Genomic DNA, 56938 nt, shown 5'->3' on the forward strand with positions numbered 1-56938 from the left:
CGTTGGCTCACCAACCAGCGATCCAATCGCATGGGAAGCGGCTTCGGGTAGGTGAGCGTCACCAACTCCCCCTCGCCTTCCCCGAACGTGTGCGTAAACACTTCCTCTGGCAGGGGAGGTCGTCCTTGGCCTTGTTCCGACGACGTCAACGGTTGAGAAGCTCCGGCAATTCCAAGGCGATGTTGCCCAAAGCGGATTTACGAAAATCATCCAAAAGCCGCTGCGCCATGCGAGCAGTGTCGTTTGAGGTGTGTCGCGCCGCAGCAGCCTCTAGCCAATAGAGGGGATCAAGGGTCTGACCGGCCACGGGAATGCCATACCGCGTTCCCAACACACTGAGCACCACCCCAGACGCCTTACGTTCCGACGAATCAATCAACAGCTGCAAAAAGGCCTGAGCCACCAACTCGCCGTTGTAAGCCGCCTGGCCAATGTCATCACAGAGTGCAAGGTGCAACGCAGCCTGTTGATCATCCAAGCGGGGTGGAAGAACACCTGGAGCATCGAGCAGATCCAAGTCTTGGCCAAGCCGCACCCAACGCAGGGTGCGAGTGACTCCCGCCCGCCGGGCACTGGCCACCACCTTTTTTTTGACCAATCGATTGATCAAGGCCGATTTACCAACGTTGGGAAAACCGAGGGTGAGGGCTCGCACGGCTCGCGGGCGCATCCCACGATTTCGTCGGCGCTCATTCAGTTGATCCCCAGCCCGGATCGCTGCCTGCTGCACTTGCTTCACCCCAGTCCCGGCTTTGGCATCACACCAAACCGTTCGCTGGCCTTTGGCCTTAAACCACTGCTCCCAAGCCGCCCATGCCTCCTTGGTGACCATGTCGCGTCGGTTGATCACCAACAAATGCTGCTTCCCTTTCAACCAACGGTTCAGATGGGGGTGCCCTGTGGCCAAAGGAATGCGGGCGTCACGCACCTCAATCACCAGATCAACCTTTTCGAGGTTGCGTTTGAGCTGCTGCTCCGCCTTGGCGATGTGGCCTGGGTACCACTGAATCGGAGGTGCACTCACGGCATCACCCGGACGGCGGTGCACCCACGGTCGCTGTCGAAGTTCACGCCGCGAATGCTCATCGGGATCAGCCTCCCATTCAACGCGTCCACCAGTTCGAGGGACACTCCTGAATCCCTGCGATTGGCTTGAATGGGCGCCAACACCAAGGATTGATCAGCGATTTGATTCGGCTAAAGGCCCATATTCCTCAAGAAACGAGCTAACGCAAACAGCGTTGACCACAGCTCGATCTGGGCCTATGTCTCGTCTTAAGGCGTTCACAACGCGAAACACAGGTTAATCTCTCGTCGATTTCTTACCGCACGAGACAACCCTATGGCGAAGCGTTCCCTGGCCAGCCTCAATGCCGGCGACCTGAGCGGCAAACGCGTCCTCGTGCGGGTTGACTTCAACGTTCCCCTTAACGATGCCGGTGCCATCACCGATGACACCCGCATTCGCGCAGCGCTGCCCACCATCAACGATCTCGTTGGCAAGGGCGCCAAAGTTGTTCTCGCCGCTCACTTTGGCCGACCCAAAGGTCAAGTGAACGAGGCGATGCGCCTTACACCGGTGGCCGCACGCCTGAGCGAGTTGCTCGGCAAAACCGTCACCAAAACCGACAGCTGCATTGGCCCCGACGCCGAAGCCAAGGTGGGAGCCATGGCCAACGGCGACGTGGTGCTGCTGGAAAACGTTCGCTTCGTCGCTGAAGAAGAGAAAAACGATTCAGGCTTCGCCGAGAAGCTGGCTGCCCTAGCAGACGTATACGTGAACGACGCCTTCGGCGCCGCCCACCGTGCCCATGCCTCCACCGAGGGCGTCACCAAATTCCTGAAGCCAAGCGTGGCCGGCTTCCTGATGGAGAAGGAGCTTCAGTACCTACAGGGTGCCGTGGACGAACCCAAGCGTCCCCTCGCCGCCATCGTTGGTGGTTCGAAGGTGAGCTCGAAAATCGGTGTTCTGGAAGCCCTGATCGATAAGTGCGACAAGGTGCTGATCGGCGGCGGCATGATCTTCACCTTCTACAAAGCCCGTGGACTTGCAGTTGGCAAGAGCTTGGTGGAAGAGGACAAGCTGGAACTGGCCAAGGAGCTGGAAGCCAAGGCAAAAGCCAAGGGCGTGGAACTGTTGCTACCCACCGACGTGGTGCTGGCCGACAACTTCGCCCCTGATGCCAACAGCCAAATCGCCGACGTGACGGCGATCCCCGACGGCTGGATGGGACTGGACATCGGCCCCGATGCCATCAAGGTGTTCCAAGCCGCCCTGGCTGATTGCAAAACAGTGATCTGGAACGGCCCCATGGGCGTGTTCGAATTCGACAAATTTGCTGCCGGCACCAACGCCATCGCCACAACGTTGGCTGAAATCGGAGGCAAAGGTTGCTGCACGATCATCGGTGGTGGTGACTCCGTCGCCGCTGTTGAGAAAGCTGGCCTCGCCGAGAAGATGTCGCACATCTCCACCGGTGGTGGCGCCAGCCTGGAACTCCTGGAAGGCAAAGTGCTGCCTGGCGTTGCAGCCCTAGACAACGCCTAAGCAATCACCAACAAACGACGAGGCCAGAAATGGCTTTGAGATTGGCCCCCGAATGGGGGCTTTTTTGTGTGTTGTCTACGAATGCGAAGCGCGCCTCTTAACGAATCGGCAATCCAGCCTGCTCACGCACCTGATTCATGTAGGCGTGATGCTCTTTCCGAAGAGCCCGACGCGCTGTTTTGCGTTGCTTATGGCAAGTTTTTAAGTCGTCTTTCGACTGCGCCGCATCGACGCAAGCCATCGTGCGATCCATCGCACTCCGACGTTTGCCGTAGCTGGTCTTCGCCCAGGATTTATGGCCCTGAATCAACGCTTGCTTCTGCTCAGGCGTGATCGGAGCACGCTTGGCTTTTGCCAAGACGCTCTCGCCAAGAACAGGAACAGCAAGCAAACCCAACAGCAGCAGGCCACTGCCGTAACGACGGATGGAAGACTTCATGCCGAAACAATCCAACTGAAAGCACTTTGACGCGTCAACCCGCGAAACTCTGACGACAACACCCACCAACCATGACCAGATGTGACCTGAGGGTGGGGGTGATCGGCCTCGGCGCCCTGGGCCTTCCCATGGCCGCCAACCTCAAGCGTGCTGACGTCCCCCTCCGCGTTCACACCCGAAGCCGCAGCGCCGAGCGCGATCCAAGCCTGCAAGGGAGCATCGCCTGCGCCACGCCCGCCGAGGTCGCCCAAGGCGTTGACGTTTTGCTGGTTTGCGTCAGCGACAACGCAGCCGTGGAGGCCGTGCTGTTCGGGGCAAATGGCGCCAGTGATCACCTGGCAGCCGGCAGCATCGTGGTGGATTGCTCCACTATTGCGCCGGCCACAGCGATCGCATCTGCCCAGCGGCTCGCCCACCAAGGCATTGATTACGTGGATGCCCCCGTCACCGGCGGAACCGAAGGGGCCAAAGCAGGCTCCTTAACGGTGCTGGTGGGGGGCGAGCCGGCGGCATTGGAGCGTGCACGCCCCGTGCTCGAGATCATCGGCAGCAGCATCCATCACTTTGGGCCGGTGGGCCGTGGTCAGCAGGTGAAGGCGGTGAACCAGGTGCTGGTGGCCGGCAGCTATGCCGCCGTCGCGGAAGCCATGGCCCTCGGTCAACGGCTGGACCTCCCGATGGAGGCAGTGGTGAATGCCTTACAAGGTGGCGCCGCTGGGTCATGGGCCCTCAGCCATCGCGCCCATTCGATGCTGATGGCCGAGTACCCCCTGGGTTTTCGAATGTCGTTGCATCACAAAGATCTGGGCATTGCTCTGGATGCCGCAGGTGACGTGAACCTGGACCTCCCAGTGACGCAACTCGTGGCCAACCTGGAAAACAACCTGATGGAGCGGGGGCATGGCGACGAGGACGTGTCGGCCCTGCATCGCCATTTTGATGCGATATCGTGACGATTAAGTTTTTATTCAGTGACGATTTCGTGCTAAATCTGGGCTTGATCGTTGAAATTAGACACGATCTGCACCCGCTTAGTCGCCGTCACAACGCCGTCGGGATGCACCAGCATCAACGCCCAGGTTTGTGATCCAGGCCGCTGGGGCGCCTGGACGCTTTTGAACAAACCTCCACCGCCCAAAGGCGCCAACTGCAAGTTGGGTCGCGAAAGCGTGGCCAGTTGTTGATCGGTTAGCTCAATCACCCCCCCCGCCAACATCGCCTGCCCCAAAGGCTCCTCGACAATCAAATCGATGTCGTAACGGCTGCCGGTGAGCACCACATCGGGGATGCCCATGGTGACCTGCAATGGTCGTTTTCCACTGCGCAACAACGACTCCTGCGAGATCACATCCTGAGCGACAAGGCGTCCTGCCTCGGTGCGAATCGCCAGACGTTCCTCAGATTGGAGCTGGTAGCTGACCCCCTGCGCGGTCGTGGCGCCATTCACCGTCACCAAGAATGTCGAACGGCCATCCACCAGGGGGGGCGCCGGCCGGACAGACCAGGCCAAACCAGGGAAATCGTTGCGGAACGCCTTGTAACGACTGGCAAGCGTCGGCAACAACTCGGGGGCCACCACGGCGCCAAGATCCTGTTCCGATCCTTTGTTCAACGCAGTTTGCAAACGCTGCGCGAAGGATCCAGATGCTTGAGGCTCAGTGGCTGCCCGCCCAGGGGCTTGAATCGGCAGCACCCCGACGCACAATGCCGTAACAAGGGCCATTCGCCAAAAACGATGCACAGGCCTGTCGCGGGAATCGATCTAAGTTAGGACCGGAGAACGGGGACGTCCGCCGCCATGACTCGGCTACTGATCGCAGCCAGCGGAACGGGCGGCCACTTGTTTCCAGCACTGGCGGTGGCAGACGCCCTCGACGGACACTGCCAGGTGAGCTGGTTGGGCGTGCCTGATCGCCTCGAAACCGAATTGGTGCCCGCTCGGTTCAAGCTGATCACCGTGAACGCTGGAGGCCTGCAGGGCCGTGGCATCACCAAACTGGTGCAGCTGATTCGGCTGCTGGCGGCCAGCATCACCGTGCGGCGCCTGATCCGAACCCATCAAATCGACGCTGTGTTCACCACAGGTGGCTACATCGCAGCTCCGGCGATTCTTGGGGCGCGCTGGTGCGGCGTGCCTGCCGTGTTGCATGAATCGAATGCAATCCCCGGCCGGGTGACGCGCCTGTTGGGGCGTTTCTGCTCCGCCGTTGCCGTTGGCTTGCCAGTAGCTGCTGGACGAATTCCGGGCTGCCGCCCCGTGCTCACCGGCACCCCGGTGCGTTCAGGCTTTCTCAACGCGCAGCCCCTGCCGGACTGGGTGCCCTCCGGAGCTGGGCCGTTGCTCGTCGTGATGGGCGGTAGCCAGGGCGCGATCGGGCTCAATCGGATGGTGCGGGCCGTACTTCCCGAGCTGTTGGAGCAAGGCTGTCGGGTGGTGCATCTCACGGGGAGCAACGATCCCGACGTGGGTGAACTCCAGCACCCCCGGCTGGTGGAATGTCGCTTCAGCGACGACATCCCCGGCTTGCTGCAACATGCCGACCTGGCGATTAGCCGAGCCGGTGCCGGCAGCCTCAGCGAACTGGCGGTGTGCGGCACGCCCAGCATCCTGGTGCCCTTCCCCCAAGCAGCCGATCAACACCAAGACGCCAATGCCGCCTGCGCCGCCGAGCTGGGTGGTGCCGTGATCGTGCACCAACATCCTCCAGGCCACCCCGCCCTCGGCAACAGCATCAAACGGCTACTCGGAGCACGACTGGGGGATACAGATTCCCGACCTGAACTGCTCGAACAAATGCGCGCCGGGATGGATGAGCTAGCCCAACGGGATGCCGATGCACAACTGGCCCGATTGCTCGCCGACTTGGTGCGCTGAGCTCACACCAACGGGGCGCGATCGAGCTCCTGCTTGAGCGCACGAATGATGCGGCGATTGTTGCGCCGGCTCTGCAAGCCAATCCGCAACCAACACTCACCAAGGCCCTCAAACGAGCGGCAATCCCGCAACAAAATTCGATGGCGCTGCTCAACCGCTTCCCGCAGAGGCACCAACGACTGATCCGCCTGGATTAAGAGAAAGTTCGCCGCCGACGGCATCGGCGTGATGCCCGGCAACTGGGCCAATTTCCGCTGCATCCAAGCGCCCTCCTTGGCGACCCAGCTTTGAGCACGGCGGCACCAGCGTTGATATTTCGCCGGCGACGCCAACAACTGTTCGGCCACGGCCGTAGCAATGCCATTCACGGGCCAAGGGTCTCGCCACTGGGCCCAGCGTTGGAGGCGTTCAGGCTGCGCCACGGCATAGCCAAGCCGCAAGCCAGCGATGCCATAGAGCTTGGTAAGGCTGCGGATCACCACCAGGTTGGGGTGCTCGGAAACCAAGGGGATCAAGGATTGCTGCTCGCCATCCGGCACCAACGACAAAAACGCCTCGTCGCAGATCACCAAGCGATATCGCTGAAGCAGAGGCTTTAACGAAGCACGGCTCCACAACTGGCCAGTGGGGTTGTGGGGGTTGCAAATCCACAGGACATCAGCCTCCGGGAGCGAGGGAAACGGCTGCGGAAAAGCGGCATCCCATTCCAAGCCCAACGAGTGCTGGTTCAAGCCCCCTTGCCAACAAGCCAAGGCACGGGAATAGTCGGCAAAGCCAGGAGCTGGCAGCGAGCTGATTCCGAAAGCTGCCGCATCTCGCGCAACCCAAGTGAACAGCTCTGCAGCGCCATTGCCTGGAAGCACAGCACTTGCTTCAAGACCGTGGATCCTGGCAATCAGACCCACCAATTGATGGTGCTGACGATCGGGATAGTCGCGCAGACCACGAGTTAGTTCTCGAGCAGAAAAGCGAGGTGTCCAAGGCACCAAGGAGGCGCTGGCGTCCAACACCTGAGCCGAAGGAACCCCAAGCCTCAAGGCAGCTGATTGAATCTCACCGCCATGGGCAAAACGCATGCCAAACCAGGCTTGTACTGCAAGTTTGACGCGGGGGCCCCCTGACCGATACAGCCGCTATCCCTGAGCGAAGGCGTTCGACAGCACAAGCAACCGTGGCTACAACGGTTCATCGCAGGGAATGAAACGCGACTATGCCGTTGCACTTCAGGCTGGGGCTCGTTGTAGCGCTGTTCTGTACCGGAACCATTAGCGCGGCGGCACCGAAGGGAGATGACGCTCTTATGCAGCTACTTCAAACACGAAGTTGCCCAGAGTGCCAATTAGCAGATGTCGATCTCGTTCATGCACAACTACATGATGCCGATCTAGCAGGGGCCAAGCTGCAACAGCATCCCATCGCGACAACACCCTTCAGGCCAAGATCCTGAAGCGACTTGCCACACTTGCTCGGACGGCCAAGCGATCCAAAGGTCGCGATCCGATGCCAACACGACCACCGTCTGGGCAGACCACAAGCGGCGCACTTGGCTCTGCAAGGCCTGGAGTTGAGGGATCTCAGCCAGGGACGGCAGAGGCACCATGCATTCGCCACTCCATCAAAAGTATCGGTTATCGGTGCAACCGTCCTGGAACAGCACAGGCGTCAGGGTTGCCAAGGCAGTCCGGAACCCACGGCCTCGCCAATGGAGCGCAGACCATGCCGATCCATCTGCCCTTCCAAGCCCTCCAGAATTCGAGGCACCAAATCTGGACCCTGAAAAATCCAACCGGTGTAGAGCTGCACCAGCGAGGCACCGGCCACGATGCGCTCCCAAGCCGTCTCAGGGGAATCGATCCCACCCACTCCCACCAGCGGAAGGGCGGGCCCAGCCCCTGCCCGAAGGCGGCGAATCACCTCAAGCGCGCGTCCGCGCAAGGGCGCACCACTCAATCCCCCCGCTTCCTCCGCCAAGGTGCGGCCGGTTTGCGCCAAACGTCGTTGGGCCAATCCGAGCCGATCGAGGCTGGTATTCACTGCGATCACTCCGGCCAAACCTTCCTGATAGGCAAGACGCGCAATCGAATCGATGGCCTCATCATCGAGATCTGGAGCAATCTTCACCAGCAAGGGCGGGCAGGCCGCCAACCGACGGAGCCGCTCCACCAAGCGCCGCAACTGGACTGAATCCTGTAAGTCGCGCAGTCCTGGCGTGTTGGGGGAGCTCACGTTGATCACGGCGTAATCCGCCATGGGAGCCAAGTGCTCCAGGGATGCGGCGTAATCATCGGGCGCCTGCTCGAGGGATGTGACCTTCGATTTGCCCACATTGATTCCCAAGACTGCCGGGCGTTGACCCGGCGGCTCCAACCGCTGACGGTCGAGGGTTTTCAACAACTCCTGTGCACCATCGTTGTTGAATCCCATGCGATTCAATGCCGCCTGCTCCTCTGCAAGGCGGAACAAACGTGGTTTGGGATTCCCCGGCTGACCATGCCAAGTGACGGTGCCAACCTCCGCAAAGCCAAAACCAAAGCGATCCCAAATCCCTGCAGCGACACCGTTTTTGTCGAATCCAGCCGCCAAACCAACGGGATTCGGAAAACGACAACCAAACAACACCTGTTCCAAGCGCAGGTCGCGACGCTGTAGATCTGCCGCCACACCATCGAGAACGGATGACACCCCAGGCCAACGGCGGCGCAGGCTTGCCTGACCAAGGGCCGTCAACGCCACTTGCGAGAGCTGCTCCGCATCGAGGCCTTCATCGCGAGCGAGGAGGGGACCCAGCCAACGTTGATAAAAAGCACCGCTGCCAAGCGGACCAACCGAAGAAGACGGTGACATCCGGAGTCTCACGACTCCCCTGATCCTCCCTCGCGACGCTGCAGGCGCCAGCGACCGGTGTCCTCCGGACTGACCAACCAATCACGCCAAATCCAAGGGCCATCCTTGGCTTCCAACTGCTTCATGGGTTGCTCCACCAACTGCGCCAGCTCAATCACCGTCAGGGCAAATGCCCCCTCCGCCAGCCGGTCTGCGAGCTCCAGCCGTGTCAGCAGCTGCTGGAGCGGCGCCGGTGCCAGATCGCTGTTAGGAGGCGCCGGAGCAAGCGAAGTCTTCACACCAACGGCTAAATCGGGAGCTGCACCCTGGGAAAACGCCACAGCAATACGGTCGACACGCTCATTGTCTGGATCGCCGCTATGGCCCTTCACATGGGTGAGCGGAACGTCGTCGAGACGAGCCTCATCCAAAGACTTCCACAAATCCTGATTCAGCACAGGCTTACCCGCAGCCGTTCGCCAGCCTTTGCGTTTCCACCCCTTCATCCAAGATCCCAACCCATCGATGAGGTATTTGCTGTCGGTCCTCAGGGTGAGATCGGGATGCCGTGGCAAATCTTTTAAACGCTCCAACAATGCCAAAGCCGCCTGGAGCTCCATCCGATTGTTGGTGGTGGCAGGGTCATAGCCACCCAACTCTTCAACGCTGCCATCCTCAAACCGCAGCAATGCGCCCCATCCGCCGGGACCCGGATTGCCACGGCAGGCACCATCCGTCGCGGCAGCCACAACACGACCCCGTCCATCAGCCATTGGTCCCCCCTCGCAAAATTCGGTAGAACACGGGTTCTCACGCAGCCGTGTATGAGGCGAACCTACCCCCGAGCCGCAGGCATGGCTGCCACTGGTGTTGCTGCGACTGGTGTTCTGGCCCTGCTGTTGCCCAATACGCTCGCTGCCCGGGGAATCTTTGAGAGCAGGCCCCTCCCGCAAGACCGTTTTGCCGTGCTGGCGCAGCCCGTCGGTCAAACCGGCTGGAAACTACTGGTGCTCGAACAAATCAAGCGCAAACCCCTGTGCTGGAGGCCACGCGCTGATGGCCTCGTCGAGCCCTCGCTGAATAGCTTTAATTTCGCAGGGATTTGCAGTCGCTATCTCGATAGCAATGGCTATTCCCTCCGCAGCAGCGGCTCAGACCTTGGAAGGCGGTTCCGGTTGCGCTTAATGCAAAGCGGATCAACCCTGCAATTACAAGCATTCAATCCAGATCAAACAGCACCGATCGTGGTTGGGAGTGCACCCGTCCCAAGCCGACAGCGAAATGGCTTTGTTCGGCTAGAGCTGAATAACGACTGGCAGCTCGAACGACGCGTCTACCAAGGACGAACCCTGAGCCATCTTTATTTCTCGAATCCAGATCCGATTCAACTGTTGATGGCGCGAGCCATCCGCCAGGCCAGGGGCTCGAGCATGGCCAAGCTTGGTCCGTCGCGGGCCCCAAGCATGCCGCCACCAATCCCACCAACCCCGACAACATCACGCGGCAGCTCCTTGGCATCGCGGCTTAGCAGCGTCCAACGGGTCGCGAGCGCAGGCCCGATCCCGCTACAAGTGATCCCGTACAGCAGCCCTCGCCAAACACTGGCACAGTGACAGTTTTCAGAGAGGCCAGCGAGATAACCAATCACATTTGAGGACTTTTAGGTTTCTAGGGTGTGAGGAGTGCAAAACACCTCTTCAGGGTCGAAACAAGGACAGACTCCTGAACGTGTTCCACAAAAAACCCTGCCTTCGGCGGGGTTTTTTTATTGCCGAGCCCAATACACAACAAAAAAGCGACCCCCCGAGGAGAGTCGCTTTTGTTGAAAAAAATGAGATGCGGATCGGCGAAAAGCCGATCCCACAGGATCACTTGATTGTGACCTTGCCACCCACTTCTTCGATGGCCTTCTTGAGGGCTTCGGCATCGTCCTTGGACGCACCTTCTTTGACCAGCTTTGGAGCGGCCTCGACCAGAGCCTTGGCATCGCCCAAGCCCAAACCGGTCGCTTCGCGAACGGCCTTGAGAACTTTGATCTTGGCGGAAGCTTCGAAGCTTTCCAAGATCACATCGAACTCGGTCTTTTCTTCAGCAGCCTCACCGCCACCAGCAGCGCCAGGGGCAGCCATCACGACGCCAGCTGATGCGGCGGCGGAGACACCAAAAGCCTCTTCGATCTGCTTAACAAGCTCGGAAGCTTCAAGCAGAGAAAGGGATTTCAGCGATTCGAGGATTTCGTCGGTTTTTGCAGACATGGTTGAAAATCAGCAACAGATCAGGAAATAGACGTGGTGGTAGAGCGAACTCAGCTGTCGCCGCCTTCGGCGTGCTGCTTGAGTGCCCTGGCCATACCGGTGGGAACCTCGTTGATGCCAACGGCGACCTTGGTGGCCACAGCGTTGATTGCACCAGCGATCTGAGCCATGAGTTCTTCCCTGGAAGGAAGATCAGCGATGGCCTTGATCTCGTCTTGAGAAAGAAGCTTGCCTTCGAAAAGAGCGCCCTTGGTCTCAGACTTTTTGAATTCGTTCTGGAAAGACCGAACGGCCTTTACACCAGCACCAACATCGCCTTTTACAAGAACGAAAGCGTTGGTACCCGTCAGAAGCGAATCGAGGTTGGCCCAGGAGCTGTCACCATCAATGGCACGGCGCATCAAGGTGTTTTTAGTCACCTTGCAGACGCTGTTGGTGACCCGGAGACGATCCCGCAGGTCAGACATTTCCTTGATGGACAGGCCCTTGAAATCAAGGACCAATGCCAGCTCGGTCTCGGCGAGGAGCCCTTTGAGCTCTCCGACGATCTGTTGCTTGTTCTCCAGAGTGCGGCCCATGATGATTGGATCGGATTGAAGGAACAAGCAGGACATGCGGCCGATCGAGTCTCAAAAATGAGACGAGGCCGCGTTCCAATCCAATCTCACGGGGGAGAAAAAATGTTGCGCGTTTGCCTCGGCGGGAATTAACTGGTCGAAAGACGATTGAACGTCCGTCGATCAAACCTGCTGTCTCTGGCCGGGCACATGCCCGAATTGGCTTTCGCCAATGGCTAAATATAGATCAAGGGGCGTTAGCCCTCTTGACCAATCTCCTGAAGGGCCGAGAAATCAACCTCGACGGAGGGGCCCATTGTGGATGTCACGTACAAGCTTTTCCAATAACGCCCCTTCGCGCCACTGGGTTTGTTGCGATCGATCGTTTCTTGCAGCGTCTTGAGGTTCTCGAGCAGGGCATCCGCGGTGAAGCTGGCCTTACCAAAACGAACGTGGACGATGCCGGTGCGATCGGCTCGGAACTCGAGCTTGCCCGCCTTGAAGTCTTTAATCGCAGCCGCGAGATCGGTGGTCACCGTTCCAGCTTTTGGGTTCGGCATCAGACCACGCGGACCCAGCACACGGCCGAGTTTGGCCACCTTGGGCATCATGTCTGGAGTGGCAATCAGGAGGTCGAAATTCATTTCTCCCTTGCTGATCGCTTCCACTAGATCTTCATCGCCAGCGAGTTCGGCGCCAGCGGCTTTAGCGGCAGCCACCTTTTCACCACTGGTGACGACAGCGATGCGAACGGTCTGACCCGTGCCGTTGGGCAGGGCAACCGTGGTGCGCAATTGCTGGTCGGTGTATTTGGGATCGATGCCAAGCCGCACGTGGGCTTCCATCGTTTCGTCAAATTTGGCGTTGGCGTTGTCTTTTACGAGAGCAATCGCCTCGAGGGGCCCGTAGGTACGATCCTCGATCTTGCTGGCCAAGCCAGCCAAGCGCTTTGAAAGTTTGGGCATATCAGAGTTGGGGTACAGACGACATCAGTGATGTCTCCCCCGGTAATGAGGTTGAGAGTGAAACGTTGAGCGTGAACGATGCGATCAATCGCTGACGGCAACGCCCATGTTGCGGGCAGTGCCTTCGATGATCCGCATGGCGGAATCAACGCTGGAGCAATTGAGATCGGGGAGCTTGGTCTTTGCGATCTCCTCGAGCTGAGCGCGGCTGATAGAGCCGACACTGCCCTTTGCAGAATCGCCTGATCCTTTCTCGATACCGGCAGCTTTCGTGATCAACACGGAAGCTGGAGGGGTCTTCGTAATGAAGGTGAAACTACGGTCCTCAAAGACCGAAATCTCAACCGGAATCACGAGTCCGGCTTTGTCCTGCGTCCGAGCGTTGTACTCCTTGCAGAACATCATGATGTTCACGCCGTGCTGACCGAGGGCAGGGCCCACGGGCGGCGCCGGGTTGGCTTTACCGGCCTGAAGGGCCAGCTTGATTACAGCTACGACTTTCTTGGCCATCGTCTGGAGGGTTTGGACAACTACGGATCACCAGGCCCGTGGGCCGGATGCGGCGGGATGGAAAACCACCCCAAAGGCCGCCCTCCGCAGGGAGACGGCCGCCAGCATGTCAGTTCTGCTTGCTGATCTGTGAAAACTCCAGTTCAACTGGCGTTTCCCGTCCAAAAATGGACAGCAATGCCTTGAGCTTGTTGCGCTCGCCTGACACCTCAATCACTTCCCCTTGGAAGTCTTTGAACGGACCAGCGGTAACAAGGATCTGATCGCCTTCGGCCAAGTCGACCTTGACGACGGTTTTCTTCTCGGCAGCGCGCTTAAAGATGCGATCCACCTCTGAACGGCTAAGCGGGCGAGGTTTGATGTGGCCCCGGGCTTTTCCGGTTGCGCGTCGATCCTCAGCACCAACGAAATTAATCACGTTGGGCGTGCTGCGCACCGCCATCATCGTGTCTTCATCCAGCACCATCCGGACGAGCACATAGCCGGGAAACACCTTCTCCTCAGTGGACTGACGGCTGCCGTCCTTTTTCAGCTTGATCGCCGGCGTTTGAGGAATCTCGATCTCAAGAATGCGATTGCTCACCCCAAGGGTGACCGCCCGTTGTTCAAGGGTGGCTTTCACTTTTTTCTCACAACTCGAGGCCACCTGAACCGCATACCACCGAGCAATAGCGGTATTCGCGACAGGCTCCATCGCAAGCGTTCCGTCTTCCCCATCATTCGGGGCCGGCAGATCGATCACCTCAAGGGCGTCCGGTGTGGTCAAGTCGTCGGGCACGGCGAAAGAGAGAAGCGAGTCAGCGGAACACCTGAGATGAAGCCCAACCAAAGAAGCGACTCACGGCAGCGATGGTGGCTGCCGACAGGCTGACCATCAAGATCACAGCGATGGATTCGCTGAAAAGCTGTTGTCGGCTGGGCCAAACCACCAATTTCAACTCTTGAACCGTATCCGCTAAAAAGCCACCCGGTCGGGTGGACTCAGCAGAAGGCTCAGGGGCGTTGGTAGTGGTGTCCTCTTGGGTTGGGCTGGTCACTGGGGGGTGGGACCGGAAGTTGACAACGGTGCCGGAAAGCACTTCGCCAAAGATCCACACTAACTGATGCCCCCTAGTCCATTTGTGGCTCAAACCGCAAGGGCTCTCCATCGGCGCCACCAACAGCGACGCACACACCCGTTGCTCCTGCAAAGCGTTCTTCGAGAAGCTGAGTTGCCAATGGATTCTCCACCTGGCGCCGCAAGACCCGCCGCAGGGGCCTTGCCCCATATTCGGGTTCATAACCCTGGCGCGCCAAGGAATCAGCGACGCCATCCTCGACCGCTAACGACAAGCCCTGTTCCGCGAGCAGGCTCGTCAACTCCTGGAGCTGCAACGTCACGATCTTCACGAGATCAGACACCTGCAGCGGACGGAATCGAATCACCTCATCAATGCGATTCAAAAACTCCGGTCGGAAATGGCTAGCCAAGGCTTCATCCACCTTGCGTTGGAGCGCGGAATCATCGGCTTCCTGTTGTCGGGCATGGTCCAGGATTGCTGGGCTGGCCAGGTTGCTCGTCATCACCACAACCGTGTGCCGGAAGTCGACGGTTCGACCCTGGGAATCCGTGAGGCGGCCATCGTCGAGAACCTGCAACAACAGATTGAACACATCGGGATGGGCTTTCTCCACCTCATCGAGAAGGAGCACGGCATAGGGACGCCGCCGCACCGCCTCGGTGAGCTGACCCCCCTCCTCGTAACCGACGTAACCCGGTGGCGCGCCGATTAATCGCGCCACGGCATTGCGCTCCATGAATTCACTCATATCGAGGCGCACCAACGCCTCTTCTTCATCAAACAAGGATGCCGCCAAGGCCTTGGCTAACTCCGTTTTTCCCACTCCGGTCGGGCCAAGGAACAAGAACGAACCCACCGGGCGTCGCGAATCCTTCATTCCTGCACGGGCGCGGCGGATCGCAGCTGCCACCGCCGTGACCGCCTCCGCCTGACCAATCACCCGTTCACCGAGGTGAGCTTCCAAGGCCAAAAGCTTGCGCCGCTCTCCGGCGAGCAGCCGCTGCACAGGAATGCCTGTCCATCGCGCTACGAGATCGGCGATATCTCCGGCCTCCACCTGTTCCCTCAATAACGCGGTGCCGGCGGCCTGCGCCTCAGCCTGACAAGCCTCAAGCTCCTCTCGGCGTTGCTGCAGCGTGTGCAATTGGTCGTACTGCAAGCGCGCTGCTTCTTCCAGATCACCGTCGCGCTCCGCCTCAGCGATGGCATGGCGAAGCTCTTCGTCCTGACGCAACAACTGGCCGAGTTCATCCAATTGATTCCGCTCCTCTTGCCAACGACGACGCAAGTCGTCGAGGCGGGCCGCACCATCGAGACGGTTGCGTTGCAACTGAATTCGCTCAGCCTCTGGGGCCTGTTCTGCCGCCAGCACCGCCAATTCAACCCGGCGAAGATCGGCTTCTGCCTCCTCCACCACTTGTGGCTTGGAAGTGACTTCCATCTTGAGTTGGGCAGCCGCTTCATCGATCAAATCAATGGCCTTATCGGGCAAACAGCGATCACTGATGTATCGATCCGCCAGTCGGTTCGCCGCTTGCAGCGCCTCATCCGTGATCGACACGCCGTGATGCAGCTCATAACGCTCTTTCAAGCCACGCAGAATCTCCAAGCTCAGGGGCAAATCCGGCTCTCGAATCAGCACCTGCTGAAAACGACGATTCAGGGCTGGGTCTTTCTCCACGGTGCGGCGGTAATCCTCGGGCGTCGTGGCACCGATGCAACGGAGATCACCCCTGGCGAGGGCAGGCTTCAGCAAGCTGCCGGCATCGGTGCTGCTGCGCTCACTCCCCACCACCGTGTGCAATTCGTCGACAAACAACACCACCCCCGAATCAGGGCGACTCACCTCCTCCAGAACCGAGCGAAGCCGTTCCTCGAATTGACCCCGAAATTTGGCGCCGGCAATTAGGGCTCCGAGGTCGAGGGATATCAATCGCATCCCCTGGAGCGATTCCGGCACTTCACCAGACACAATCCGCTGCGCCAACAATTCGGCGACGGCCGTCTTTCCCACTCCGGGTGCCCCAATCAGCACCGGATTGTTTTTGCTGCGACGCGATAAGACCTTGATCAAGTTGCGGATCTCACTGTCTCGGCCGATCACCGGATCCAGCCGACCGGCCTCCGCCTCCGCCGTGAGATCACGCCCGAAGGATTGAAGGGCGCTAGGCGGCGCCTCGTGCTCCTCCATCTCCAAGCGCTGAGATTCCGCAGACGGCAACGCTGGTTCCATTGGAGCCACGTCAGCCCCATTTCTCCGAGAAGACTGGGGCGGATTCAAAGGTTGTGGCTGTTCGCGAGAGGCCTGTGGATCACGAGCCGGCTGGGATGGACGTGGCAGCCGAGACGACTGGGGGGTCGGCCGAGCCGGGGAAGGCGAAGGCTGGGATGACGAAGGCTGGAATGGCTGAGCCGCGACAGACGGACCTTGCAACAGCTCCTCCAACCGGTCGGCGGATAAGCCCAACCCTGCAAATAACTCAGCACCGAGGCGTGGATCAGCCCCAATGGCCATGAGCAGCTGTGGAACATCGATCCGTTCCACTCCCCAGCGTCGACGCACCGCATCCGCCGACTCCAGCAACTGCTCCAAGTCTTCGCCGATGAACAGATCCGTCCCTCGCCCGGAAGGCTGATCGGCCAGCACATCCTCCAAGCGGTCCAGCAACTCATCCACCACCAGGGGCAAGCCTTCCACCCAAGTGCGACCAACTGGATCCGTGAACAGCACCTGAATCAGATGCTCCACATCGAGTTGTTCATGCCGCCAACGGCCGGCAACATCTTGAGCACTCAGGAGGAGATCCCAGGCGGCGTCACTGAAACGGTCGGGATCGTGGGTGAGGCTGCCGTTGAAGGAGGGGGAACCAGTCATCCAGGGTTAAACAGCTGCTTTGGAGGAGAGCTCGATCAACTCCACTTTGTAACCGTCGGGATCTTCGACAAACGCAATCACCGTGGTTCCGTGCTTCATCGGCCCTGGTTCACGCACCACACGACCCCCTTTTCCAGCAATGCCCGCACAGGTGGTTCGGATGTCGTCGACTCCAAGAGCGATGTGCCCATAAGCATCACCAAGGCTGTAAGCGTCGGCATCCCAGTTATGGGTGAGTTCCAACACCGTCTGCTCGGTTTCGGGGCCATACCCCACAAACGCCAAGGTGAACCTGCCGCTGGGATAGTCCTTGCGGCGCAACAGATTCATCCCCAAAACACCCGTATAGAACGCCAACGAACGCTCTAAATCAGTAACCCGGAGCATCGTGTGCAGCATCCGCATGGCGAAGAAACCGGTTGGGTGATCGTGCCCATATTCTGACCGCCGAGATTCACCCACGACAGGGCTGACAGGGGCGACCCATAGGATTCATGGGTTAACCACTTCGTCACAACGTGATCGATTCCCTCGACCTCGTCATCGACACCATCGTGGCCCGAGAGGTGCTCGATTCCCGAGGCAATCCAACCGTCGAGGCCGAAGTGCTGCTCGAAGGCGGAGCCATGGGACGCGCCATCGTGCCAAGCGGTGCCAGCACCGGGGCCCATGAAGCCCATGAACTTCGCGATGGCGGAAAGCGATATATGGGGAAAGGTGTCAGCCAGGCTGTCACCCACATTGAAGAACGCATCGCCCCAGCTCTCTGCGGCTTATCGGCACTCGATCAAGCAGCTGTCGATGCAGCAATGCTTGAGCTGGATGGCAGCGACAACAAGTCCAACCTCGGTGCCAACTCAATCCTGGCGGTGAGCATGGCCACGGCACGGGCCGCTGCCAATGGGCTGGGTTTGCCCCTTTACCGCTATTTGGGGGGGCCGCTAGCCAATCTCTTGCCGGTGCCATTGATGAATGTGATCAATGGCGGTGCCCATGCCGCGAACAGCCTGGATTTTCAAGAGTTCATGCTGGTTCCCCACGGCGCCCCAAGCTTCCGGGAAGCGCTGCGAATGGGCACCGAGGTATTCCACACCCTGAAAGACCTGCTGAATGCCAAGGGCATGAGCACCTCCGTTGGAGATGAAGGTGGTTTCGCCCCCAACCTCGGCAACGTGGAAGCCGGCGAAATCCTGGTGGAAGCAATTCAAAAAGCGGGCTACAAACCTGGGGAACAGATCTCCTTGGCACTCGACGTCGCCAGCACCGAATTCTTCGAGAACGGTCGCTATGCCTTCGACGGTGGCAGCTACACCAGTGCAGAAATGGTGGGGCAGCTCGAACAACTGGTGAATCAATTCCCGATCGTGTCGATCGAGGACGGCCTCGCCGAAGACGACTGGGAGGGCTGGAAACTGCTCACCGAACGCCTCGGCAGCAAGGTGCAACTCGTGGGTGACGACCTATTCGTCACCAACACCAAGCGACTTCAACAAGGAATCGACAACAACACTGCAAATTCGATCCTGATCAAGGTGAACCAGATCGGTTCCCTTACCGAAACCCTGCAGGCCATTGATCTGGCGGGTCGCTCTGGCTACACCAGCGTGATCAGCCACCGCAGTGGCGAAACCGAAGACACCACCATTGCTGATCTGTCGGTTGCCACACGGGCTGGGCAAATTAAAACAGGCTCGCTCAGCCGCAGCGAACGGGTTGCCAAGTACAACCAGCTCCTGCGGATCGAAGACGAACTCGGAAGTCAAGCGGTGTATGCGGGAGCCGTAGGCCAAGGCCCGCGCGGCAAAGCCTGATCAACCACCGATAAGCCTCAGCGGTTGGAGCCAGGCAACTGTTCCAATCGCTGGTCGCGCCGCATTCTCATCTGCATTCGAAACCAGCCCAACCCCACAGGAAGCGTTGCCGCAGCCGGCAAGATCGACCAAAGAGGACGAGAGCTGGCACCAACAATGGCCGTTGCCAGAGCCAAACAGCCCAAGAGAACGGCTTGGCCAATCGACTGTTGCGCAACGATCATGCGCCGGAACTGACGATCGGACTCACCGAGTCGGACCTGGAGTTGGAGATCGCCCTGTTCAAGACGCTCCAAGCTTTCGTCCAAGCGCCTTGGGATGCCAACAGCCTTACTGCTTAAGGCTCCAACCTGGCGCCCCAGCTCATTGAACAGATCATTCGTACCGGGTCCACTGGACGTCATCAGAGGAAGTAAGTAGGGCTTGGCAATCGAGACAAGGCTAAAAGCTGGATCGAGGCTTCGGCCAACGCCTTCAAAGGTGGAAAGCGCCCGCATCACGAAGATCAACTCAACTGGCAACCGAAAGGGCTGGCCATAAACAAGGTCGTAGAGGTCGCCCGACAGCTTGTCGATCACGTTGGAACTGAATGGAGGCGTCAAAGCGTCCTGCAGCATCACGCGCACCAACCGTCGAACAGGACCCACATCAATCTCAGTTCCGATCAATCCCGCTGCCTGCAATTCAGCCACCAAGGCAGCGGAATCCCTGGCTGCGGCAGCGCGCACCATCGATCCCAGTCGGCGACGTAATCCATCCGACAACACACCCATCATCCCGAAGTCGTAATAGATGAGTGCGCCGTCGCTGGCGACAGCAAGATTTCCAGGGTGGGGGTCGGCATGAAAAAAGCCAAACCGCACCAGCTGTTTGAGATAACTGGCTGCACCGATTTCGGCCACCTCCGAGGGATCAATGCCCGCCTCAACGATCGCCTCGCGGTCATTGATTTTGATCCCAGGCAAATAGTCCAAACAGAGCACCCGACGGGTGCTCAACTCCCAAATCACCCCTGGAATACGAATCTGGTCGTCGTCAAGAAACTGTTGACGAAACCGAGCCGCATATTGCGCTTCAACCCGGAAGTCGAGCTCACGCAACAACACACGCCGACACTCACGGGCCATGGCAGGCCAATCACGACCCCTTCCCCAACTGGGATGACGCTGCAACACCGCCGCCACCTGCTGCATCACGTCGAGGTCGAGGCGGAAGCGGCGATCCAGCCCTTGCCGTTGCACTTTGAGCACCACCTGCCGACCACTGCGCAAGCTCGCGCGATGCACTTGGGCAAGAGACGCTGCACCCAGAGGTTGTGGATCGAGATCAATCACCTCGGCGCAGCGCGGGCCGAGCTCCTCCTCCAACACCGTCTGAACGCGATCAAAACTGAAAGCCGGCACATTGTCTTGCAGGGACGCCAGCTCACTCACCCACCCGGCTGGAAGGATGTCGGGCCTGGAGGACAACAGCTGCCCCAGCTTGATAAACGCTGACCCCAATTCCAACAGCTGACGGGTCAGCCATTGAGCGCGTTGTTGCTGACGTTCAGCGCGGCGCTCCCGTGTGGCACCACCGCGGTAGGTCCAAGATTGGCCGTCCCACCACAGCAACACCAAAAGGGTGAGAACGGCACGCCAAATCACCAATGCACGGATGGCCCGCTGCAAACCAAACGCGATATTCAAACGACGCATCAAGAACGCGCCTCGATCCGCTGACTGAGGTCAGCAACGTTGGCGCGCAAACGATCAATCACCTGCTGTGGAGATTCAGTCGTCGGTCCCTGCATCGAATCAGCATCAGACGTAACAGGGGAGGCATCACCACGTTCTAAGCGCTCGGCTTCTTCGCGCACTTCTTCTTGGAATAGCTCCCATTCCTGGCGGAGCCGCTCGGGAGCGTCCTTCGCAAAAATCGCTAACTCAGCGGCCGTGTCGGCCAAACCATGGCCAACCCGAGCACCGATGCGATGAACTGCTGCTCGTATCAAGGCGTCCGGAGAGCCCATGAACCATTGGCGTATAGGGAAACTGTGGCAGATCTAAGGATCGACTGGCCGATCTAGGGCTGCGATGGAGGCATTAATGGCTGCAGTGGAAGCAACCGTTGGGCATCGTTCTCCGACACAAAAGCCGGAGGGAGGACCTCAGGGGGTGGGACCAGCAGAACAGATGCGGAGTCTGGCTCTAGGTCCAGGTCGGGAATTAATTCTGTCGACATCGCAGATGGCGCAACATCAATATCGGGGTCAGACCAGGCTGGTGCCGTCCAGGTCTTGTCTGCCGATGGAGGGAGCTGAAGCGCCAGGCTTGCCTCTGAAGCAGTGGCAACGGGCGGCGTGGTGGCCGCGTCTAGCTCCGGGGAGGCAAGCTTTCGGGCGGCTAAATCGACCTGCAAACTGGCGTCACCTTGGTGGATTGAACGCAGCGTCTGCAGGGAATCGCCTGGGAAGTAAGAGGGAGCAAAACGCTGTGTCTGGGCAGGCTTGATGTCGCTCTGCTGGCTCACCACACGATCGGTGATCCCAAACCCCATGGCGAAACAGCATCCGGCCACCAATGGACCAACCCAGAAACGTGGCCGTCCCACGACGGTCGATTCAACAGGCTGGGATTGATCCATCAAGAGAAATTTGATCAAGGATATTTTGCCAGAGATTTCAACGCCAAACCGCATTGAAACGCACAAAAAAATGACAAAGGACACACAGTCATCATCAAACAATCAAGAACTTCTTATTTGCAAAACAAATCTAAAAAACAAATTCAGATTGATTCAAAGTGGCCAATGCAAATGGTTGTCCTGGCCCCATAGGCATCATCTAAGTGGTGTAATCGGCATTAATGCGCACGTATCTCTGGGAATGAGTGACTGACTGGATTCTTACCAGTTAGGTTCACCGTAAACAATCTGTCAACACAGACCATATCCCAGTCGTGACGGTAGAGAGCGTCAACAAACTGCCAACAGATGCCTGAGACGAGCACTCAATCTCAGGTCCTGGATCGGGTCGATTTACAAGGCGGCAAACGAAACAACGCGAACGTGTTTCGCAACGGTCAACGGGGTGGTCGGTGGTCTCTCTACTTCTTCAACCCAGAGACGCAGAGCAGGCATCGGTTCGTTCTCAGACACCCCAACGGAGGATTCCCAGACCCAACACCAGCAGGGCTGGATGAGGCACTGGAACTGGCGCAAGAGCGATACATCGAACTCCGAACCAAGGCAGACAGAGGAGAAGCGGTCAACGTCCTGACCATTGGGGAGATGGTGAATCGGTTCCTAACGAAGGAGCAACGCCGAATCAGCAGCACACCTCACGAGGGGATCACCGATGGACGCTTTCGTCTGATCAGAAACCAGACCAGGCATTTCCTCGACTTCTGCTCTCGGAAGGGGGGATGTGGAGCAAGCAAGCAGGTCCACCTCTTCCGACGCACGTACCTGGACACCTATCAGCAGTGGAGACAAGACACCACAGACGCAGTGGACAAGGCAGGACGCGTGCTGCCACGTCCAACAACCCTGAATGGAAAGGTATCCAGAATCGTCGTACACCTGATCCAAAGAAAAACTTTAAAAAGGACTGCACCAACTAACCCGTCAAAGGTCTAGGCAGCGATCCTATAAATCCAGAGCACAACGCGTACCAAGTTTGTTGCAGCTCAATATTCAAGTATAGTTACTTTTAATGATCAGTCTTTAAATGAAAAGCCTCGCATTTGGACTCGCATCAGCATTGCTCTTAAGCGCAACCGCCTCTGCTCAAGAGCTGAAAACATATAATCCATATTTTGATCCATCTATTGTGGGCGCCACAGGCGTAGACACAGGTGTAGATTTAACCGAAGCGCTTAAGATTAATTACGCAAACTGTGTAATGAAACATATGTCAAGAAATATTGTTAATAACGGGGAAGGAGGGACATTTGTAGATTCGGATGCAGCATTGCTCAATTGCAATTGCATTGCAATTACAATTCAGAAGGGCGAATCGCAGGAACAATGCAACAACGCATATGCAAACCCTCAACGTATTACCAGACCTCAAGCATTTGACGCTGGATTAACAAAATACTGAACCAGGATCGCGTTAACTAGCTAAAAGACACAGCAAAGAAAATCACAACTAGAACTCTTTAGGTCTATGCAGAGCGTCCTTCCTGGTCCTTCTAGGGCAGTCTCAGAGCGTGAACACCTCTGAACTTGTTGCGCAATCAACCTTTCGAGAGCAACTAAGTTAGCTTTTCAAAATAAAGTCTGTGGTGCGCTAACAGCACTCCACTCACCTCTTTAGAACTCCCATAACAATGACTTGGGGATTACCACTACACTTATAAGAAGTAGAGCTGCTTTCAAGGCACTCATATACTTTCAGCTTGCCATTGTCTTCGCTATACTGCGTCAACCAGGTCAATGGAAAGTTAGAAGTTCGATCGGCTTTTACTTCATCCAGTCGCTGAGTAAATATAACACCACGAGCATTAACAGCTAATACCTGTCCATCAATAATGCAGTATCCATAAGCCCCGAAGCCTTCATACTCTTCATACTTTGGACTGACGTATTTGACATTGTCCGTAGTGCATTTCGAAGCCAATTCCAATTGCTGGCGCAGATCAGCTATCAAGGGAGCTTGAGGCAGTGCACCACTTAACGATTCAGAGATGCCGCCAGCAGGTGCAGGAAAAACACCGATCAACGAGAGGAGAGCAATACTCTGGTGCAACATAGTTTTTGGCAAGACCTCTTAGTCCGCAGAGAATGATTTAATCAACTTAACTTCCTCGACTAGGTGATTATGGCAGAGACCCAAAAACATACATAACACCTGGTCCAAATAAGCAACGCAAGACAACTTCTGATCAACTCGCTCCACAGATGTCAGCGAGTGAACCTAGTCAGAGGCAATCAAGTCCAAGAGACGACCATCAGCGTCCACGAGCCTGTGTCGGACTCCCTGGACATACGTTGGGAGGTAAACGTAAACAAGACGTAAACAGGCTTGGCTGATCTCCCAAATCCACTGCACTGCAATAAATTTGGGACTAAGTGGTGTAGTCGGCGTTGATGCGTACATATTGATCCGACAAATCGCATCCCCAAGCACAACCCATACCAGGCCCCTCACCGATGCCGAGACGGATCTGAACGGTGTCCTGGCGAAGAACATCGCTGGCCGCTGCACGGTCAAACACCACCGGTTGCCCCTGATCCATTAGTTGATGGGGGCCAATCCAAAGTTCCACAGCTTCGGGGTCGAACGCGACATCAGCCCGACCGGCCGCCGCAACGATCCGCCCCCAATTGGGATCACGGCCATGCACAGCTGTTTTCACAAGGGATGACCCACAGATCGTGCGCGCCACGCGCAACGCCGCAGCCTCATCCTCAGCACCATTCACCTGAACCTCCATCAAGCAGGTGGCTCCTTCGCCATCGCGGGCAATTGCTTGCGCCAATTGCTGCATCACCTGCGTGAGGCCCGCCTCCAAATCGGCATGGTGCTCCTCAGCCAAGGGCGCTCCAGCGCTGAAGGCCAACACCGTGTCGTTCGTGCTGGTGTCGCCATCCACGGTGATGGCATTGAACGAGCGCTCAACCGCTCGACGCACCATCCCACGCCAAATTGCTGCATCCATGCCGGCATCGCAGCTGAAGAAGCCGAGCATCGTGGCCATGTTCGGATGAATCATTCCGGAGCCCTTAGCCATCCCGCCAATCCGCACCGTCCGCCCCCCCAACTCAGCCTGAACAGCCGCCTGTTTCTCCACAAGATCTGTGGTGAGAATCGCCTGCGCTGCAGCGGGCCCACCGCTATCCGACAACGCTGCAATCAGAGACCCCAGGCCGGACAACAGCGTTGGCATGGGTATCGGCACACCAATCACACCGGTGGAGCAGATCAACACGGTGTCGTGATCAAGGCCCAGCTGGTCGGCAACGGCTTGCGTCGCTCGCTGACTATCCAACAACCCACGGTCTCCAGTGCAGGCGTTGGCCTGGCCCGAGTTGATCAACACGGCTCGAGTCCGACCGTCTTGGCTGGAGAGCCGATCGGCACAGAGGTCAACACAGGCGGCCCGCACCACGGACGTGGTGAACGTGCCCGCACACACCGCTTCGTCTGGGGCGAGGATCAAGGCCAGATCTGGGCGACCCGAGGGCTTAAGGCCCGCCACAACCCCTGCCGCCTCAAAACCGTTCGGCGCCGTGACCCCACCATCGATGGGAGACCAAATAGAAGCCATCGCTTCGGCCGCGTCGGCAAGAGAGACTTCACTCATCTTCCACCGCCACCATGACGTTTGGCGATTGGCCGCCCCAGAGACGCATCGGGCTCACCGGTGGCATTGCCAGCGGAAAAAGCAGTGTTGCGGCGTTACTCGAAAAACGAGGCTGTCCTGTGCTGGATGCAGATGTCTATGCACGCGAGGCACTCGCAACAGACACGTCTGCGAGCAAGGCTGTTGTGGCGCGCTACGGCAAACGCGTCCAAAAGGATGGAACGTCAGACATCGACCGCGCTGAACTCGCCGCAATTGTGTTCAACGATCCAAACGAACGGAGCTGGCTGGAACAACTCGTGCATCCGATTGTGCAGCGACGTTTTGATGACGCACTTCGATCGTTGCCAGACGCCCCGATCGTGATCCTGATGATTCCACTCCTATTTGAAGCCGGCCTTGAAAAGTGGTGCAGCGAAATTTGGGTGGTCCGCTGTACGGCGCTCCAGCAAAGAGAACGCTTGATGGCACGAAACAACTGCACGGAAGCCGAAGCCACACAACGCATCGCGGCGCAATGGCCGATCGACATCAAGGTGCAACGCGCTGATTCTGTTATTAACAACAGCGGTCGGATCGACGACCTACACGATCAACTTGATGCACTGCTTTAAGTCAAATCAGACAATCAAGTCAGCAAGTTTTCTATCAACCCTGATCAATACATAACCAACAACAACACATACATATGGCTAACCATTTCGCCCCGTCCTTTCTCGGAACCACTTTGTAATCACCCATTTGCTTCCAACAGCAACCGGAATGGCTTCATGCAATGTGTTCCGGTTTGGGGTTCCATCTTCTTGAAGATTGTTCCAAGCCAAACCCAAACCCGGTCGCGGCGTAAAACGTTGATCCAGATGTTGAAACCACGTCTCACCGCCCGATTCCACGGCATTGAGATACACCATCACCGTCCAGGTTCGCTGCCCACCATTCCTGGTGTTGTGATCAAACTCTTTCGTGCCAGGTGAGAACCAATCAGTGTGTTGCTTGAAATACTCACCCGGGTCATATCGCTGCCCCTGAATGGGTTCCGAAAAGCGTGGATCAACCCCCAACAAATCCGCAAAGCGTTGATCCAAGCGGCGAGACAGCACGGGATGGTTATGACGCAGATGGCACGTGCGACTGGTGCGGTAGTCGTTGCTGCCACGGGTCACAGTGGACGGCAATAACGCCGAGTTGATCGCCTCAATCAACTCTTGGCATTCCAGAGACGACAGCAAAGACGGCAGTTCATACAGCTGGGCGTGGGGGGTTTCCACACGAACAGCACGGGGCCGATGCTGCGAATCCGTGATCGGCGCGTTGAACCACTGCAACCACGCTGGCGGCTTCAACCCATCGGACGAGATCAGTGCAGCTCCGTGCTGAGCAGGGGTCTCGAGCACAGCATTGATCGCCACCAAGGAATATCCCTGGGCGACGGCGCGGTCAACAATCTCCTGACGCGCACATCCACGATCACGGTTGTGAATGAGCCACTGGCGCCAGGCCTTCGGAATGGCGCGGGTAGACGTCATCCTCCCTTGAGTTTCTGGCTCAAGATTTGATTCGCCAGCTTTGGATCCGCCTTGCCACCTGTCTTCTTCATCAGTTGCCCCACAAAGAAGCCTTGCAGTTTGGTTTTACCGCCACGGAACGCCTCAACCTCCTCTGGATGGGCGCCCAACAGCTCATCGACAATTGCTTCGATCGCCGCCGGGTCGCTAATCATTCCAAGGCCGCGTTCATCAACAATCGCCTTGGGTGATCCGCCCTTCTCCAACAGTTCCGGCAGGATTTCCTTGGCGATTTTTCCGCTGATTTTTCCGCCATCAATGAGCTGAACCATTTCCGATAACTGCTCCGGACGGAACGGCAATGCCGCAAAACTGAGGCGATTGCTGTTGACGTAAGCCGCAAGATCACCGGTGATCCAATTCGCTGAGAGCTTGGCGTCAGCTCCAGCAGTCACCACCGCCTCGAAGTAATCCGCCATCTGGCGCTCATCCGTGAGCACCCGGGCGTCGTATTGGGACAAGCCCAAGTCGTCGGCATAGCGATGACGCTTCGCCGCAGGTAGCTCAGGCAATTCAGCCCGCCAACCCTCACGCTGTTCGGGACTGACTTCAATCGGACCGAGATCGGGGTCGGGGAAATAGCGGTAATCACTTGCGCCCTCCTTGCTGCGCATGCTCTTCGTGAGCTGCTTACCTTCATCCCAAAGGCGGGTTTCTTGCACTACGGGCTCCCCCGTCTCATAGGCCTTCACCTGGCGTTTGATCTCGTAATCAACAGCCTTCTGGATGGCGGAGAAGGAATTCATATTCTTGATCTCTACCTTTGTGCCAAAGGGAGCATCTGGACCTCGACGCACCGAAATATTGACGTCGCAGCGAAGCGAGCCCTCCTGCATGTTTCCGTCGCTCACGCCCAGGTAGCGCATGATCCGCCGAATTTCAGAGGCATATTCAGCAGCTTCACGGCCTGTGCGCAGGTCGGGCTTGCTGACGATTTCGGCTAAGGCCACGCCAGCACGGTTGTAATCCACTAGCGAATGGGTCGAACCAGCCAGGCGATCACTGCCGGCGTGCACAAGCTTGCCCGCGTCTTCCTCCATATGAAGCCGTTCGATCCCAATCGTTTTGAGGTAGGTGTCTTTCCCTTTCTCGGCCACCTCCACCTCAATCCAACCCTCTTCGGCAATCGGTTGGTCGAACTGAGAGATCTGGTAGTTCTTGGGTAGATCGGGATAAAAATATTGTTTTCGATCGAATTTGCTGTGCTCTGCGATGTTCAAATTCAGGGCCATCGCTGCCTTCACGGCGTACTCGAGAACCTTCTGGTTCAGCACTGGCAAAGTGCCCGGCAGGCCGCACACCACGGGGTCGATATGCGTGTTGGGCTCGTCGCCAAAGGTGGTTGATGCCGCCGTAAAAATTTTGCTGTCCGTGCCTAACTGCACGTGGGTCTCAAGACCAATAACGGCCTCCCAGGGGAGTTGGGTTGCTGCGTCGGCCATGCGTCCGCGGTATGAAGCTGATATCTGAATCCTATGGAACCAGCCCCGTTCTCATCAGGATTGACATGGGCCAATGGACAGCATGAAGCCTGCAACAGCTGATTTTTTAATTGCGTACAGCGGCCTGAACCGTCTGCTGAACAGCGGTTTCAAAGCGCTGCGCGGGTAACCATGACCACACCACCACCGATTGTCGTGCTGGGCGGAGGGTTGATGGGCCTGGCGATCGCCCATCAATTGGCCCGTCGTGGCCATGCAGTCCGCGTGATCAGCCGCAATCGGAATGAAGCCGCAGGCTTCGTGGCGGCGGGAATGCTGGCACCCCACGCAGAAGGACTGAGCGGCCAGTTGTTGACGTTGGGGCAGCACAGCCTTGCGCTGATCCCACAATGGGTCGCCCAGATCGAACACGACAGCGGGCTCACCTGTGGCTTACGGATGAGTGGAATTGTGGTGCCGTTCGCTACGGAGGACGACAGCAGGCGCTACCCGACGGCCGCCCTTGGGCAGTCGCTCACCCGTAAGGCTCTGGAGCAGGAAGTGCCTGGATTAGCCCCGCGTTGGCAAGCGGGGCTGCTGTTCGAGCAGGACGGTCAGATCGACAACCGCCGTCAATTGATGCGGGCCCTGGAAAAGGCCTGCGTGTCCCTTGGCGTGCAGTTCCTGGAAGGAGCCGAGGTGCAAACCCTCAGTCGCCACAGCGACAGCCAAGAGCTCCAGCAGATCACCTTGCGCACCGCCGAAGGAGAGGTGCAGCATCATCCCTGCCGAATGGCGGTTTTATGCAGCGGCGCTTGGAGCCAAAAACTGGTCCCAGAGCTTCCGGTCTTCCCAGTGAAAGGCCAAATGCTTTCCCTACAAGGGCCTCGCAAAGCACTGAAGCGCGTGATTTTTGGACCCGGCACCTATTTGGTGCCGCGGGAAGACGGTCTGATTGTGGTTGGGGCCACCAGTGAGCGCAGCGCCGGGTTTACGGCTGGACTGACACCAGATGGACAAGCACAGCTTCAAGCCGGAATCCAAGACCTCCTACCCATGGCGGGAACCTGGCCACCGATGGAGCGTTGGTGGGGATTTCGACCGTGCACCCCCGACGAAGGACCCTTGCTTGGTCCAGGACCGATCCGTGGACTCTGGCTGGCCTGCGGACACCATCGCAATGGTGTGCTGTTGGCGGCCATCACAGCTGATTTACTGGCCACTGCAATGACAGGCGAGCGGCCTGATGCCGCTGACGAGGACCTACTCAAAGCATTCCATTGGGAGCGGTTTCAGGACTCCCAATAAGACAACGTTGCATCACCCCCAACGCGATGGTGATGGCACCACCGCCATTCAGGGCGATGCCATCACGATCCGGTCAAAGGAACTTGTCGGCGATCAGTCTTCAACGCGCCAGGCTTGATCCGAAGGGCTCCAGTCGTTCAGTTCAGAAGGCTGGAACCAAAGACCGATCTCGAACTCTGCGGTTTCTGGAGCATCGGATCCATGGATCACATTGCGACCAATATTCACGGCCAAATCGCCACGGATGGTGCCGGGCTCAGACTCCAAAGGCTTTGTGGCACCAATCAGCTTGCGGGCACTAGCAATTACGCCATCGCCTTCCCAAACCATTGCAACCACCGGACCTGACGTGATGAAGCCCACCAAACCAGCGAAGAAAGGACGCTCCTTGTGAACGCCGTAGTGCTCCTCCGCCAGGGCACGACTGGGGGTGATCTGCTTCAAGCCCACCAACTTGAATCCCTTGCGCTCAAAACGACCCAAGATCTCGCCGACCAGGCCGCGTTGGACACCATCAGGCTTAATGGCGACGAAAGTGCGTTCAGCCATGGAGAGGAGCAGCAATGAAAAACGTCGTCATCGTCCACGGTGGCCCACCCGCTTGGCAAGCACATGCCCTGAACTGGGACGACGAAAGTCCCTAGATTTCCGCAATCCCCCTTGCGTGAAAACGTGGCAGACGGCGAAGGCTGGTCGATTCAGAACAGCACTGAGCTGTATGGCTTGGAGCGATGGGGCGACCCTTACTTTTCGATCAATGCCCGCGGTCACATCAGCGTTCAACCGCAGGGTGAGCGGGGCGGAAGCCTCGATCTGCACGAACTTGTTCAGGAGTTGCGAAGTCGAAACCTCAGCCTGCCCCTCCTGATTCGCTTCGACGACATCCTCGAAGACCGGCTCGAGCGGCTCCACAGCGCCTTTGAACGTGCAATCGCCCAATACGGCTACAAGGGGCGATATCAAGGGGTATTCCCGGTGAAATGCAACCAGCAGCGCCACGTCGTGGAAGAGCTGGTGAGTTGCGGCAAGCGTTGGAACTTCGGGCTGGAGGCAGGGAGCAAAGCGGAACTGCTTATTGCACTTTCACTTCTCGACGATCCAGATGCTCTGCTGATTTGCAACGGCTACAAGGATCGGCTCTACATCGAAACTGCAATTTTGGCGAGGCGCTTGGGGCGTCGCCCAGTGGTGGTGATTGAACAACCCGATGAAGTGGATCGAATCATCGAGGCGAGCCGCAACTTGGGAGCCGCGCCGTACATCGGAATCCGAGCCAAATTGGCCAGCCGCAGTACAGGACGTTGGGGCAGTTCCGTCGGCGACAAAGCCAAATTCGGACTCGCCATCCCCGATTTACTGACGACTGTCGAACGCTTGCGGGACAACGGCTTACTCGACGATCTACGGCTCCTGCACTTCCACATCGGCAGCCAAATCAACGACATCGCCGTCCTGAAAGATGCGCTCCAAGAAGCCGGACAGATCTATGTAGAGCTCACCCGGCTCGGCGCACCGATGGGGTTCCTTGATGTGGGAGGAGGCTTAGGGATCGACTACGACGGCAGCCGCACAGCAACGGCAGCCTCCACCAACTACTCACTGCAGAACTACGCCAACGATGTGGTGGCCACGGTGCGGGAATGTTGCGAACCCAATGGGGTCGCCCTGCCAACACTGGTGAGCGAAAGCGGTCGCGCCATTGCCAGCCATTTCTCCTTACTGGTGTTCGATGTGCTCGGCAGCAGCCGGATGCCCGCCTCGATTCCCCCCGCCACAGAAGACGAGCCGCTGATTGTTCGCAATCTGCGGAGCACGCTCGAGACCATCCACAACCTTGATGGATCCGACCAAGCCGATCTGCCACCCCTGCAGGAGGCTTGGAACGATGCCTTGAAGTTCAAGCAAGACGCGCTGGCAGCATTCCGGCTTGGGTATGCGGGGCTGCCAGAACGGGCGACCGCCGAACAACTCACTTGGGCCTGCGCTGCTGCCATTGCGGAACGCTTGCCAACGGGGCCTTCCGTCCCTGAGGAACTCCAAGCCCTCAAAGCTGCCCTGGCGGAGACGTATTACGCCAACCTCTCGGTGTTCCGATCAGCCCCAGACACCTGGGCGATCGATCAAATCTTTCCAGTGGTTCCGCTCCAACGCCTCGAAGAGCGTCCGACACTGTTGGCCAGCTTGGCTGACCTCACCTGCGATTCCGATGGTCGCCTCAATCGCTTTATCGGAAATGGACAAGCCAAACCCCTGCTCGAGCTGCATCCGCTCATCAACGATGAGCCTTACTTCATCGGACTGTTTTTAAGTGGTGCTTATCAAGAGGTGATGGGCAATTTGCACAACTTGTTCGGAACCACTAACGCCGTGCATATCCGACTTAGCCCTGGCGGGAGTTATCGAGTGGATCATGTGGTTCGTGGCGACACCAATGCCGACGTCCTGAAGGCAATGGAACACGATCCAGACCTGTTATTGGAACGGTTACGGGTTGCCGCCGAAGGTGCCATCAGCAACGGTCAACTGAGGATCGAAGAGTCAAGGCGTCTGCTCGATCACCTGGAAAGCAGTCTCCGTCAAACCACATACCTCCAAGACTGAGAACACTTTGAATGCTGTGGAGACGTCTCTGTGGAGCCCCATGGAGCCGACATCAGCCTTGTTGCTGAAGAGCAGCCGTTAACTCCATGCGTGCTGTCTCAAGCGCTCCAGCCAGGGCCGCTCCGTCCCGTCCACCCGCCTGAGCCAGGTTCGGACGTCCGCCCCCGCCGCCGCCGCAGAGCTTGGCGATCGTTCCAATAAATTTGCCGGCCTGTTGCTTAGCGGCGATCACATCCTTGCCAAACGCCGCCACCAAAATCACCTTCCCTTGATCAGATGGATCGGGAAGACCGCCGAGCACCACGGCAGCGCCATCGCCCAACTGGGCAGCCAGGCTCTGGGCGGCTCCTTGCAACCCCGTGCCATCCACGCCATCCAGACGTTCCACCAACAGTTGAAAACTGCCAATGGCAACGGCCTTCGTTGCCAATGCTGCCGACTTGGCGACTGCTAATTCCGCCTGAGCAGCAATCAGAGCCTTGCCGGTGCTCTTCAGCTCATCCTGCAACGCCACAACCCGCTCAACGATCTCACCGGGCTGCGCCTTGAAGCGATCGCCGAGCTGCTTCACCACAAGCTCGCGCTCATTCAGATATCCCAAAACTGAAGCCCCAGCCACCGCTTCAATTCTGCGAATTCCGGCGGCAACACCACTCTCGCCAACGATCTTGAACAGACCAATTTCGGCGGTGTTGGCCACATGCGTTCCGCCACACAGTTCCATCGACACCCCAGGCACATCCACAACACGCACCACGTCGGCGTACTTCTCGCCAAACATGGCAACGGCACCAGCCGCCTTCGCCTGGTCAATCGCCATCTCCTCCACCAACAGGCCATGGGCCTCGGCGATCCAGCCATTGATCAACGTTTCGATCTGCCCTAATTGCTCAGTCGTCACCGCTTGCGGGGCGTGGAAGTCGAATCGCAGGCGATCAAAATCCACGAGGGAACCCGCCTGACCGATCCCTGGATCCACGACTTGCTTCAGGGCCGCCTGGAGCAAGTGGGTTGCGGTGTGGTTTGCCTGAGCGCGTCGACGACAGGCTCGGTCCACCTGCGCTGTGATCGCATCGCCCACCGTCAGCTGACCGCGTTCAATCCGTCCGGCATGCACGAACACATCCCGACTGCGGCTTACCGACTCAATCGCAACGATGACATCGGCACCAGACAACACCCCGCGGTCTCCCACCTGGCCGCCACCTTCGCCATAGAACGGCGTTGACTCGAGCACGATTTGCACATGGTCGCCCGCAGAGGCAGAGGTAGCCGGCTCACCGTTGGCCACCAACGCCTGCACGCAGCTGGGCTGTTCCAGACGCTGGTACCCCTGGAAAGCGGTGGCCTTTTGAGTGGCAACAACCTGATCGATCGCATCCTGCAAGGTGAGGTCGATGCTCACCGCCGCGGCCTTGGCCCGTTGACGTTGTTGCTCCATCGCCTCCTCAAAGCCGGCCAAATCAACCTCGAGCCCCTGCTCCTCAGCGATTTCTTGAGTGAGCTCTAATGGGAAGCCATAGGTGTCGTAAAGCTCAAAGGCTTGGGCTCCACTGATCTGCTTCGGCTTGCTGTCCAGCACTTCAGAGAGCAGCTTCTCGCCCCGTTCCAAGGTTTCCAAGAAGCGCGATTCCTCCCGTTGAAGCTCGGCCAAGATCACCTCCTGCCGCTCCAACACTGAGGGGTGAGCGTCTTTTAGAAGTGCAATCGAGGCCTCGCCCATCATCACCAAGAAAGGCTTGTTGATACCGAGCAAACGACCGTGGCGGACGACGCGACGCAAGAGACGACGCAAGATGTAGCCACGCCCCAAGTTGCTGGCCGTGACGCCATCGCAGATCAGCTGCGTCACAGCACGGCTGTGGTCTCCAATCACCTTGAGAGACGTCTTTCCCGCATCATCGAGTTGGTGGTAGTCGACACCGGCACAATCAGCCGCTGCTTGGATCAGCGGAAAAATCAGATCCGTTTCGTAGTTGTTGGGAACCTTCTGAAGAATCTGAGCCATCCGCTCCAGACCCAGTCCCGTATCGATGTTCCGGTTCGCCAACGGCGTGAGACTCCCCTCAGCGTCGCGGTTGTATTGCATGAACACCAAGTTGTAGAACTCGATGAAGCGGTCATCGTCTTCGAGGTCGATGCCCTCATCACCCAGTTCAGGCTTGAAGTCGTAGTAGATCTCCGAACAAGGCCCACAGGGTCCCGTCGGACCCGATGCCCAAAAGTTATCGGCTTCATCCATGCGGATGATCCGCTTGGGGTTCACCCCCACAACATCTCGCCAAATCTGTTCAGCCTCATCGTCTTCTCGGAAGACGCTCACCACCAGATGCTTGGGATCAATGCCGTACACCTCCGTACTCAGCTGCCAAGCCCACTCAATCGCCTGTTGCTTGAAGTAATCCCCAAAGGAAAAATTGCCGAGCATCTCGAAAAACGTGTGATGCCGCGCCGTACGACCCACGTTCTCGATGTCATTGGTGCGAATGCACTTTTGACTACTCGTGGCCCGCGGTGCTGGCCGCTCCTGCTGACCAAGGAACACCGGCTTAAACGGCAACATCCCAGCAATGGTGAGCAGCACCGTTGGATCCTCTGGAATCAACGACGCACTTGCCATCACCTTGTGTCCCCGTTCCTCGTAGAAGCGCAGGAACGCCGAACGGATCTCAGCACCCGTTTGGGGCAGAGATGCTGCAGAAGACGACGAAGCGGCGGCAGCCATGGAAAGGAGGGAGGATCCTGTGGTCATGATCGCCCCTAACCCGCCAGCAGCGGTGCCAGCCCCACCGACCGATGATCACCAGTCGCGCAATCGACTGAGGCTCCAATCGATTGGCTGGGCCTTGCTGGCTGGCATCAGTGCTGGGGCGATTGGTCTGGGATGGGGCCTAGACGCTGGGATTCGCTCCGGTGGATGCGGGCTGTTTTATGGATTGTTGGCCTTTCATTTGCACCGTGCCGACCCGGACGATCAGCACTTACAGGCCGGGCTCGTGGGGGCAATTTGTGGCGTTCGGAGCCTTGGAATGCCCTTACCCCTTGACAACTGGCACTCCGATGGCTTGGCATTGGTGACATTGGAGCTTCTACAAGCCTGGCTGCCGTTGATCGGCAGTGCTCTCTTGCTCCATAGCACCCTCCGCTTCCTGCCCGCGTCGCGGCCATGAGCCTGCTGCACGCCACCTGGCTTCCCGCCATTCGTACTTCCAGCAGTTCCGGACAGCCGGCACTGCTCATTTGGGCTGACACCTGGCGTGTCGCCTCACCGGAGGGGCCCGGACTCACACCCGCTCTGCATCCCTTCACCCTTGGCTCGGACGATCTCAAAGCTTGGTTGACCGAACGGGACCTGATGCCTGGGGGCAGCATCGATGCCACCGCCTGCCTCACCCTCCCAAGCCGCAGCGTCAAACCCCGCAAAAGTCGAACCCAACCGAGCGAACCAGCCCCAGAGGGACCGGCCTGGACCGGATTGCCAATGCAAGCAGGAGAGCCCATTCCGAAGCAAATGGAATGGTGGCCCTGGCAGGTACAAGGCCTCGCGGTGGAGCCATCGGCCGCAACGGAATGGCTCGCCCGTTTACCCCTATCGGGCCGACATCCAGACCTCGGAGATGAATTGCGCTGGTGGAGCCATCTCCAACGTTGGTCCCTCAGCTTGGTGGCCCGGGGGCGCTGGATTCCCCAGATGGAATTAAGCAAAGGCGAGGGTTACCCCCACCGAGCGCGCTGGGTTCCCTTGTTGAACCGTGAGGAAGATCGACGACGGCTCGAAGACCTCGCGGCCACGCTGCCCCTCGTGGCGACCTGTGCCCTCCCTTGGCGTGAGCCACTTGGACGCCGTAGCAACCGCACCACCAGGCTTCGACCGGAAGCGATGCGAGCCGCCAACCCGGTGGCTTGCTGCCGCCCCCGGAGCGGTCGCCTCAGGGTGGCCACCTTGCTTGAAGACTTGGTGGATGCAGAGCTGCGCAAGGGATTTGAACCCACCACAGAGGGGCTCGACCCCCTACTCACCCTGTGGCAAGAGGCCCTGGCCTCAGAAACCGGTGTTGTGGAGGTGGGCAACGAGGATGCAGAACGCCTTACCGCGGCAAGCCTGCACTGGCGCGAAGGGATTGCCGGAGGCTTCGCTGCTGCCCGCACCTGCCTCGAACTAAACACCCCAAACGAAGGCGAAGAACTCTGGGACCTGAAGTTTGGCTTGCAAGCGGAGGCCGATCCCAGCCTCAAGCTGCCGGCCGCCGCGGCCTGGGCCTCAGGAGCCGAAACACTCCAGCTCGGGGAGATCAAAGTTGACCAGGCGGGGGAAGTGCTGCTGGAGGGTCTTGGCCGAGCCCTCACGGTGTTCCCTCCGATCGAACGCGGACTGGAAAGCGCAACGCCAGAAACGATGCAGCTCACGCCAGCGGAGGCGTTTGTCTTGGTGCGAACAGCAACGCACCAGCTCCGCAATGCCGGCATCGGCGTCGAACTGCCCCCCAGCCTTTCAGGGGGCCTCGCCAGCCGGCTTGGTTTAGCCATCAAGGCAGATTTACCAGATCGATCCAGCGGCTTCACCCTCGGAGAATCTCTGGACTGGAGCTGGGATCTGATGATCGGCGGCGTCACACTCACCCTGCGAGAGCTCGAACGGCTCAGCGGTAAGCGCAGTCCGCTTGTGCGCCACAAGGGAGCCTGGATCGAACTGCGACCCAACGATCTCCGCAACGCCGAACGCTTCTGTGGAGCCAATCCAGAACTGAGCCTCGACGATGCCCTAAGGCTCACGGCCACAGAAGGGGAGCTAATGATGCGCTTGCCGGTGCATCGCTTTGATGCGGGGCCTCGGCTTCAGGGAGTTCTCGAGCAATATCACCAGCAAAAAGCCCCCGATCCCCTTCCCGCTCCAGAGGGATTTTCCGGACAACTGCGTCCTTATCAAGAACGTGGCTTGGGCTGGCTGGCCTTCTTACATCGCTTCGATCAAGGCGCCTGCCTGGCGGACGACATGGGCTTGGGCAAGACCATCCAATTGTTGGCCTTCCTGCAGCACCTCAAAGCCGAGCACGAACTCAAACGCCCGGTGCTGTTGGTGGCCCCAACCTCGGTGCTCACGAATTGGCGACGGGAGGCGGAAGCCTTCACCCCCGAGCTGTCGGTGAAAGAGCACTACGGCCCACGCCGGCCTTCCACGCCGGCCGCCTTGAAAAAAGAACTCAAAGATGTGGATCTGGTGCTCACCAGTTACGGCCTGATGCAACGCGACAGCGAGCTGCTGGACAGCGTCGACTGGCAAGGGGTTGTGATCGACGAAGCGCAGGCGATCAAAAACCCTGGGGCGAAACAAAGCCAAGCAGCCCGAGACCTGGCCCGAGCTGGAAAGAGCAGCAGGTTCCGCATCGCACTCACCGGCACACCGGTGGAAAACCGCGTCAGCGAGCTGTGGGCGCTGATGGATTTCCTCAACCCAAAGGTGTTGGGAGAGGAAGACTTCTTTCGTCAGCGCTACCGCATGCCAATTGAGCGCTACGGCGATATGTCGTCGTTACGCGATCTCAAAGCGCGGGTCGGCCCCTTCATCCTGCGCCGTCTCAAAACCGACAAGTCGATCATTTCCGACCTGCCTGAAAAGGTGGAGCTCAGTGAATGGGTGGGTCTCAGCAAAGAACAGAAATCGCTGTACAACAAAACCGTTGAAGACACCCTCGACGCCATTGCCACCGCACCGCGGGGGCAACGCCATGGCCAGGTGCTAGCCCTCTTGACCCGGTTAAAGCAGATTTGCAATCACCCGGCTTTAGCCCAACGCGAAGGGGCCGTTGACAGCGAATTCCTTGGCCGTTCCGCCAAGCTGATGCGACTCGAAGAAATCCTCGAAGAGGTGATTGAAGCCGGCGATCGCGCTTTGCTATTCACCCAATTCGCCGAATGGGGGCATCTCCTGCAGGCCTGGATGCAACAACGCTGGAAGTCTGAGGTTCCCTTCCTGCACGGCGGAACCCGCAAGAGTGATCGGCAAGCGATGGTGGATCGATTCCAAGAGGACCCCCGGGGACCTCAACTCTTTCTTCTGTCCCTCAAGGCCGGTGGTGTAGGCCTCAACCTCACCCGGGCCAGTCATGTGTTCCACGTCGATCGCTGGTGGAATCCAGCGGTGGAAAACCAAGCCACCGACCGGGCCTATCGAATTGGTCAAACCAACCGGGTAATGGTGCACAAATTCGTCACCCGTGGCTCGGTGGAAGAAAAAATCGACCAAATGATTCGTGAAAAAGCTCGAATGGCTGAAGACGTGATCGGCTCCGGTGAAGACTGGCTCGGGAGCCTTGGCGGCGATCAGCTGCGCAATCTTGTTGCCCTCGAGGACACCTAACCATGAACTCAAATTCGAACACCAACAGCGGCATCACTGCCATTGGCGATGACGGCTTAGGGCAACAGCCCTGGTGGGTTGAGCAATGGATGGAGCTGATTAACGGCTACCGATTTAAGAAACGACTCGAACGGGCCTGGGGCTATGCCCGCGAGGGCAACGTCACCTCCATTCGCTTCGAGGGACGCCGAGTGCATGCGCGGGTGCAGGGCACCGATGAAGAGCCCTACAAAGTGAAGCTTTGGCTCGATGTTCTCAATGATGAGGACTGGGGCTATGTGCTCGAGGCACTCACCCAAAAAGCACGCTGGTCCGCTCAACTGTTGGCTGGGATCATGCCGTCCGACATCGAACGGGCCTTTGCTGCCAGTGGTAAGCGCCTGTTTCCGTTCAAACTTCAAGAGGTGCGCAGCGAGTGCAGCTGCCCAGACAAGGCCAACCCCTGCAAGCACATCAGTGCGGTGTACTTCCTGATGGGGGATCGCTTCAGCGAGGACCCCTTCGTGCTGTTCCAGCTCCGAGGACGCAATCGCTCAAAGCTGCTAGAGGACCTAGCCGAAAAACGGCGTAAAGCGCTAGCGGCCATGGTGAAAACCAAAGCCATTGGCAAGCAAAAAGCCGCCTCCATTTCAAAAAAGGCTCCTGAGGAAACGGCAGCCATTCCCCCCCATCCAGCCGTGCTGGATCCTGGGCTTTGGTGGCATTACAACCGCAGCCTCGACGGCGATCTGGTGGTGGTGACGGCGGCACTCGAAGGGGACACTGGCCTCGATGCCGCGGGTGAATTGCCCCTGGCTGAAGATCCGCGATTTCCAGAGGCCCGCGACACGTTCCTTGGCAACCTCAAAGCCCACGGCCAAGCCAGTGCCCAACGGGCGATGCTGCAAGCCATGGCAGCAGGCAGCTGAATCAAGCGTTCCGGCATACCAGCCATGCAATGGGACCCCCCTTGGTTAATTGCGAGCCAACAGGCCCTGGTGGCACAGCTGCTGCAGTCCCACCAACGGGCCTTCGGCCGGCCACTGATCTCCGCAGCCCAACCTGGTTCCTCGAAGCAGTTGATCTGTCAGGAACTGTTCGCCTGTGGGTTCCCTGTGCTGGCCCATGACGGCAGTCCAGAGCCGAAGCTCACCTATGCCAATGCCGCTGCCTTAGGCCTATGGGATGCCCCATGGGACGACCTGATGGGACTGCCATCACGGCTTACCGCACCAACCGCCGAACAGGCCGAACGCTCCCTTGCCCTCAGCAAAGCCAAAAGTGAAGACGCCATCGAGGGTTACAGCGGAATCCGCATCAGCCGCAAGGGACGACGATTCATGATTCAAAACGCCCGAATCTGGACCCTTTGGGATCAACACCAACACGCCTGTGGGCAAGCCGCGAGCTTCAGCAATTGGTGGTGGATTTAAAGCTGTTCGGTTTCAACGACAACTGAGGAGTAGCAACCGAACTAAGTCGTATAGACCGAATCAAATCAGACGGTTCTTACGCTCCTCCTTCTCATCAAGACCACGCAGATTGCTGTGGCGGGCAAACAACCAAGTCCGCAGATGTTCAACTCTTCGGACCAACAATCATGATCACTCTTCGTCAATCACCCTTCGAACTTTTCGAACTACTAGAGCAACAAGTAGCAACCGCCGAGCGCGTGCCCCACGCCGAAATCCTGGAAGCCGAATCCACTTACACCGTACGCTTGGAACTGCCTGGCGTGGACCACGACTCGATCGACATCAAGGCCACAGATCGCAATCTTGTGATCAGTGCAGAACGCCCTTCCACCCCAGACGACGACAGTCTTTCCCCAGTACTCAGCGAATTCCGCACTGGCACTTGGAGCCGTAGCTTCCGTTTCCCCCATAGCCTCAACAGAGAGCAACTGAAGGCCAGCTATCGCGACGGCATTCTTGAGATCACCGCCGGGAAAGCAATCGAGCACACCAGCGTGTCGGTGCATATCGAAAAGTGATTTTAAGGATCAATCTATGAAGATCAAAGGCTGACCTTCACGACCTAAGACGACTCCGTCTTCACCACAGGAAACGCACCAAAATGAACGGATCCCACCCCCGCTTCCACGGGGGTTTTTAATTGGATCCATACCTAAATCAATTGGGTGTTATGAGGCACCAACCCCAAAAAAGGCACTCGCCACAAACAACAGACTGAAAACAAGAAAGAACAGCAAGCCAAACCAACACAAGCCGCGCATCACCGGGCCATAACGATGCTCAACCGGAACCAGACTGCTGTTGATCGTGTCCATCGCCATCCAGGCGAACAAAGGAGCGGAAAGGAAACTGCCGGTCATCGCGCCGAACACGAAGTCCTTCACACCAATGCCGCCGCTTTTTGCCACCACCAAGGCCACAACCGCAACCAGCAGGTGAATCACCACCCACAACTGAAAACGACGACGCTGCGGACCCGGAGCTGCATCGCCGCTGTCTTGGCCAGTCAAAAGGCCCTGAATCGCTCCGATGCTGCGGGGGTAGGCGTCGAGGCAGGTAATCGTGGTGCTGAACATCGCCGAGAACGCAGCTGGAATGATCACCCAAGCCGCCCAACCACCCATGGCTGCGGTGTAGAGCTTGATCAGCTTCTGGGCAAAGGACACCCCGCTGCCGGCAAGCATTCCATCGCCTGTGCCATACATCGTGTAGGCGCCAAGCGTGATGAAAAACAAGGCCGTCACCACCGTGACGCCATAGCCAAGGTTGAAGTCGAATTCCGCTTCCGCAGGGCTAGCGGTGTGCTCAGTGTCGCGAGCACGGGAAAACATCCACAGCGATGGCCACACACACATCTCCACCGGTCCTGGCATCCAACCCATCAAGGGGATCAGAAACGCCAAATTCGCCAGCGTCCACGGGCTGGGATCTGTTGCAACCCAACTTGCAGCCACGTCACCAACAGGGCCGCGAATCAGCAACGACACCGCCGCTACACCTGTGAGAAGCGTGAGCAAGGCCACCAACAGCTTGGACAAACGATCCAGAGCTTTGTAATGACCCAGCAACAAAATCAGTCCACTCACCACCAGCACACCGATCGAGAGGCCATAGGGATCCCACCCCGTTAAACCAGGCACATTGGTGAGCAACAGACCAGCCACGAAGCTCACAGCCGCGATCGTGGCCGTACCGGTGACCAAACTCACCAGGAGATAAAGGGGGAGATAGGCCTTATTGCGCCGCTGGAATCCTTCCAACAACGACAGCCCCGTCGCAGCAGTAAACCGCGTCCCCACTCGCAAGAACGGGTACTTGATCAAATTGATCAGCAGAATCAACAGCACCAGCGCAAAGCCAAACCGCGCTCCTGCTGTGGTGGACGACATGAGGTGAGATCCACCAATACAGGCACCGGCCAGCAAAATCCCCGGACCAATGCTCTGACGCAGCGTCGATGACGCCATAAAGAACAAGCGATTTCTGCCATCTTCTGCGTCATCGGAGCCAACGGCCTTCTTAGAGTTGAAATCCGTCACGGTCGGTTTCATGGTTGTTGCCCCTACCGCACAGCGCTTGAGCCTTCAGTGCGAAGCGATTGCCTCGGATACAACCACGATTCGATCCCTCGACTGGGAACGCAGCCGTTTTGATATCGAGTTCGGCCTACGCAACGGCACCACTTACAACTCCTTTCTGGTTCGTGGTGAGCGCACCGCTCTGATCGACAGCAGCCACGCCAAATTCCGAGACAGCTGGATTCCGTTGCTGAAGGATCAAATCGATCCCGCTTCGATCGATGTACTGATCGTGAGCCATACCGAGCCGGATCATTCAGGCCTAATTGGTGACCTTCTCGACCTCAACCCTGAAATTGAAATTGTTGGATCGAAAGTAGCGATCCAATTTTTGCAAGACCAAGTGCACCGTCCGTTCCGATCCCGAGCGGTGAAGAGCGGAGAGGAGCTGGACTTGGGCACCAATCCAGAGAGCGGTGTTCAACACCGCTTTGAATTTCTCAGTGCCCCCAACCTGCACTGGCCCGACACAATTTTTTCCTTCGACCACGGCACCGGCATCCTCTACACCTGTGATGCATTTGGCCTTCATTACTGCTCTGAGGAACTGTTCGACAGTGATCCCGGTGCGATCGCTCCAGACTTCCGCTTCTACTACGACTGCTTAATGGGCCCGAACGCCCGCAGTGTTTTGCAGGCGTTGAAACGCATGGATTCCCTGCCGGAGATCAACACGGTTGCTGTTGGCCATGGCCCTCTCTTGCGCCATCACCTCAGCCACTGGCTCAACGATTACCGCGAGTGGAGTGGCCAGCGCAGCAAGGGTGAAAGCTATGCCGCGGTTTGTTACCTCAGCCAATACGGCTTCTCTGATCGCATTAGCCAGGCCATTGCCCATGGCATTGGCAAAGCCGACGCTCAAGTGCAGTTAGTGGATTTACGCGCCACCGATCCTCAGGAACTCACAGCTTTGGTGGGTGAGGCCAAGGCCGTAGTGGTGCCGACATGGCCCGAAGAACCCGAAGCTGATGTGCAAGCCGCGATTGGCACTCTTCTTGCCGCCTTACACCCCAAACAACTCGTTGGCGTATACGACGCTTTCGGCGGCAATGACGAACCGATCGACGCCGTTGCAGACCAACTCCGCAGCCAAGGCCAAAAACAAGCCTTTGCCCCACTGCGTATCCGTCAGCTACCACAAGGCAGCGACTACCAGCGCTGCGAAGAATCAGGCACCGACCTCGGCCAACTGCTGACCAAGGAAAAAACCATTGCGGCGATGAAAAGCCTGGATGGCGATCTCGATAAGGCCCTAGGCCGGGTGAGTGGTGGCCTTTATGTGGTGACAGCAAGCCAAGGATCTGGCGAGTCCCAGCGACGCAGCGCCATGGTGGCCAGCTGGGTGAGCCAGGCCAGCTTCAGCCCTCCCGGGCTCACCGTTGCCGTCGCCAAAGACCGAGCGATTGAAGCCCTCATGCAAGTGGGAGATCGCTTCGTTCTCAACGTCTTGCGCGACGACAACCACCAACCGCTGCTCCGTCATTTCCTGAAGCGGTTCCCCCCCGGCGCCGATCGGTTTGCGGGCGTGTCGGTGTTGGATGACGTTGCCGATGGAGGCCCTGTGCTGAGCGATGCCCTGGCTTTCTTGGGCTGCCGCGTTGAACAACGCATGGAGGGCCCCGACCACTGGATTATTTACGCCGTCGTGGAACAGGGCAATGTGGCCGATGCCGACGGAAGCACCGCTGTTCATCACCGAAAAGTGGGCAATCACTACTGACACTTGCCCGATTAATTCAGTGCTGCAAGGAGGTTATTGAGAGCCTTTCGAACATGGCGTTGCCGCAACAATTCACGTCGATGAATAAGCCCATCAAAACAAAAGTTCCATAAACGCTGAATTCGCCCCTCAGCCTCTTTATCGCAAAGAATGACGCCATGGGGGCTGGCTTGGAGGAAGGCTGCAGCCGACAATATATTGGTGCCGAATCCTGCTATTTGAATATTAGAGGAAGCAAAACTATTCATCATGCCGGAAGTAATCAGCTCTAGCGGAGCATGACTGGGCAAGACTTTTATCTGAACATCGCCAACACCTCTCAACCCCAGCCGCAACAGATGCTCAATTAGCTTGAGATTCTGATAATTCTTAGGGTGAACTTGTACATACAAACAAGAATCTACGCCATTATTAGCCTTTAGATCATTAGCAAAATGCTGCACCCTGGCCAAGAAATAGTTCCAATCGTAAAACTTCTGGGAACATTTAATTCCTCTAACTTTCCCAAAAAGCTCGAACCGAAAATACCACTTCTTCACTTTTAAATAAGGAAAACAAAGCAATGCATCACCCTCTGCAAAGATTCTTGCGGGCCTCGAGATAGATGGCTTCTCACTCACCATGGCGGAAAAGCCTGCACAGCAGTCAAGAAAATGCTGCAGTCGCAACTTGTCAACAACTCGATCTAGAGGAACGAGATATGAATAGTCGAGCCTCAAGCTCGGTCTCGACTCAAGTAAATGATGAATCGAGCGATGCCTCAATCGTCTCGCCTGAAAGGAATACAGCTTGGTTTCCACACCAATCGATTCCCCCAGCTCAATCACAACATCTGGCAAACAACGCTGCAGAACTTCCCACCCGTGTTTGTGATCAACCCTTGGCAACAACAAAAGATCACAAATCAATCCTTCAGGCTCTTTGTGCAGGGCGCTGAGTTCTCCAAAGACACAGCGATGACCATCCCGTGCGGCAAGGCTTATCAACACCTCTTCAAAAGCATGGGCGGCGTGAACATGATCCAGCCGTTCCAACGACAACATCCGTAGATCCGTTCCTGTGATGTTGCGATGCCGCAGATAGGCCAACGCGGAGAGCGTTGTAATCAGCTGCGATGCAACAACAACAACGGTCCGCGACATGTCACAACCTGATGCAAAAATCAATCAGCATTCAAGGACATAGGTTAAGCATTCAATAAATCTTCTAGCGCGAATCAGTCGACCCTGCACAATCAATAACTGGGAAATAAAAACCGCATGCAATCGAATCGGACCAAAATCTTTTTATCCTAGATGAAGAATTATATCTAGCTGCCTCCATACTCTTCAAATCTTTCCGAAAATGTTTCAAGACTTTCCTACAGCGAAGTAGCATATGGATATTAAACAAACCTCCGCAGTAAAGCTTTTAAAGCTTCCTAATAAAATATCGAACGAAGCTCCCAAGCGGCAGATATTCCAATAGTGGTGAAGCAGAAAGCCTCTACTAAGCATGCCTTGAGCAATTATCTCCAACCCCTGCAGAACACAAATCACCATAACAAAGCTACTGAATCAAAATATTATCCAAAGCGAAATATAAAGCTCATGCTATTATTTGAAAAATATTATAACAATATGTCCGCAGAGCTTGAACAGTCAAAACAAAATATCCTCTTGTCATTAAATGACGAAAATAACGTTGGCTCGATTAATGCAAAATATTATGATCCGAAGTTCTTTAAAGACGCATTTCAAAAGCAAATTTCGAACATCTCAAAAAACAGACAAATTGAAGCGATAGATCTTTGCAATGTATATAAAAATATGTGTTTTCCTGGAGAGCGAAGCCAAGCACTGAAACCCAAAATGCATACCCATCATAATGCGCTGTGCATAAGCAAAAGATCAGCACTTTTTGATTTAAATAGTGGCGAACTTATACCAGAATCTATTTTGTACAGATTTCTTCATAAGAAGCCTAAACATTACAATGAGATCAAACCAAAAACGATCAAACGCCTAAGAAAAACTATTTATCATTCGATAGAAGAAGCATATTTTATTCCATTTTTTCCAACGGGTAACTTTGGACATTTTATAACCGAAGCCACATCATACCTTTGGTTTGCAGCCGGAAAAGGTGGAGCGAACTTTCAACAAGTACCAATAATTTTAAGTGATAATACAGCTTTTGCTGATAATGATATTTTTCGATATTTTTTTAAATTCTTACGCTCTAAGGGATTACGACCAATACTGAGGAGCCAGCTTCCACGACTGGTCAAGATTAAAACTGTTCACATTCCTGACCCTACCTTAAGACTTTTAAGCCATAGTTCAACCGAGCACATAAGTACATGTAAAAATCTTGGGAAATGGATAACAGAAAATCACCAAACAACTGAAATAACTAAAGATTCGAATATTTACATATCAAGAAGTCGACTCAAACCTAACCTCCGCAAAGTCGCTGGCGAATCCGCCTTAGAAAATGAGCTGGAAAAACTGGGCTGGAAGATTGTTCATCCTGAAAGTCTTCCCTTAAGCGAACAAATTCAAATATACGAATCAGCACAAAAAATATGTGGATTTGAAGGATCTGCATTACATACACTTTCATTTTGTGCTAAAGATAAAATGAAAATAATTCTTCTTGGCAATAGGCCCCCAGCAGACTATTTCATGCAATTTTATGCTCAAAATGCATCGGGGTACTTTATTTCTTGTACATCTAAGATAGTCAGCAATGATGCCGATATACGCGATCGTGACATGCAAGAGCAGATAATTGTCGATACTAATAACCTGGCCAAGCAAATTCATCTGATATCAATATGAAGCTCTTCGGCTTACACTTAATCGCTCATAAATTTACTTGCCAAGTAATAATGAGCCCTTTTCAGCTTATGGCTTAAAAAGTCTTAAAAAGCAACATATTGCTTGCCGCGAAACTGATTAATGTAATCGAATCATGCCTGTTAATAAAATCAATTACCAAATCAAGAGATCTAATAAAATATTTTTTTGAAAAACTATTCAACAAACAATTGTCTTACCCACAACTAGATTAGAGGCTCATCAGGGAAGCGCGTGGTGAGCACTGCTGCAGGACGTCGCACAATTCAATTACCCATCGACACCGGCGTGCTTTGTCTCAGGGGGCTGAGCCCTGAGCGTCATCGCTTTGAACTGGAGTACGCCTTAGAGCGCGGCAGTACCGCCAACAGCGTGCTGTTCGAAGCCGCAGATGGAGCCACTGCCGTACTCGTCCACCCACCAGGGGCGGCCTATAGCTCCGTGTTCTTGCCGCAGCTCAACACCCTGCTGGACGACGTGGAACAACCACTTCTGGTGGTGGTAGGCCACGTGAACCCGAACCGGATTGCTCTGCTGCGCAGCCTGGCTGAGATTTACCCCAAGCTCGAGCTGATTGCCTCGAATCCAGGCGCAAAGTTGCTCGAAGAGCTCTGGAGCCAACGCAAACCCGCAGCTCCCGGTGACGAATCCGAGCAACCGCCACTGCCACCGCTGCCACCCCTTCGGGTGATTCGACAAGAGCAGAGTCTGGCTCTCGCCCACAATCGCAACCTGCTGCTGCTTCCCGCTCCAACGCCCCGCTGGCCCGGCGGACTGCTGGCCTTCGAGGACACTCTCGGCCTTTTGATGAGCGGGAAATTTTTCGGCGCCCACCTGTGTACAGACACATGGGCCGAGGCGAACCGCAGCAGCACTGAGGAGGAGCGACGTCATTTTTATGACTGTTTGATGGCTCCGATGGCGCGCCAAGTGGACGGCATCGTGGAACGCCTCGAGGAGCTGGACATCCGCACCTTGGTGCCTGGTCACGGGCCTGCGATTGAAGCGAGCTGGCGCAGCTTGTTAAACGATTACCGCCGGTGGGGAGAAGGGCAAAACAAGGCCAGCCTCAACGTGGCTTTGCTATTCGCCAGCGCCTATGGCAACACGGCAGCGATCGCGGATGCCCTGGCCCAAGGCGTGAACCGCACCGGCATTCGTGTGAACAGCCTCAATTGTGAGTTCACCCCTGCCGATGAACTGGTGAACACCATTAAAGAAGCTGATGCGATTTTGATCGGCTCCCCCACCCTCGGGGGGCACGCACCAACCCCAATCGTGTCAGCACTCGGAACACTCTTGGCAGAAGGAGACCGCAACAAGCCAGTTGGAGTGTTTGGAAGCTATGGCTGGAGTGGAGAGGCGGTCGACCTGCTGGAAACCAAGCTCCGCGATGGCGGCTTCAGTTTTGGGTTCGATCCCATTCGGGTGAAATTCAGCCCCGACACCGCGAAAGTGAAGGAACTGGAGGAAACCGGAACACGCTTTGGACGCCAACTGCTCAACGCTCAGAAACGCGCTCAACGCCGCAGTGCGGGTGGGCTCAGCGAAAGCCGAAGCGATCCAGCCGTTTTGGCCCTCGGACGGGTGTTGGGATCGCTGTGCGTCTTAACGACTCAAAAAGGTGATCTCAGCGGTGCCATGGTGGCCAGTTGGGTGAGCCAGGCCAGCTTCACACCACCTGGAATCACCGTGGCCGTGGCCAAGGATCGAGCTGTCGAAGCTCTGCTGCACAAAGGCGACTGTTTCGCTCTCAATGTTTTGGCAGATGGACGGGAGAGCGGCCTGATGAAGCAATTTCTACAACCATTCGAACCGGGGGCGAATCGCTTCGCGGGCCTCGAACTAGAAACCAGCCCAGGTGATCAGCCGCTCCTACCGGAAGCCTTGGCTTGGCTGGAAGGCAGCGTGAAACAACGCATGGAATGTGGCGACCATTGGCTGATCTACGCCGAGGTGAACCATGGAGGCCTCTTCGATGCTGAAGGCCAAACAGCGATCCACCATCGGCGCAGCGGGGCCAACTACTGAACCCAAAGCGAACTCATAACGGGTATGAGTTGCTATAGAGTCATTTGATACGCCGAAATGCATTGGATCTTTCAACGCCAGGCACTCAAGCCAACCTCGAAGCCGCTTTCGGAGGAGAAAGCATGGCGAATCGCAAATATCTCTTCTTTGCTGATGTCGCCAAGCAATTAGGTCATAACGATCTCGCGAAACTCTTCCGCGAGACGGCTGCTCAAGAAACCGAGCATGCCTTCGCCCATTTCCGCTTACTCCACCCAGAGCTGGTGATCGGTGATGCCGCCAAACTCAGCGACGATCAGAAAAACGCCATCCTCAAGCAGTGCCTCGACCTGGCGATTGAAGGCGAAACCTATGAGTACACGACCATGTACCCAGAGTTCGCAGCTCAAGCTCGTACTGATCGCGATCAGGGGGCCGAAGCAGAGTTCCAAGGACAGGTGGACGAATCAAAGGAACACGCCGGCATCTTCCACACGGCGGCTAAAAACTTTGGGCTGCTCTCGCCCATCGAGCAGCACCATGCGGAACGCTATGGCGTGGCCTTAAAGGCTTTAGAGGGAGGGGGGAAAGCTGGCGAAGCCGATGAGCCCGTCTCCGGCCTGTGGATCTGCAAGGTGTGCTCGATGATTTACGACCCCAAAGAAGGTGATCCCGACTCCGGAATTGAGCCGGGCACACCCTTCGAAGCAATTCCAGATGATTGGTGCTGCACGATCTGCGGGGCGCGCAAAGCGAGCTTCGTGCCCTATCGGGAAGCGGAATTGAAGACCGCCTGACGCTTGGCTCAGGGGTGCCACCACTCGATCAGCCTCACAGCTGCTGAGGCCATGGCCTTACCCCAAAGTTGTCGGGCAAACTTCTACGTCGATCGTCGAGATTCTCATCATGAGCTCAGACACACCGCTCGATGTGTTGGTGATCACGGCCAGCAATGGTGAAAACCTCAAGTTGGCCGAACGCTTTCAAGCCAGCGCCCGCAGCCTCGGCCAACGGGCAGAACTACTGGATCTCACAACGCTCGACCTTCCCCTGTTCACGCCAAGAGCCCAAGCAGCCCACGGGATACCAACGGCCATTGCCCCTCTCCAGGAGTTGCTGGCCACAACTCCTCGCTGGGTGATTTGCGCTCCGGAATACAACGGGTCGATCCCGCCATGCCTCAGCAACGCCATTGCCTGGCTTTCGGTTCAAGGCGATGACTTCCGGGGCCTCTTCAATGGCCGACCCGTTGCCATTGCCACCCATTCCGGAGGAGGAGGCATGGAAGCCTTGATCTCGATGCGGATCCAACTCGCCCATCTCGGCGCAGAAGTGATAGGCCGGCAATTGCTGAGCAATTACGCCAAACCCGCCAACGACGACAGCATTGACGACCTGCTTCAACGCCTGTTGCAACAACAGCCATTGAAGCTCTGAGACCGATCTGCAAAAGCAACGATGCCGACGCTTGAGTTGGTGGATTGACCGAAAGCACTACCTGTGGTGCCTACCCAATGACCAACCCAAAAAAGTATCCAGCAATACATCAATCTTCCTGCCACTAAGTACCACCAAAAACAAGTGCGAACGCAGTTCAAAGCTCGGCTTTGTCAACAGATGACAACCCAAACTGTTCAATCCTAAAAAAAATCAGCGGTTGACTGGCACACCACATGTTGTGCCCTGAAATGGATTCACTTCAACCAATTGACTCCCTGAGCGATGGGATTTTTGCTTGGTCAGGAGGTCATCGTCCGCTACCGCGGATTCCTCCTGCTGGAACAAACCAATAAAGGATGGCTGGTGCGTCCCGAACGCAGCCCGATGCGATTGCTGCCCTTTCGGACACCATCCTGTTCATTAGCTGATGTGAAAGCTCTACTCGACTGGAGGCTGTCGAAAGACAGCACAGAGATCAACGCCGCTTGATTTCAAGCGGCAGCTGGTGGTGGCGTTGGATTTCCAATCGGTTGCAGAGGAATCACCAAGGTTGCCCAATGATCAGGCCGCTCAGGGCGGGTTCGACGAGCTTCCCGCACTCCAAATGGCACACGAACAACATTCGTGCCTTCGATGGAAAGCGTATGGCCGCGATTAAAGGCTGATTCCAAGCCTTCAGGCAGTTGTGGAAGGCTTGGACCTTGCAAGGTTCCAAGACCCAACTTGGTGGTGTTGTCCCGATCCATGGTGTCCCCCGACAGACGAATCAGTTGCCGCATAGTGTGACTTCAGCCGCCAGAGCGGTGGGTGAAATCAAACTAATTAATTCGGTTTTCAGTGAAAATTTACTTCCTGTAGAGACAAAGCGCCAGTCCGAGGCGGCGAATTAGGCCGCAATGGCAACGGCTTCCACGGACGGACAGGTACAGATCAGATTTCTATCGCCAAAGGCGTTATCAATCCGAGCCACGGCTGGCCACACCTTGTTTTGGGTTTGATCGGGCAAGGGAAATGCAGCCTGCTGGCGGCTGTAGGGACGATCCCAAACCTCGGCCATCACCGCAGCCATGGTGTGGGGAGCCCGCTTCAGAGGATTGTTCAAGGCATCCATCGCCCCCGTTTCAATCGCTCGAACCTCGTCACGGATAGCGATTAAGGCATCGGCGAACCGATCCAATTCCGACAAGCTTTCGCTTTCCGTGGGCTCCACCATCACGGTGCCTGCCACCGGCCAACTCACGGTTGGAGCATGGAAGCCGTAATCCATCAATCGCTTGGCGATGTCATCGACATCGATGCCGGCATCTCGCTTCAGTGGTCGAAGATCGAGGATGCATTCATGGGCAACACGGCCCGTGGCACCACGGAACAACACCGGGAAATGGTCATCGAGACGGTGAGCCAAATAATTGGCCGACAACAGCGCCACGGCACTGGCCTGACGGAGGGCATCCGCCCCCATCATCCGTAAATACATCCAACTGATCGGGAGGATGCTGGCACTCCCCAGAGCTGCTGCAGACACGGGGCCGATGGCCGATGCAGTTTGATTTTCAAAGGGATGCCCAGGCAAGAACGGCGCCAGATGAGCCGCCACCCCAATCGGGCCCACCCCTGGACCACCACCGCCGTGGGGAATGCAGAACGTTTTATGCAGATTCAAGTGGCAAACATCGGCACCGAAGGCTCCAGGTCGAGAGAGGCCCACCTGCGCATTGAGATTGGCGCCATCGAGATACACCTGACCGCCATGGCGATGGACCACCTCACAGATATGACGAATCCCGGTTTCAAATACCCCATGGGTTGAGGGGTAGGTAACCATCAAGGCCGCAAGCCGATCGGCGTACTCGGTTGCCCGCGCTGCAAGGTCGTCTTGATCGATGTTGCCTTCCGCGTCACAGGCCACCGCCACAACTTTGAGGCCAGCCATCACCGCGCTAGCGGGATTAGTGCCATGGGCACTGGTGGGAATCAGACAAATATCTCTGTGGTTGTCCCCGCGGGAGCGGTGCCAGGCACGAATCACCAATAACCCGGCGTATTCACCCTGAGAGCCAGCATTGGGCTGCAATGAAACAGCGGCGAAACCGGTAAGGGCCGCCAGCCAACGCTCCAAGTCGTCGGCGAGATGGCGATAGCCCAACGCCTGATCCAAAGGTGCAAAAGGATGCAAACGGGCAAACTCCGGCCAGCTCACTGGCAGAAGTTCTGCGGCTGCATTCAGCTTCATCGTGCAGCTACCCAGCGGAATCATTCCGTGCACCAGCGACAGGTCGCGACTCACCAAGCGCTGGATGTAGCGCATGAGCTCCGTTTCGCTGCGGTAGCGATGGAACGCTGGCTGCGTCAGCCAAGGCCGTATCCGCGAGGGGAGTGAGAGCAGCGCGGTGTTGGCTGCAGAGGCAGGCGCCGTGGACACGGGCTTGCCAACCGCCCTGGCCACTGCTTCGAGGAGGTGGGCTACCTCCTTCTGATCACTGAATTCATCGAAGCTGACGCCGAATCCGGTGGCTTGGGACGCCGGCACACCATCAGGCAGAACCCTCAGATTGAATCCCGCCTCGGCCGCCGCTGCGTGCACAGCCGGCGCATGCGTGGTGGTGACGGTGACGGTGTCGAAACGGTCGGCCTCCTCCACCGCAACATCCAGCGTGCGAAGGCCAGCTTCGAATTGAAGACGGAGGCCAACAAGCCGTTCGGCGATAGCTCGAAGACCATCGGGGCCATGGTGCACCGCATAAAACGAAGCGATCACCGCCAGCAACACTTGCGCCGTACAAATGTTGCTCGTGGCCTTATCCCTGCGGATGTGCTGCTCTCGGGTCTGCAACGCCAAGCGCAAAGCAGGATTGCCCTCGGCATCCTTCGACTCCCCTACAAGCCGCCCAGGAATCTGACGCTTATAGGCCTCTCGCGTCGCAAAAAATGCTGCATGGGGGCCGCCGAATCCCATCGGCACACCAAATCGTTGAGCACTGCCTACAGCAATATCAGCACCAAAATCCGCAACGGGCGCGAACAGGGTCTGCGCCAACGGATCAATCGCCACCGTCACCAGAGCACCTGCATCGTGGGCCCGCTCGATCAGCGTGGTGGGGTCCCAGAGCAGCCCATCGGCGCCGGGCAGTTGCAACAGCACCCCAAACACCCGCGTGTCAAAAGCCATCTGCTCGGGATCAACCCGCTCAAGCTCAATTCCCAATGGCTCCGCCCTGGTTTGCAGCACAGCCCAGGTCTGGGGAAGCACATGGCAATCGACAAGGAAACGATTCGCTTCGGGACGTCGACACACACCAAAGCTCAAGCCCATGGCTTCTGCCGCGGCCGTGGCTTCATCCAGTAAGGAAGCATTCGCGATCGGAAGCCCAGTGAGCTCACTGATCAACGTTTGAAAATTCAGCAACGCCTCAAGCCGCCCTTGGGCAATCTCAGCTTGATAAGGGGTGTAGGCGGTATACCAAGCAGGGTTCTCAAACACGTGGCGTTGAATCAACGCCGGCGTTGCTGTGCCGTGATATCCGAGACCAATCAGCGATCGTTGAACAAGATTCTTCGCAGCGATCGTGCCGAGATCTGCCAGTGCCTCAGCTTCGCCACACCCTGCAGGAAGCACGTTGCGGGGCGGGGCGGCATCAAGGATGTCGTCGGGGACAACGTCCTTGATGAAATCATCCAAATGCTGGTATCCCAGCGTTTGCAGCATCTGGTGCTGCTCAGTTTCGCTTGGGCCCAAATGCCGCTGCAGAAAAGGGGAAGTCACGGTCTGCAGCGGGGGAAGGCGGTGATCTTAAAGAAGGGTGACCGCCTCCCGTCATCAACCGGCGTTCACCTTCGCGGAATAGGTGGCTGAATCAAGCAACGTCTCGAGTTGCGCCGGATCACTTGGACGCACCACCAGAAGCCATCCCGCGCCATGGGGATCGTTCTGGAGTTCTTCAGGGCTCGCCAGCACCGCTTCATTGCGCTCGACCACTTCCCCTGCAATGGGGGCATACATATCTTCGACAGCTTTCACAGACTCCACAGAACCAAAGCTGGTGCCCTTATCGAGGCTGGCGCCCACATCAGGGAGATCAACAAAAACAATGTCGCCGAGCTGATCAACAGCAAAAGCACTGATGCCAACGCGAATGAGCTCACCATCGAGATGGGCGTATTCGTGGCTGTCGGCAAAGCGGTAGGCGGCGGGGAACTCGAACGCCATCGGGCAGGTGAAGGTGAATTAGATGATCTCAGTTTGAGGGAGATTGATCAGTCCCGCCGCATCAAGTGCCGTGAGGGCTTCCGCCAAGGCCAGCTGGATATGGGCACGGTGAGTGCCGCCTTGAACAAACAAATTGAAAGGCTCTCGCAGGGGAGCATCAGCGGAAAATTCGCTCGTTGATCCGTCGATAAACGTGCCGCCGGCCATCATCAAATCACTGGCATAGCCAGGCATTGCGGCCGGCACTGGATCCAGATAAGCCCCCACCGGTGAACAGGCTTGAAACGCACGGCAGACCGTTTTCAAAGCCTCCGGACTACCCAGACAAACCGCCTGGATCAAGTCGCTTCGCACAGCACCTGGCCTCGGTTGAACGGCGAAGCCAAGCCGCTCAAACACGCCGGCCACGAGATCCGCACCAATCAAAGCCTCAGCCACCATTTGTGGAGCCAAAAACAATCCCTGCAACACGAGGCGCTGCAGATCAAATCCCGTGCCACCTTTTCGACCGATGCCAGGGGCCGTCAATCGACAACACGCCTGGTGCACCAGATCGGCCCGGCCGGCAACGTAACCGCCGGTTGGGGCGATGGTGCCACCAAGATTTTTAATCAACGAACCCGCCACCAGATCGGCCCCCACCTCGGGCGGCTCACAGTCCTGAACCAATTCCCCATAGCAATTGTCGACAAAACAGATGCAATCGGGCTGCCGTGCGTGAATGAGCGCGCAGAGCTCACCGATTTCCTTCACCGACAACGACGGGCGCCAGCTGTAGCCACAACTGCGTTGAATCAAGACCATGCGCTGAGGCACAGCCAGCGCCTGATCCAAACCGACCCGATCCACAACCCCCTCAGGCGTTAACGGCACTTCGTCGTAATCGATCCCAAAATCGGCCAACGACCCCTGACCCGTCCCTCTCAAACCGATGACTTCCTCAAGGGTGTCGTAGGGACGACCGGTGATTGAAAGCAAACGATCACCAGGCCGCAGCACGCCAAACAACGCTGCCGTTATCGCGTGAGTGCCACTGACGAACTGCATCCGCACCGCTGCCGCCTCAGCCCCAAGAACCCTTGCAAACACCCGATCCACCAGATCACGGCCCTGATCTCCATGGCCGTAGCCAGTGAGGGAAGCAAAGTGCTGCGTCCCCAACCGCTCCTCAGCAAACGCAGCCAAAACACGCTGCAAGCGTTGTTCCACCGCAGATGTTCGCTGCGCAGCTAGGGGCGCCTGCTGCTGGCTCACAGAATCGATCAGCTTCCTTGCAATCGCGCTCGTCACCAGGGCCTCCCTGTGTTGGAACCGTTCCCAGGCTCCATGCTGCGCTCTCGCCTTCACCACGCTGATCCGCTGCAAGGCGAGAACTCCTTTAGATTTCTGTTATCAACGGCACCATCCGCTCCCTAGTTTTTTTTTGAGCGGCACTGTCGATTCCAGGAGATTCCGATTGGTTTCCTCGCAACCAGCTGATAGCCGCGAGCTTCGCGTTAGGGCTGCTGTAACGGGCCCCCGTGGGCCATTACCTGCCCGTCAAAGGCGTCTAAAATCAGGAACCACCGGCTTCATGCTGGTGAATCACATCCTGGCCACCGTGGCCTTGCTCCCTCAGTTTTGGAGCTGGCAGGCGATTGTTGCCTTCGGTGTTCTGTATTGGATGACCGTTCTGGGGGTCACCCTCGGATTACACCGTTTGGTGGCGCACCGCAGCCTTGTGGTTCCCGTTTGGCTGGAACGCGTGCTGGTGATCATGGGCACGCTCGCTTGCCAGAGCGGACCGATCGAATGGGTTGGGCTTCACCGCCATCACCACCGATTCTCCGATCAACCCACAGACCATCACGATGCTGGACGGGGGTTGTGGTGGAGTCACAGCGAATGGATGCTCCATGAGATTCCTGCGCTGAAAGAGCTCGATCGCTATGCGGGAGATCTGCAATGTGATCCCTTTTACCGCTGGCTCGATCGCTGGTTCTTGCTGCTTCAAATCCCCCTGGGATTGGGCTTGTACTGGTATGGCGAAGCTGCGCAAGTCCATGGCGGCGGATTGGGGCTCGTTCTTTGGGCCATCCCCCTACGACTCGTGGTCGTGTATCACGTCACTTGGCTGGTGAACTCAGCGACCCACGCCTTCGGATATCGCAATTTTGATTCACCCGACCTCTCGCGGAATTGCTGGTGGGTGGCCGTGCTCTCGTTTGGAGAGGGTTGGCACAACAACCACCATGCGCACCCTGCCAGCGCACGCCATGGCCTGCGCTGGTTTGAATTTGATATCACCTGGCAGCACGTTCGCCTCTTAAAACGGTTTGGCCTCGCGAGACGGGTCCGTGAAGCCACGTACAACCCTTAAAAGGTTCACTCCTTGCGATTTTCACCCTGGTGGATGAGAAATCCACCAGGGTTTTTTATTGCGTGCCACCCCCCCCCAAGATGTGGTCGATCGATGGGGGGCAAGGGGCAAGCCTTAACAATCAGCGTTGCCCTGTCGTGATGGGCTACTGAGCCAAGAGCAATCCCTATGTAGGAAAGCTGATCGGTTATAAACAATGAAAAGTGCAAGAACAAAGTGATATCTGACGTGAACCGAGCGCCATCTCCACCGAGCCGGCCGGTCACGTCTCACAAGGCTTTAAAACGTGCTGGCTTACTCCACGTGCGTCGCAAAGGGGGGCGATCCGCAGCTCCCTCCCAAAGCCCACGCAGGGGAACCATCGTGTTCATGGTGGTCTTGCATACCTCCGCGATGGTGGCTCTACTGCCGCGTTTCTGGAGCTGGCAAGCCGTTCTCACCCTCGGCATTTTGTACTGGGCTACAGCCTGCCTCGGAGTCACGATCGGTTACCACCGACTGCTGTCTCACCGGTCGTTTCGGGTTCCCAAATGGTTGGAGCGATTTTTCGCCACCTGCGGTGCCTTGA

At 57.2% G+C, this 56938-nt stretch carries 55 protein-coding genes (2 of these 55 cut by a window edge); 23 read left to right on the forward strand and 32 right to left on the reverse strand.

Annotation, left to right across the window (positions count from 1 at the left end; all coding sequences use genetic code 11):
• The 3 genes in view from SYNCC9902_RS10835 to SYNCC9902_RS12605 are tightly spaced (each overlapping or abutting the next) and all read right to left on the reverse strand, a layout consistent with a single transcriptional unit that may run on beyond the window.
• Positions 1-149, reverse strand: partial view of an RluA family pseudouridine synthase gene (locus SYNCC9902_RS10835; protein WP_011360881.1) — the start only. It extends 871 nt beyond the left edge of the window; only the first 149 of its 1020 coding nucleotides appear in the window; its start codon is at positions 147-149; its stop codon lies beyond the left edge, outside the window.
• Positions 146-1024, reverse strand: a complete 879-nt coding sequence (gene ylqF / locus SYNCC9902_RS10840; RefSeq protein ID WP_011360882.1) for a ribosome biogenesis GTPase YlqF — start codon at positions 1022-1024, stop codon at positions 146-148. The genes SYNCC9902_RS10835 and ylqF overlap by 4 nt, the downstream gene beginning before the upstream one ends.
• A complete protein-coding gene (locus tag SYNCC9902_RS12605; protein WP_156771128.1) occupies positions 1021-1167 on the reverse strand; it encodes a hypothetical protein in 147 nt (48 codons plus the stop codon). The genes ylqF and SYNCC9902_RS12605 overlap by 4 nt, the downstream gene beginning before the upstream one ends.
• Positions 1168-1342: 175 nt before the next feature.
• Here SYNCC9902_RS12605 and pgk point away from each other — a divergent pair, with 175 nt between their 5' ends.
• The gene (gene pgk / locus SYNCC9902_RS10845) at positions 1343-2548 is read left to right on the forward strand and encodes a phosphoglycerate kinase (protein ID WP_011360883.1); all 1206 of its coding nucleotides are present in this window, start codon (positions 1343-1345) and stop codon (positions 2546-2548) included.
• Between the two features lie 97 nt (positions 2549-2645).
• Here the strand turns inward: pgk and SYNCC9902_RS10850 are convergent, their stop codons facing one another.
• On the reverse strand, positions 2646-2987 hold the full coding sequence (locus tag SYNCC9902_RS10850) for a hypothetical protein (protein WP_011360884.1): 342 nt from the start codon (positions 2985-2987) through the stop codon (positions 2646-2648).
• A gap of 71 nt (positions 2988-3058) precedes the next feature.
• Here SYNCC9902_RS10850 and SYNCC9902_RS10855 point away from each other — a divergent pair, with 71 nt between their 5' ends.
• Complete coding sequence (locus SYNCC9902_RS10855) at positions 3059-3940, forward strand: NAD(P)-dependent oxidoreductase (RefSeq protein WP_011360885.1); 882 nt, start codon at positions 3059-3061, stop codon at positions 3938-3940.
• Between the two features lie 32 nt (positions 3941-3972).
• Here SYNCC9902_RS10855 and SYNCC9902_RS10860 read toward each other — a convergent pair whose 3' ends face one another.
• Entirely contained in the window at positions 3973-4710 is a 738-nt protein-coding gene (locus SYNCC9902_RS10860) for a hypothetical protein (RefSeq protein WP_011360886.1), read from the reverse strand.
• 75 nt (positions 4711-4785) lie between these two features.
• Between SYNCC9902_RS10860 and SYNCC9902_RS10865 the strand changes: the two genes are divergently transcribed.
• Positions 4786-5862: a UDP-N-acetylglucosamine--N-acetylmuramyl-(pentapeptide) pyrophosphoryl-undecaprenol N-acetylglucosamine transferase gene (locus tag SYNCC9902_RS10865; RefSeq protein WP_011360887.1), complete on the forward strand. Its 1077-nt coding sequence runs from the start codon at positions 4786-4788 to the stop codon at positions 5860-5862.
• Positions 5863-5864: 2 nt separating this feature from the next.
• Here the strand turns inward: SYNCC9902_RS10865 and SYNCC9902_RS10870 are convergent, their stop codons facing one another.
• From SYNCC9902_RS10870 to SYNCC9902_RS10885, 4 genes are all read right to left on the reverse strand, one after another.
• Positions 5865-6938 (reverse strand): aminotransferase class I/II-fold pyridoxal phosphate-dependent enzyme, encoded by a 1074-nt coding sequence (locus SYNCC9902_RS10870; protein ID WP_011360888.1) that lies wholly within the window; start codon positions 6936-6938, stop codon positions 5865-5867.
• Between the two features lie 308 nt (positions 6939-7246).
• On the reverse strand, positions 7247-7462 hold the full coding sequence (locus SYNCC9902_RS10875) for a hypothetical protein (protein ID WP_041425210.1): 216 nt from the start codon (positions 7460-7462) through the stop codon (positions 7247-7249).
• Positions 7463-7524: 62 nt separating this feature from the next.
• On the reverse strand, positions 7525-8706 hold the full coding sequence (locus SYNCC9902_RS10880) for a quinone-dependent dihydroorotate dehydrogenase (RefSeq protein WP_011360890.1): 1182 nt from the start codon (positions 8704-8706) through the stop codon (positions 7525-7527).
• An 8-nt stretch (positions 8707-8714) separates the two neighbouring features.
• Positions 8715-9458, reverse strand: coding sequence for a ribonuclease H family protein (locus tag SYNCC9902_RS10885; protein WP_011360891.1), 744 nt, complete (start codon positions 9456-9458; stop codon positions 8715-8717).
• Positions 9459-9539: 81 nt separating this feature from the next.
• Here SYNCC9902_RS10885 and SYNCC9902_RS10890 point away from each other — a divergent pair, with 81 nt between their 5' ends.
• Positions 9540-10298, forward strand: coding sequence for a DUF3747 domain-containing protein (locus SYNCC9902_RS10890; protein WP_198001740.1), 759 nt, complete (start codon positions 9540-9542; stop codon positions 10296-10298).
• A 255-nt stretch (positions 10299-10553) separates the two neighbouring features.
• Here the strand turns inward: SYNCC9902_RS10890 and rplL are convergent, their stop codons facing one another.
• From rplL to gloA, 8 genes are all read right to left on the reverse strand, one after another.
• A complete protein-coding gene (gene rplL, locus SYNCC9902_RS10900) occupies positions 10554-10940 on the reverse strand; it encodes a 50S ribosomal protein L7/L12 (RefSeq protein ID WP_011360893.1) in 387 nt (128 codons plus the stop codon).
• 50 nt (positions 10941-10990) lie between these two features.
• On the reverse strand, positions 10991-11518 hold the full coding sequence (rplJ, locus tag SYNCC9902_RS10905; protein ID WP_011360894.1) for a 50S ribosomal protein L10: 528 nt from the start codon (positions 11516-11518) through the stop codon (positions 10991-10993).
• 236 nt (positions 11519-11754) lie between these two features.
• Complete coding sequence (gene rplA, locus SYNCC9902_RS10910; protein WP_011360895.1) at positions 11755-12462, reverse strand: 50S ribosomal protein L1; 708 nt, start codon at positions 12460-12462, stop codon at positions 11755-11757.
• A gap of 84 nt (positions 12463-12546) precedes the next feature.
• Complete coding sequence (gene rplK, locus SYNCC9902_RS10915) at positions 12547-12972, reverse strand: 50S ribosomal protein L11 (protein ID WP_009788713.1); 426 nt, start codon at positions 12970-12972, stop codon at positions 12547-12549.
• A gap of 109 nt (positions 12973-13081) precedes the next feature.
• A complete protein-coding gene (nusG, locus tag SYNCC9902_RS10920) occupies positions 13082-13750 on the reverse strand; it encodes a transcription termination/antitermination protein NusG (protein ID WP_011360896.1) in 669 nt (222 codons plus the stop codon).
• Positions 13751-13769: 19 nt separating this feature from the next.
• The gene (gene secE, locus SYNCC9902_RS10925) at positions 13770-14009 is read right to left on the reverse strand and encodes a preprotein translocase subunit SecE (protein WP_041425574.1); all 240 of its coding nucleotides are present in this window, start codon (positions 14007-14009) and stop codon (positions 13770-13772) included.
• 73 nt (positions 14010-14082) lie between these two features.
• A complete protein-coding gene (locus SYNCC9902_RS10930) occupies positions 14083-16908 on the reverse strand; it encodes an ATP-dependent Clp protease ATP-binding subunit (RefSeq protein ID WP_011360898.1) in 2826 nt (941 codons plus the stop codon).
• 6 nt (positions 16909-16914) lie between these two features.
• Positions 16915-17313 carry a lactoylglutathione lyase gene (gene gloA / locus SYNCC9902_RS10935; RefSeq protein WP_011360899.1) on the reverse strand — a complete coding sequence of 133 codons (399 nt, stop codon included), beginning with the start codon at positions 17311-17313 and terminating at the stop codon, positions 16915-16917.
• A 113-nt stretch (positions 17314-17426) separates the two neighbouring features.
• On the opposite strand from gloA, the gene eno reads away from it, so the two are divergent.
• Positions 17427-18719, forward strand: a complete 1293-nt coding sequence (gene eno, locus SYNCC9902_RS10940) for a phosphopyruvate hydratase (RefSeq protein WP_011360900.1) — start codon at positions 17427-17429, stop codon at positions 18717-18719.
• Between the two features lie 17 nt (positions 18720-18736).
• Here the strand turns inward: eno and SYNCC9902_RS10945 are convergent, their stop codons facing one another.
• The 3 genes from SYNCC9902_RS10945 to SYNCC9902_RS10955 are packed head-to-tail and all read right to left on the reverse strand — an operon-like array spanning position 18737 to position 21311.
• Positions 18737-20416 carry an ABC1 kinase family protein gene (locus SYNCC9902_RS10945; protein WP_011360901.1) on the reverse strand — a complete coding sequence of 560 codons (1680 nt, stop codon included), beginning with the start codon at positions 20414-20416 and terminating at the stop codon, positions 18737-18739.
• Positions 20416-20730, reverse strand: coding sequence for a hypothetical protein (locus tag SYNCC9902_RS10950; protein ID WP_011360902.1), 315 nt, complete (start codon positions 20728-20730; stop codon positions 20416-20418). The genes SYNCC9902_RS10945 and SYNCC9902_RS10950 overlap by 1 nt, the downstream gene beginning before the upstream one ends.
• 53 nt (positions 20731-20783) lie before the next feature.
• Entirely contained in the window at positions 20784-21311 is a 528-nt protein-coding gene (locus SYNCC9902_RS10955; RefSeq protein WP_232179225.1) for a hypothetical protein, read from the reverse strand.
• A gap of 381 nt (positions 21312-21692) precedes the next feature.
• Here SYNCC9902_RS10955 and SYNCC9902_RS10960 point away from each other — a divergent pair, with 381 nt between their 5' ends.
• Both SYNCC9902_RS10960 and SYNCC9902_RS10965 read left to right on the forward strand, forming a co-directional pair.
• The gene (locus tag SYNCC9902_RS10960; RefSeq protein ID WP_011360904.1) at positions 21693-22337 is read left to right on the forward strand and encodes a hypothetical protein; all 645 of its coding nucleotides are present in this window, start codon (positions 21693-21695) and stop codon (positions 22335-22337) included.
• A 91-nt stretch (positions 22338-22428) separates the two neighbouring features.
• Entirely contained in the window at positions 22429-22803 is a 375-nt protein-coding gene (locus SYNCC9902_RS10965) for a hypothetical protein (RefSeq protein WP_041425212.1), read from the forward strand.
• A gap of 204 nt (positions 22804-23007) precedes the next feature.
• Here SYNCC9902_RS10965 and SYNCC9902_RS10970 read toward each other — a convergent pair whose 3' ends face one another.
• Together SYNCC9902_RS10970 and argJ are read right to left on the reverse strand one after the other, a co-directional pair.
• Entirely contained in the window at positions 23008-23466 is a 459-nt protein-coding gene (locus SYNCC9902_RS10970) for a hypothetical protein (protein WP_041425213.1), read from the reverse strand.
• A gap of 304 nt (positions 23467-23770) precedes the next feature.
• Positions 23771-25009, reverse strand: a complete 1239-nt coding sequence (gene argJ / locus SYNCC9902_RS10975; RefSeq protein ID WP_011360905.1) for a bifunctional glutamate N-acetyltransferase/amino-acid acetyltransferase ArgJ — start codon at positions 25007-25009, stop codon at positions 23771-23773.
• Positions 25010-25023: 14 nt separating this feature from the next.
• Between argJ and coaE the strand changes: the two genes are divergently transcribed.
• On the forward strand, positions 25024-25623 hold the full coding sequence (coaE, locus tag SYNCC9902_RS10980; protein WP_011360906.1) for a dephospho-CoA kinase: 600 nt from the start codon (positions 25024-25026) through the stop codon (positions 25621-25623).
• 78 nt (positions 25624-25701) lie between these two features.
• Here the strand turns inward: coaE and SYNCC9902_RS10985 are convergent, their stop codons facing one another.
• Together SYNCC9902_RS10985 and gatB are read right to left on the reverse strand one after the other, a co-directional pair.
• Complete coding sequence (locus SYNCC9902_RS10985; RefSeq protein ID WP_011360907.1) at positions 25702-26535, reverse strand: prolyl hydroxylase family protein; 834 nt, start codon at positions 26533-26535, stop codon at positions 25702-25704.
• Positions 26532-28016 (reverse strand): Asp-tRNA(Asn)/Glu-tRNA(Gln) amidotransferase subunit GatB, encoded by a 1485-nt coding sequence (gene gatB, locus SYNCC9902_RS10990; protein ID WP_011360908.1) that lies wholly within the window; start codon positions 28014-28016, stop codon positions 26532-26534. The genes SYNCC9902_RS10985 and gatB overlap by 4 nt, the downstream gene beginning before the upstream one ends.
• Positions 28017-28187: 171 nt before the next feature.
• On the opposite strand from gatB, the gene thiO reads away from it, so the two are divergent.
• Positions 28188-29303: a glycine oxidase ThiO gene (gene thiO / locus SYNCC9902_RS10995; protein WP_011360909.1), complete on the forward strand. Its 1116-nt coding sequence runs from the start codon at positions 28188-28190 to the stop codon at positions 29301-29303.
• 93 nt (positions 29304-29396) lie between these two features.
• On the opposite strand, the gene ndk is transcribed toward thiO, so the two are convergent.
• Positions 29397-29852, reverse strand: coding sequence for a nucleoside-diphosphate kinase (gene ndk / locus SYNCC9902_RS11000; protein WP_009788698.1), 456 nt, complete (start codon positions 29850-29852; stop codon positions 29397-29399).
• A gap of 111 nt (positions 29853-29963) precedes the next feature.
• Between ndk and speA the strand changes: the two genes are divergently transcribed.
• On the forward strand, positions 29964-31904 hold the full coding sequence (gene speA, locus SYNCC9902_RS11005) for a biosynthetic arginine decarboxylase (RefSeq protein ID WP_083756838.1): 1941 nt from the start codon (positions 29964-29966) through the stop codon (positions 31902-31904).
• Between the two features lie 52 nt (positions 31905-31956).
• Here speA and alaS read toward each other — a convergent pair whose 3' ends face one another.
• A complete protein-coding gene (gene alaS, locus SYNCC9902_RS11010; protein ID WP_041425582.1) occupies positions 31957-34629 on the reverse strand; it encodes an alanine--tRNA ligase in 2673 nt (890 codons plus the stop codon).
• A gap of 25 nt (positions 34630-34654) precedes the next feature.
• Here alaS and SYNCC9902_RS11015 point away from each other — a divergent pair, with 25 nt between their 5' ends.
• The 5 genes from SYNCC9902_RS11015 (at position 34655) to SYNCC9902_RS11035 (ending at position 40234) form a co-directional block, all read left to right on the forward strand.
• Positions 34655-35074, forward strand: coding sequence for a hypothetical protein (locus SYNCC9902_RS11015; protein ID WP_011360912.1), 420 nt, complete (start codon positions 34655-34657; stop codon positions 35072-35074).
• Positions 35071-38262, forward strand: a complete 3192-nt coding sequence (locus SYNCC9902_RS11020) for a DEAD/DEAH box helicase (protein WP_011360913.1) — start codon at positions 35071-35073, stop codon at positions 38260-38262. The genes SYNCC9902_RS11015 and SYNCC9902_RS11020 overlap by 4 nt, the downstream gene beginning before the upstream one ends.
• Positions 38263-38264: 2 nt before the next feature.
• Positions 38265-39170 carry an SWIM zinc finger family protein gene (locus SYNCC9902_RS11025; RefSeq protein WP_011360914.1) on the forward strand — a complete coding sequence of 302 codons (906 nt, stop codon included), beginning with the start codon at positions 38265-38267 and terminating at the stop codon, positions 39168-39170.
• A gap of 24 nt (positions 39171-39194) precedes the next feature.
• On the forward strand, positions 39195-39674 hold the full coding sequence (locus tag SYNCC9902_RS11030) for an MEKHLA domain-containing protein (protein ID WP_011360915.1): 480 nt from the start codon (positions 39195-39197) through the stop codon (positions 39672-39674).
• Between the two features lie 167 nt (positions 39675-39841).
• Entirely contained in the window at positions 39842-40234 is a 393-nt protein-coding gene (locus tag SYNCC9902_RS11035) for an Hsp20/alpha crystallin family protein (protein ID WP_011360916.1), read from the forward strand.
• Between the two features lie 150 nt (positions 40235-40384).
• On the opposite strand, the gene SYNCC9902_RS11040 is transcribed toward SYNCC9902_RS11035, so the two are convergent.
• Positions 40385-41683, reverse strand: a complete 1299-nt coding sequence (locus SYNCC9902_RS11040) for an NRAMP family divalent metal transporter (RefSeq protein ID WP_041425584.1) — start codon at positions 41681-41683, stop codon at positions 40385-40387.
• An 82-nt stretch (positions 41684-41765) separates the two neighbouring features.
• On the opposite strand from SYNCC9902_RS11040, the gene SYNCC9902_RS11045 reads away from it, so the two are divergent.
• Positions 41766-43514: a diflavin flavoprotein gene (locus SYNCC9902_RS11045; protein ID WP_011360918.1), complete on the forward strand. Its 1749-nt coding sequence runs from the start codon at positions 41766-41768 to the stop codon at positions 43512-43514.
• 11 nt (positions 43515-43525) lie between these two features.
• Here SYNCC9902_RS11045 and SYNCC9902_RS12610 read toward each other — a convergent pair whose 3' ends face one another.
• A complete protein-coding gene (locus SYNCC9902_RS12610; protein ID WP_156771129.1) occupies positions 43526-44656 on the reverse strand; it encodes a hypothetical protein in 1131 nt (376 codons plus the stop codon).
• A gap of 327 nt (positions 44657-44983) precedes the next feature.
• Between SYNCC9902_RS12610 and SYNCC9902_RS11060 the strand changes: the two genes are divergently transcribed.
• The 5 genes from SYNCC9902_RS11060 (at position 44984) to SYNCC9902_RS11080 (ending at position 50293) form a co-directional block, all read left to right on the forward strand.
• Positions 44984-46336, forward strand: a complete 1353-nt coding sequence (locus tag SYNCC9902_RS11060) for a glycosyltransferase family 61 protein (protein ID WP_156771130.1) — start codon at positions 44984-44986, stop codon at positions 46334-46336.
• Between the two features lie 252 nt (positions 46337-46588).
• Positions 46589-48385 (forward strand): diflavin flavoprotein, encoded by a 1797-nt coding sequence (locus SYNCC9902_RS11065; protein WP_011360921.1) that lies wholly within the window; start codon positions 46589-46591, stop codon positions 48383-48385.
• A 62-nt stretch (positions 48386-48447) separates the two neighbouring features.
• On the forward strand, positions 48448-49161 hold the full coding sequence (locus tag SYNCC9902_RS12990; RefSeq protein WP_041425218.1) for a rubrerythrin family protein: 714 nt from the start codon (positions 48448-48450) through the stop codon (positions 49159-49161).
• Between the two features lie 109 nt (positions 49162-49270).
• A complete protein-coding gene (locus SYNCC9902_RS11075) occupies positions 49271-49801 on the forward strand; it encodes an NADPH-dependent FMN reductase (protein ID WP_011360923.1) in 531 nt (176 codons plus the stop codon).
• A gap of 285 nt (positions 49802-50086) precedes the next feature.
• Complete coding sequence (locus SYNCC9902_RS11080; RefSeq protein WP_009788685.1) at positions 50087-50293, forward strand: hypothetical protein; 207 nt, start codon at positions 50087-50089, stop codon at positions 50291-50293.
• A 2-nt stretch (positions 50294-50295) separates the two neighbouring features.
• On the opposite strand, the gene SYNCC9902_RS11085 is transcribed toward SYNCC9902_RS11080, so the two are convergent.
• From SYNCC9902_RS11085 to SYNCC9902_RS11100, 4 genes are all read right to left on the reverse strand, one after another.
• Complete coding sequence (locus SYNCC9902_RS11085; RefSeq protein WP_011360924.1) at positions 50296-50550, reverse strand: hypothetical protein; 255 nt, start codon at positions 50548-50550, stop codon at positions 50296-50298.
• A gap of 140 nt (positions 50551-50690) precedes the next feature.
• Positions 50691-53567 (reverse strand): aminomethyl-transferring glycine dehydrogenase, encoded by a 2877-nt coding sequence (gene gcvP, locus SYNCC9902_RS11090; RefSeq protein ID WP_011360925.1) that lies wholly within the window; start codon positions 53565-53567, stop codon positions 50691-50693.
• A 54-nt stretch (positions 53568-53621) separates the two neighbouring features.
• Entirely contained in the window at positions 53622-54011 is a 390-nt protein-coding gene (gcvH, locus tag SYNCC9902_RS11095) for a glycine cleavage system protein GcvH (RefSeq protein ID WP_009788682.1), read from the reverse strand.
• Between the two features lie 18 nt (positions 54012-54029).
• Positions 54030-55301: an aminotransferase class I/II-fold pyridoxal phosphate-dependent enzyme gene (locus SYNCC9902_RS11100; RefSeq protein WP_198001782.1), complete on the reverse strand. Its 1272-nt coding sequence runs from the start codon at positions 55299-55301 to the stop codon at positions 54030-54032.
• A 166-nt stretch (positions 55302-55467) separates the two neighbouring features.
• On the opposite strand from SYNCC9902_RS11100, the gene SYNCC9902_RS11105 reads away from it, so the two are divergent.
• Together SYNCC9902_RS11105 and SYNCC9902_RS11110 are read left to right on the forward strand one after the other, a co-directional pair.
• Positions 55468-56370: an acyl-CoA desaturase gene (locus SYNCC9902_RS11105; RefSeq protein WP_011360927.1), complete on the forward strand. Its 903-nt coding sequence runs from the start codon at positions 55468-55470 to the stop codon at positions 56368-56370.
• A gap of 228 nt (positions 56371-56598) precedes the next feature.
• A protein-coding gene (locus SYNCC9902_RS11110; RefSeq protein WP_011360928.1) for an acyl-CoA desaturase crosses the window boundary here: on the forward strand, positions 56599-56938 show its 5' end (the start). 584 nt of this gene lie beyond the right edge of the window; the window shows 340 of its 924 coding nt (coding positions 1-340); its start codon is at positions 56599-56601; its stop codon lies beyond the right edge, outside the window.

This window comes from Synechococcus sp. CC9902 (assembly GCF_000012505.1).
Lineage (GTDB): Bacteria > Cyanobacteriota > Cyanobacteriia > PCC-6307 > Cyanobiaceae > Parasynechococcus.

Bases quoted from the DNA above. Each gene is read 5' to 3' on its own strand.
- gcvH (WP_009788682.1), bottom strand. From the start codon at position 54,011: ATGGCGTTCGAGTTCCCCGCCGCCTACCGCTTTGCCGACAGCCACGAA.
- SYNCC9902_RS10950 (WP_011360902.1), bottom strand. From the start codon at position 20,730: ATGGGCTCTCCGGACGCCTTGATACGAGCAGCAGTTCATCGCATCGGT.
- rplK (WP_009788713.1), bottom strand. From the start codon at position 12,972: ATGGCCAAGAAAGTCGTAGCTGTAATCAAGCTGGCCCTTCAGGCCGGT.
- SYNCC9902_RS10880 (WP_011360890.1), bottom strand. From the start codon at position 8,706: ATGTCACCGTCTTCTTCGGTTGGTCCGCTTGGCAGCGGTGCTTTTTAT.
- SYNCC9902_RS10890 (WP_198001740.1), top strand. From the start codon at position 9,540: ATGGCTGCCACTGGTGTTGCTGCGACTGGTGTTCTGGCCCTGCTGTTG.
- SYNCC9902_RS11035 (WP_011360916.1), top strand. From the start codon at position 39,842: ATGATCACTCTTCGTCAATCACCCTTCGAACTTTTCGAACTACTAGAG.
- SYNCC9902_RS10850 (WP_011360884.1), bottom strand. From the start codon at position 2,987: ATGAAGTCTTCCATCCGTCGTTACGGCAGTGGCCTGCTGCTGTTGGGT.
- SYNCC9902_RS10865 (WP_011360887.1), top strand. From the start codon at position 4,786: ATGACTCGGCTACTGATCGCAGCCAGCGGAACGGGCGGCCACTTGTTT.
- SYNCC9902_RS10965 (WP_041425212.1), top strand. From the start codon at position 22,429: ATGAAAAGCCTCGCATTTGGACTCGCATCAGCATTGCTCTTAAGCGCA.
- SYNCC9902_RS11075 (WP_011360923.1), top strand. From the start codon at position 49,271: ATGAGCTCAGACACACCGCTCGATGTGTTGGTGATCACGGCCAGCAAT.
- SYNCC9902_RS12610 (WP_156771129.1), bottom strand. From the start codon at position 44,656: ATGTCGCGGACCGTTGTTGTTGTTGCATCGCAGCTGATTACAACGCTC.
- SYNCC9902_RS11020 (WP_011360913.1), top strand. From the start codon at position 35,071: ATGAGCCTGCTGCACGCCACCTGGCTTCCCGCCATTCGTACTTCCAGC.
- SYNCC9902_RS10960 (WP_011360904.1), top strand. From the start codon at position 21,693: ATGCCTGAGACGAGCACTCAATCTCAGGTCCTGGATCGGGTCGATTTA.
- thiO (WP_011360909.1), top strand. From the start codon at position 28,188: ATGACCACACCACCACCGATTGTCGTGCTGGGCGGAGGGTTGATGGGC.
- gatB (WP_011360908.1), bottom strand. From the start codon at position 28,016: ATGGCCGACGCAGCAACCCAACTCCCCTGGGAGGCCGTTATTGGTCTT.
- SYNCC9902_RS10885 (WP_011360891.1), bottom strand. From the start codon at position 9,458: ATGGCTGATGGACGGGGTCGTGTTGTGGCTGCCGCGACGGATGGTGCC.
- ndk (WP_009788698.1), bottom strand. From the start codon at position 29,852: ATGGCTGAACGCACTTTCGTCGCCATTAAGCCTGATGGTGTCCAACGC.
- coaE (WP_011360906.1), top strand. From the start codon at position 25,024: ATGACGTTTGGCGATTGGCCGCCCCAGAGACGCATCGGGCTCACCGGT.
- rplA (WP_011360895.1), bottom strand. From the start codon at position 12,462: ATGCCCAAACTTTCAAAGCGCTTGGCTGGCTTGGCCAGCAAGATCGAG.
- SYNCC9902_RS10930 (WP_011360898.1), bottom strand. From the start codon at position 16,908: ATGACTGGTTCCCCCTCCTTCAACGGCAGCCTCACCCACGATCCCGAC.
- SYNCC9902_RS10870 (WP_011360888.1), bottom strand. From the start codon at position 6,938: ATGCGTTTTGCCCATGGCGGTGAGATTCAATCAGCTGCCTTGAGGCTT.
- rplJ (WP_011360894.1), bottom strand. From the start codon at position 11,518: ATGGGCCGCACTCTGGAGAACAAGCAACAGATCGTCGGAGAGCTCAAA.
- SYNCC9902_RS11025 (WP_011360914.1), top strand. From the start codon at position 38,265: ATGAACTCAAATTCGAACACCAACAGCGGCATCACTGCCATTGGCGAT.
- SYNCC9902_RS11085 (WP_011360924.1), bottom strand. From the start codon at position 50,550: ATGGATCGGGACAACACCACCAAGTTGGGTCTTGGAACCTTGCAAGGT.
- SYNCC9902_RS11015 (WP_011360912.1), top strand. From the start codon at position 34,655: ATGATCGCCCCTAACCCGCCAGCAGCGGTGCCAGCCCCACCGACCGAT.
- SYNCC9902_RS11045 (WP_011360918.1), top strand. From the start codon at position 41,766: ATGGTTGTTGCCCCTACCGCACAGCGCTTGAGCCTTCAGTGCGAAGCG.
- SYNCC9902_RS10945 (WP_011360901.1), bottom strand. From the start codon at position 20,416: ATGCGTCGTTTGAATATCGCGTTTGGTTTGCAGCGGGCCATCCGTGCA.
- SYNCC9902_RS11040 (WP_041425584.1), bottom strand. From the start codon at position 41,683: ATGGCGTCATCGACGCTGCGTCAGAGCATTGGTCCGGGGATTTTGCTG.
- gloA (WP_011360899.1), bottom strand. From the start codon at position 17,313: ATGCGGATGCTGCACACGATGCTCCGGGTTACTGATTTAGAGCGTTCG.
- argJ (WP_011360905.1), bottom strand. From the start codon at position 25,009: ATGAGTGAAGTCTCTCTTGCCGACGCGGCCGAAGCGATGGCTTCTATT.
- SYNCC9902_RS10860 (WP_011360886.1), bottom strand. From the start codon at position 4,710: ATGGCCCTTGTTACGGCATTGTGCGTCGGGGTGCTGCCGATTCAAGCC.
- pgk (WP_011360883.1), top strand. From the start codon at position 1,343: ATGGCGAAGCGTTCCCTGGCCAGCCTCAATGCCGGCGACCTGAGCGGC.
- SYNCC9902_RS11030 (WP_011360915.1), top strand. From the start codon at position 39,195: ATGCAATGGGACCCCCCTTGGTTAATTGCGAGCCAACAGGCCCTGGTG.
- SYNCC9902_RS11080 (WP_009788685.1), top strand. From the start codon at position 50,087: ATGGGATTTTTGCTTGGTCAGGAGGTCATCGTCCGCTACCGCGGATTC.
- SYNCC9902_RS10985 (WP_011360907.1), bottom strand. From the start codon at position 26,535: ATGACGTCTACCCGCGCCATTCCGAAGGCCTGGCGCCAGTGGCTCATT.
- SYNCC9902_RS10855 (WP_011360885.1), top strand. From the start codon at position 3,059: ATGACCAGATGTGACCTGAGGGTGGGGGTGATCGGCCTCGGCGCCCTG.
- alaS (WP_041425582.1), bottom strand. From the start codon at position 34,629: ATGGCTGCCGCCGCTTCGTCGTCTTCTGCAGCATCTCTGCCCCAAACG.
- SYNCC9902_RS10875 (WP_041425210.1), bottom strand. From the start codon at position 7,462: ATGGTGCCTCTGCCGTCCCTGGCTGAGATCCCTCAACTCCAGGCCTTG.
- rplL (WP_011360893.1), bottom strand. From the start codon at position 10,940: ATGTCTGCAAAAACCGACGAAATCCTCGAATCGCTGAAATCCCTTTCT.